This window comes from Polynucleobacter sp. AP-Melu-500A-A1 (genome assembly GCF_018882125.1).
Lineage (GTDB): Bacteria > Pseudomonadota > Gammaproteobacteria > Burkholderiales > Burkholderiaceae > Polynucleobacter.
Genome location: NZ_JACVOZ010000001.1, coordinates 564,843 through 622,513, shown reverse-complemented (window position 1 = coordinate 622,513; position 57,671 = coordinate 564,843). Strand labels below are relative to the sequence as shown.

53 protein-coding genes (2 of these 53 cut by a window edge) are annotated in these 57,671 nt (G+C 38.0%); 18 read left to right on the top strand and 35 right to left on the bottom strand.

Annotated features, from left to right (window positions below; genetic code table 11):
- The 6 genes from ICN38_RS03280 to ICN38_RS03255 form a co-directional block, all read left to right on the top strand.
- On the top strand, window positions 1–320 hold the final stretch of the coding sequence (locus tag ICN38_RS03280) for an FAD-dependent oxidoreductase (RefSeq protein WP_216255053.1). The gene continues 1,270 nt to the left of window position 1, outside the view; only the last 320 of its 1,590 coding nucleotides appear in the window; its start codon lies beyond the left edge, outside the window; it ends in the stop codon at window positions 318–320.
- A 119-nt stretch (window positions 321–439) separates the two neighbouring features.
- A complete protein-coding gene (locus ICN38_RS03275) occupies window positions 440–1,411 on the top strand; it encodes an SDR family NAD(P)-dependent oxidoreductase (protein WP_216255050.1) in 972 nt (323 codons plus the stop codon).
- Window positions 1,404–2,360: an NAD(P)-dependent oxidoreductase gene (locus ICN38_RS03270; RefSeq protein ID WP_216255048.1), complete on the top strand. Its 957-nt coding sequence runs from the start codon at window positions 1,404–1,406 to the stop codon at window positions 2,358–2,360. Before ICN38_RS03275 ends, ICN38_RS03270 begins: the two co-directional genes overlap by 8 nt.
- The gene (locus ICN38_RS03265) at window positions 2,336–3,052 is read left to right on the top strand and encodes a sugar phosphate nucleotidyltransferase (RefSeq protein ID WP_216255046.1); all 717 of its coding nucleotides are present in this window, start codon (window positions 2,336–2,338) and stop codon (window positions 3,050–3,052) included. Before ICN38_RS03270 ends, ICN38_RS03265 begins: the two co-directional genes overlap by 25 nt.
- Window positions 3,045–3,770, top strand: coding sequence for a glycosyltransferase family 2 protein (locus ICN38_RS03260; RefSeq protein WP_216255043.1), 726 nt, complete (start codon window positions 3,045–3,047; stop codon window positions 3,768–3,770). The genes ICN38_RS03265 and ICN38_RS03260 overlap by 8 nt, the downstream gene beginning before the upstream one ends.
- On the top strand, window positions 3,767–4,102 hold the full coding sequence (locus ICN38_RS03255) for a DUF2304 domain-containing protein (protein WP_216255041.1): 336 nt from the start codon (window positions 3,767–3,769) through the stop codon (window positions 4,100–4,102). The genes ICN38_RS03260 and ICN38_RS03255 overlap by 4 nt, the downstream gene beginning before the upstream one ends.
- A gap of 26 nt (window positions 4,103–4,128) precedes the next feature.
- On the opposite strand, the gene ICN38_RS03250 is transcribed toward ICN38_RS03255, so the two are convergent.
- A complete protein-coding gene (locus ICN38_RS03250; RefSeq protein WP_216255037.1) occupies window positions 4,129–6,027 on the bottom strand; it encodes an acyltransferase family protein in 1,899 nt (632 codons plus the stop codon).
- 333 nt (window positions 6,028–6,360) lie between these two features.
- Between ICN38_RS03250 and ICN38_RS11575 the strand changes: the two genes are divergently transcribed.
- The 3 genes from ICN38_RS11575 to ICN38_RS03235 all read left to right on the top strand — a co-directional run bounded on the left by ICN38_RS11575 (window position 6,361) and on the right by ICN38_RS03235 (window position 8,891).
- On the top strand, window positions 6,361–6,921 hold the full coding sequence (locus tag ICN38_RS11575) for a DapH/DapD/GlmU-related protein (RefSeq protein ID WP_304609479.1): 561 nt from the start codon (window positions 6,361–6,363) through the stop codon (window positions 6,919–6,921).
- Between the two features lie 88 nt (window positions 6,922–7,009).
- Window positions 7,010–7,309, top strand: coding sequence for a hypothetical protein (locus tag ICN38_RS03240; protein ID WP_216255034.1), 300 nt, complete (start codon window positions 7,010–7,012; stop codon window positions 7,307–7,309).
- A 16-nt stretch (window positions 7,310–7,325) separates the two neighbouring features.
- The gene (locus tag ICN38_RS03235) at window positions 7,326–8,891 is read left to right on the top strand and encodes a hypothetical protein (protein WP_216255031.1); all 1,566 of its coding nucleotides are present in this window, start codon (window positions 7,326–7,328) and stop codon (window positions 8,889–8,891) included.
- A gap of 2 nt (window positions 8,892–8,893) precedes the next feature.
- Here ICN38_RS03235 and ICN38_RS03230 read toward each other — a convergent pair whose 3' ends face one another.
- From ICN38_RS03230 to rfbF, 7 genes are read right to left on the bottom strand one after another with little or no spacing between them, the layout of a single operon-like run.
- Window positions 8,894–9,832, bottom strand: coding sequence for a glycosyltransferase (locus tag ICN38_RS03230; protein ID WP_216255028.1), 939 nt, complete (start codon window positions 9,830–9,832; stop codon window positions 8,894–8,896).
- Between the two features lie 34 nt (window positions 9,833–9,866).
- Window positions 9,867–11,234 (bottom strand): NAD(P)/FAD-dependent oxidoreductase, encoded by a 1,368-nt coding sequence (locus ICN38_RS03225; RefSeq protein WP_216255021.1) that lies wholly within the window; start codon window positions 11,232–11,234, stop codon window positions 9,867–9,869.
- Entirely contained in the window at window positions 11,224–12,141 is a 918-nt protein-coding gene (locus tag ICN38_RS03220) for an NAD(P)-dependent oxidoreductase (RefSeq protein WP_216255018.1), read from the bottom strand. Before ICN38_RS03220 ends, ICN38_RS03225 begins: the two co-directional genes overlap by 11 nt.
- Window positions 12,142–12,145: 4 nt before the next feature.
- Complete coding sequence (locus tag ICN38_RS03215; RefSeq protein WP_216255015.1) at window positions 12,146–12,691, bottom strand: dTDP-4-dehydrorhamnose 3,5-epimerase family protein; 546 nt, start codon at window positions 12,689–12,691, stop codon at window positions 12,146–12,148.
- Window positions 12,692–14,026 (bottom strand): lipopolysaccharide biosynthesis protein RfbH, encoded by a 1,335-nt coding sequence (gene rfbH, locus ICN38_RS03210; RefSeq protein WP_216255012.1) that lies wholly within the window; start codon window positions 14,024–14,026, stop codon window positions 12,692–12,694.
- Window positions 14,023–15,096 carry a CDP-glucose 4,6-dehydratase gene (gene rfbG / locus ICN38_RS03205; protein WP_216255008.1) on the bottom strand — a complete coding sequence of 358 codons (1,074 nt, stop codon included), beginning with the start codon at window positions 15,094–15,096 and terminating at the stop codon, window positions 14,023–14,025. The genes rfbH and rfbG overlap by 4 nt, the downstream gene beginning before the upstream one ends.
- 3 nt (window positions 15,097–15,099) lie before the next feature.
- Window positions 15,100–15,873: a glucose-1-phosphate cytidylyltransferase gene (gene rfbF / locus ICN38_RS03200; protein ID WP_216255005.1), complete on the bottom strand. Its 774-nt coding sequence runs from the start codon at window positions 15,871–15,873 to the stop codon at window positions 15,100–15,102.
- Window positions 15,874–16,014: 141 nt separating this feature from the next.
- On the opposite strand from rfbF, the gene ICN38_RS03195 reads away from it, so the two are divergent.
- Entirely contained in the window at window positions 16,015–17,970 is a 1,956-nt protein-coding gene (locus ICN38_RS03195) for a hypothetical protein (protein WP_216255002.1), read from the top strand.
- Between the two features lie 5 nt (window positions 17,971–17,975).
- Here ICN38_RS03195 and ICN38_RS03190 read toward each other — a convergent pair whose 3' ends face one another.
- The 4 genes from ICN38_RS03190 to ICN38_RS03175 all read right to left on the bottom strand — a co-directional run bounded on the left by ICN38_RS03190 (window position 17,976) and on the right by ICN38_RS03175 (window position 22,551).
- Window positions 17,976–19,079 carry a hypothetical protein gene (locus ICN38_RS03190; RefSeq protein WP_216254999.1) on the bottom strand — a complete coding sequence of 368 codons (1,104 nt, stop codon included), beginning with the start codon at window positions 19,077–19,079 and terminating at the stop codon, window positions 17,976–17,978.
- Window positions 19,066–20,277: an MBOAT family O-acyltransferase gene (locus ICN38_RS03185; protein ID WP_216254997.1), complete on the bottom strand. Its 1,212-nt coding sequence runs from the start codon at window positions 20,275–20,277 to the stop codon at window positions 19,066–19,068. The genes ICN38_RS03190 and ICN38_RS03185 overlap by 14 nt, the downstream gene beginning before the upstream one ends.
- Before the next feature lie 239 nt (window positions 20,278–20,516).
- The gene (locus ICN38_RS03180) at window positions 20,517–20,759 is read right to left on the bottom strand and encodes an acyl carrier protein (protein ID WP_216254994.1); all 243 of its coding nucleotides are present in this window, start codon (window positions 20,757–20,759) and stop codon (window positions 20,517–20,519) included.
- Between the two features lie 7 nt (window positions 20,760–20,766).
- Entirely contained in the window at window positions 20,767–22,551 is a 1,785-nt protein-coding gene (locus tag ICN38_RS03175; protein ID WP_216254992.1) for an HAD family hydrolase, read from the bottom strand.
- A 255-nt stretch (window positions 22,552–22,806) separates the two neighbouring features.
- On the opposite strand from ICN38_RS03175, the gene ICN38_RS03170 reads away from it, so the two are divergent.
- Window positions 22,807–24,237, top strand: a complete 1,431-nt coding sequence (locus tag ICN38_RS03170; protein WP_216254989.1) for a MaoC/PaaZ C-terminal domain-containing protein — start codon at window positions 22,807–22,809, stop codon at window positions 24,235–24,237.
- 11 nt (window positions 24,238–24,248) lie between these two features.
- Here the strand turns inward: ICN38_RS03170 and ICN38_RS03165 are convergent, their stop codons facing one another.
- From ICN38_RS03165 to ICN38_RS03085, 17 genes are all read right to left on the bottom strand, one after another.
- Entirely contained in the window at window positions 24,249–27,446 is a 3,198-nt protein-coding gene (locus tag ICN38_RS03165; RefSeq protein WP_216254984.1) for a class I SAM-dependent methyltransferase, read from the bottom strand.
- A gap of 14 nt (window positions 27,447–27,460) precedes the next feature.
- Window positions 27,461–28,390, bottom strand: coding sequence for a class I SAM-dependent methyltransferase (locus ICN38_RS03160; RefSeq protein WP_216254982.1), 930 nt, complete (start codon window positions 28,388–28,390; stop codon window positions 27,461–27,463).
- A gap of 32 nt (window positions 28,391–28,422) precedes the next feature.
- The gene (locus ICN38_RS03155) at window positions 28,423–29,562 is read right to left on the bottom strand and encodes a radical SAM protein (protein ID WP_216254980.1); all 1,140 of its coding nucleotides are present in this window, start codon (window positions 29,560–29,562) and stop codon (window positions 28,423–28,425) included.
- Window positions 29,559–29,897 carry a hypothetical protein gene (locus tag ICN38_RS03150; RefSeq protein ID WP_216254978.1) on the bottom strand — a complete coding sequence of 113 codons (339 nt, stop codon included), beginning with the start codon at window positions 29,895–29,897 and terminating at the stop codon, window positions 29,559–29,561. Before ICN38_RS03150 ends, ICN38_RS03155 begins: the two co-directional genes overlap by 4 nt.
- Before the next feature lie 19 nt (window positions 29,898–29,916).
- Window positions 29,917–30,987: an alpha-ketoacid dehydrogenase subunit beta gene (locus ICN38_RS03145; RefSeq protein ID WP_216254976.1), complete on the bottom strand. Its 1,071-nt coding sequence runs from the start codon at window positions 30,985–30,987 to the stop codon at window positions 29,917–29,919.
- On the bottom strand, window positions 30,980–31,906 hold the full coding sequence (locus tag ICN38_RS03140) for a thiamine pyrophosphate-dependent dehydrogenase E1 component subunit alpha (RefSeq protein ID WP_216255235.1): 927 nt from the start codon (window positions 31,904–31,906) through the stop codon (window positions 30,980–30,982). The genes ICN38_RS03145 and ICN38_RS03140 overlap by 8 nt, the downstream gene beginning before the upstream one ends.
- Window positions 31,907–32,066: 160 nt before the next feature.
- Window positions 32,067–33,929 (bottom strand): glycosyltransferase family 39 protein, encoded by a 1,863-nt coding sequence (locus ICN38_RS03135; RefSeq protein WP_216254974.1) that lies wholly within the window; start codon window positions 33,927–33,929, stop codon window positions 32,067–32,069.
- A gap of 18 nt (window positions 33,930–33,947) precedes the next feature.
- The gene (locus tag ICN38_RS03130) at window positions 33,948–34,682 is read right to left on the bottom strand and encodes a glycosyltransferase family 2 protein (protein ID WP_216254973.1); all 735 of its coding nucleotides are present in this window, start codon (window positions 34,680–34,682) and stop codon (window positions 33,948–33,950) included.
- Between the two features lie 71 nt (window positions 34,683–34,753).
- Window positions 34,754–36,277: a PfkB family carbohydrate kinase gene (locus ICN38_RS03125; protein WP_216254971.1), complete on the bottom strand. Its 1,524-nt coding sequence runs from the start codon at window positions 36,275–36,277 to the stop codon at window positions 34,754–34,756.
- Window positions 36,274–36,867 carry an SIS domain-containing protein gene (locus tag ICN38_RS03120; RefSeq protein ID WP_216254968.1) on the bottom strand — a complete coding sequence of 198 codons (594 nt, stop codon included), beginning with the start codon at window positions 36,865–36,867 and terminating at the stop codon, window positions 36,274–36,276. The genes ICN38_RS03125 and ICN38_RS03120 overlap by 4 nt, the downstream gene beginning before the upstream one ends.
- Complete coding sequence (locus ICN38_RS03115; RefSeq protein WP_216254964.1) at window positions 36,857–37,858, bottom strand: SDR family oxidoreductase; 1,002 nt, start codon at window positions 37,856–37,858, stop codon at window positions 36,857–36,859. Before ICN38_RS03115 ends, ICN38_RS03120 begins: the two co-directional genes overlap by 11 nt.
- 2 nt (window positions 37,859–37,860) lie before the next feature.
- Window positions 37,861–38,967, bottom strand: coding sequence for a radical SAM protein (locus ICN38_RS03110; protein ID WP_216254962.1), 1,107 nt, complete (start codon window positions 38,965–38,967; stop codon window positions 37,861–37,863).
- Window positions 38,968–39,044: 77 nt separating this feature from the next.
- A complete protein-coding gene (locus ICN38_RS03105; RefSeq protein ID WP_216254960.1) occupies window positions 39,045–40,244 on the bottom strand; it encodes a glycosyltransferase family 4 protein in 1,200 nt (399 codons plus the stop codon).
- A 61-nt stretch (window positions 40,245–40,305) separates the two neighbouring features.
- Entirely contained in the window at window positions 40,306–41,463 is a 1,158-nt protein-coding gene (gene wecB / locus ICN38_RS03100; protein WP_255562681.1) for a non-hydrolyzing UDP-N-acetylglucosamine 2-epimerase, read from the bottom strand.
- The gene (locus ICN38_RS03095) at window positions 41,456–42,466 is read right to left on the bottom strand and encodes a polysaccharide biosynthesis protein (protein ID WP_216254957.1); all 1,011 of its coding nucleotides are present in this window, start codon (window positions 42,464–42,466) and stop codon (window positions 41,456–41,458) included. Before ICN38_RS03095 ends, wecB begins: the two co-directional genes overlap by 8 nt.
- Complete coding sequence (locus ICN38_RS03090) at window positions 42,453–43,325, bottom strand: dTDP-4-dehydrorhamnose reductase family protein (protein ID WP_370624355.1); 873 nt, start codon at window positions 43,323–43,325, stop codon at window positions 42,453–42,455. Before ICN38_RS03090 ends, ICN38_RS03095 begins: the two co-directional genes overlap by 14 nt.
- On the bottom strand, window positions 43,322–44,569 hold the full coding sequence (locus ICN38_RS03085; RefSeq protein WP_216254954.1) for a glycosyltransferase family 1 protein: 1,248 nt from the start codon (window positions 44,567–44,569) through the stop codon (window positions 43,322–43,324). The genes ICN38_RS03090 and ICN38_RS03085 overlap by 4 nt, the downstream gene beginning before the upstream one ends.
- 104 nt (window positions 44,570–44,673) lie before the next feature.
- Between ICN38_RS03085 and ICN38_RS03080 the strand changes: the two genes are divergently transcribed.
- From ICN38_RS03080 to ICN38_RS03065, 4 genes are read left to right on the top strand one after another with little or no spacing between them, the layout of a single operon-like run.
- Entirely contained in the window at window positions 44,674–45,486 is an 813-nt protein-coding gene (locus ICN38_RS03080; RefSeq protein WP_216254951.1) for an ABC transporter permease, read from the top strand.
- 3 nt (window positions 45,487–45,489) lie between these two features.
- Entirely contained in the window at window positions 45,490–46,278 is a 789-nt protein-coding gene (locus ICN38_RS03075) for an ABC transporter ATP-binding protein (RefSeq protein ID WP_216254948.1), read from the top strand.
- A gap of 36 nt (window positions 46,279–46,314) precedes the next feature.
- Window positions 46,315–47,187, top strand: a complete 873-nt coding sequence (locus tag ICN38_RS03070) for an alpha-1,2-fucosyltransferase (RefSeq protein WP_216254944.1) — start codon at window positions 46,315–46,317, stop codon at window positions 47,185–47,187.
- Window positions 47,188–47,247: 60 nt separating this feature from the next.
- A complete protein-coding gene (locus ICN38_RS03065; protein ID WP_216254939.1) occupies window positions 47,248–48,036 on the top strand; it encodes a glycosyltransferase in 789 nt (262 codons plus the stop codon).
- Here the strand turns inward: ICN38_RS03065 and ICN38_RS03060 are convergent.
- The 3 genes from ICN38_RS03060 to ICN38_RS03050 form a co-directional block, all read right to left on the bottom strand.
- Window positions 48,029–48,766 carry an FkbM family methyltransferase gene (locus ICN38_RS03060; RefSeq protein WP_216254936.1) on the bottom strand — a complete coding sequence of 246 codons (738 nt, stop codon included), beginning with the start codon at window positions 48,764–48,766 and terminating at the stop codon, window positions 48,029–48,031. The two genes, ICN38_RS03065 and ICN38_RS03060, sit on opposite strands and share 8 nt — an antisense overlap.
- A 103-nt stretch (window positions 48,767–48,869) precedes the next feature.
- The gene (locus tag ICN38_RS03055; protein ID WP_216254933.1) at window positions 48,870–49,778 is read right to left on the bottom strand and encodes a glycosyltransferase; all 909 of its coding nucleotides are present in this window, start codon (window positions 49,776–49,778) and stop codon (window positions 48,870–48,872) included.
- A gap of 59 nt (window positions 49,779–49,837) precedes the next feature.
- A complete protein-coding gene (locus ICN38_RS03050; protein ID WP_216254931.1) occupies window positions 49,838–50,896 on the bottom strand; it encodes a glycosyltransferase family A protein in 1,059 nt (352 codons plus the stop codon).
- A 247-nt stretch (window positions 50,897–51,143) separates the two neighbouring features.
- Between ICN38_RS03050 and ICN38_RS03045 the strand changes: the two genes are divergently transcribed.
- Window positions 51,144–52,073, top strand: a complete 930-nt coding sequence (locus ICN38_RS03045) for a beta-1,6-N-acetylglucosaminyltransferase (protein WP_216254929.1) — start codon at window positions 51,144–51,146, stop codon at window positions 52,071–52,073.
- Window positions 52,074–52,087: 14 nt separating this feature from the next.
- Here the strand turns inward: ICN38_RS03045 and ICN38_RS03040 are convergent, their stop codons facing one another.
- Window positions 52,088–52,978, bottom strand: coding sequence for a hypothetical protein (locus tag ICN38_RS03040; protein WP_216254926.1), 891 nt, complete (start codon window positions 52,976–52,978; stop codon window positions 52,088–52,090).
- A 125-nt stretch (window positions 52,979–53,103) separates the two neighbouring features.
- Between ICN38_RS03040 and ICN38_RS03035 the strand changes: the two genes are divergently transcribed.
- Window positions 53,104–54,669, top strand: coding sequence for a hypothetical protein (locus ICN38_RS03035; protein ID WP_216254923.1), 1,566 nt, complete (start codon window positions 53,104–53,106; stop codon window positions 54,667–54,669).
- 23 nt (window positions 54,670–54,692) lie between these two features.
- Here ICN38_RS03035 and ICN38_RS03030 read toward each other — a convergent pair whose 3' ends face one another.
- The gene (locus ICN38_RS03030) at window positions 54,693–56,126 is read right to left on the bottom strand and encodes a glycosyltransferase family 39 protein (RefSeq protein WP_216254921.1); all 1,434 of its coding nucleotides are present in this window, start codon (window positions 56,124–56,126) and stop codon (window positions 54,693–54,695) included.
- Window positions 56,127–56,328: 202 nt separating this feature from the next.
- Here ICN38_RS03030 and ICN38_RS03025 point away from each other — a divergent pair, with 202 nt between their 5' ends.
- A complete protein-coding gene (locus tag ICN38_RS03025) occupies window positions 56,329–57,246 on the top strand; it encodes a glycosyltransferase family A protein (protein WP_216254919.1) in 918 nt (305 codons plus the stop codon).
- A gap of 58 nt (window positions 57,247–57,304) precedes the next feature.
- Here the strand turns inward: ICN38_RS03025 and ICN38_RS03020 are convergent, their stop codons facing one another.
- On the bottom strand, window positions 57,305–57,671 hold the final stretch of the coding sequence (locus ICN38_RS03020) for a glycosyltransferase family 2 protein (RefSeq protein WP_216254915.1). It continues 395 nt past the right edge of the window; 367 of the gene's 762 nt are visible here — the last part of the coding sequence; its start codon lies off the right edge, out of view — the gene reads right to left on this strand; it ends in the stop codon at window positions 57,305–57,307.

Here is a 57,671-nt window from a genome sequence, read left to right as displayed (position 1 = left end):
ACGACCTAACACCGAGCTTAATGTCACAGGCTCAAAAAATACTCGGTACCAATTTTAGAAAAATGGGCGCCTTCATATTGCCCGGAAGCTTTTCGATGGGGTCGCCCGGATCTGATATTCATTATTCTGGGTCTTTACCCATGAAACTAAACCCCAGGAATGGAGAATGTCACGCAAATGGCGAGCTGGCATCTCTTAAAGGCGTATATGCCATAGATGCAAGCTGCCTGCCGTATTTATCAGAAAAACCCCATACGCTAACAGTCATGGCAAATGCCGATCGTATTGCCCGAATCATAGTCAAAATGCATGCCAGTTAATCCCTCTGGGGCCCAATATTCGTGACTTAGGAGGTGCATAAGTTAAAATTCAAGCGTTAAAGCTCGTGTATTAACCCATGCAAAAAGCGAGCTATTCTCTTGGATCGGGAAGATTATTCATGAAAATTTTAGTTACCGGGGCAGCAGGTTTTGTTGGCTCTCACATGGTTGAAAAATTGGTTGAGGATGGGCATGAGGTTCGAGCTATGATCCACTATAACTCTGCCAATAATTGGGGCTGGCTCGAAGAATCCAAGGTCAAAAACTCAGTCCAAGTGATTGCGGGCGACATCAGAGATTACGACTCTGTTTTTTCAGCAGTAAATGGCGTTGACACTATATTTCATCTTGCAGCTTTAATTGGGATTCCATACTCTTATGTATCTCCCATGGCATATATCAAAACAAATATTGAGGGCACCTACAATATTCTTCAATCTGCCCGCACTCTTGAGACGCCCAATATTCTAATCACTTCAACAAGTGAAACCTACGGTAGTGCGCAATACATACCCATGGATGAGCTCCATCCGATGGTAGGCCAATCGCCATATTCTGCCTCTAAAATTGGTGCAGATAACTTGGCTGTAAGTTACTTTCGCTCATTTGCAACACCAGTCAAAATTGTTCGGCCATTTAATATTTATGGCCCAAGACAATCGGCTCGCGCAATTATTCCAAGTATCATCACCCAAATATTGGATGGCAAAAGAGAAATTAAATTGGGGAATACCTCTCCTACTCGTGACTTCACGTTTGTAAAAGACACGGTTGCCGGATTTTTAGCAATCTCTCAAAATGAAAAATTTAATGGGGAGTATGTCAATATCGGCATGGGAGAGGAAATCTCTGTTTTAGATTTAGTCAACCTAATCTCAGAGCTAATTGGTGAAGAGATAAAAATTACCTCAGATGAGCAAAGAGTTCGACCTAAAGATAGCGAAGTCGATCGACTATTTGCCGCCAATAAGAAATTAACGCAATGCACTTCCTGGCAACCGCAATTTACTCTTAAACAAGGTTTGTCTGAAACGATTAATTGGCTAAAACTTAACCACTCTAAGTATAAATCTGATCTCTACAATGTCTGATACGCGATCCACTGGATTACTAAAGAGCAAAAATATCATTCTTACCGGGGGAAGAGGATTTATAGGTGCCCGTCTTGAACAGCATCTCAAGCAATTAGGTGCCAATGTTATAAAGCTTGATCGAGAGACTTGCGCAGACTCAATCGCCGTAGACTTTAACAATCCCGAACTGATGAAGTCTGTAGTCCAGCAGATTAATAGTACATCACCAATTCATCATATATTTCACCTAGCTGGGCAAAAAAGCAGCTCCGCATGCAAAAAAGATTCATTAAATAGCCTTTCCAATACTACAAATAGCACCTTAAATTTACTCGAGGCTTGCAAGGATTTAAATCAGCTTAATAGAATCATTTTAATTTCCTCGATTGGTGTTTATGGATCTGAAGAAGATGGCCATAAAGACCTCTATACAGAAGCAAATCCCCCAAAAACAGAATCCATCTATTCCTCAACAAAAGTAATAACAGAATCCCTAGGACTTGCCTTTGCAAAGGAATTTAAAGTCCCCACTCTTATTGTTCGCCTTTCTAATGTTTACGGCCCCAACCAGCCAATGGGGGCACTTATTCCAGATCTGATATCCCAAATGCGCGACCCCAATGCTGTCATAGCCATGGGAAGCGATGTTCCCATTAAAGATTTTATTCACATAGATGATATTCTGAGCGGTCTAACCTCACTTATTACCACTAAAAATATAGGTATTGGAGAGATATTTAATCTCTGCTCTGGGGAAAAGTCTTCCGTTAAGCAAATCCTGGATCGGCTTGTAAAATATACTAAATTTTGCGGAACTATCGTAGTTGACCCGAATAAAATAAGACCTAATGAAAAGCTATGTTTAGTAGGAAGTAATGCAAAACTACGATCTGCAACTTACTGGCGCCCCAGTAGATCACTTGAAGAAGGTTTGAGAGAGTTATGCCAAATAATGAAACAAAAGTAGTTATTCTTGCAGGCGGTAAAGGGACGCGGTTTCACCCATTCTCCTTTGTGATCCCTAAGCCGCTAATGCCGATTGGGCAAGATCCAATACTTTTACACCTTATCAATCAGTTCAAACGAGATCAGTTTAAAAATTTTATTGTCTCCACCGGCTACCAAGCTGAACTTGTCATGGCCTACTTTGGGAACGGCCAAAAGTTTGATGCCAATATTGAATATTTTCACGAGGATCATCCACTTGGTACTGCGGGCCCACTTTCGCTAATTGCATCTCAATTTGAAGATGATGAATACTTTTTCCTTGTAAATGGTGACGTCTATACCGAGCTTTCATTTAAGAAAATGAAGGATTTTGCAATTGATAATAGTTTAGATATTGTGGTTGGTTGCGTAGAAAAAATAGAAAAAAGTAGTTTTGGAGTGCTTGAAATTGACTCATCAAAAATCAAAGGGATTATTGAAAAACCAGAATCAAAATTTTCTATTAGCTCAGGAATCTATGTACTAAATGGCAGGGCTGCCTCACAAATTCCATTTAATGAATTCTTTACTATGCCTGACTTGATTAATGCTTACTTAAAAAAAGGCTTATCAGTAGGCGCCTATATGATTTCTGACTTTTGGATGGGAATTGAAAATGTGGAAAACCTGGATGAGGTATTAAAGAGAACTGAAAGAATTAAAAATGGGTAATAAATATCTAGTAGTATTGGCAAGCTTAAATGAAGAATTGGCAATCGGAAATGTACTTGCTGATATTAAAAAATTTATCCCTGATGCAGATGTGTTAGTTGTAGATGGTTATTCAAGAGATAAAACCGCTGAAGTTTCGCTGAATCATGGTGCAAAGGTCATTCAAGTAGACAAGGCTTACGGAATTGCTGGAGCAGTTGAGGCGGGAATACTTTACGCATCACAAAACAATTACTCTTATTTAATTCGTCTAGATGCTGATGGGCAGCATCCCCCAGAAGAAATTGCGAAGATTTTAAGTTCAAATTTGGAAAGTAATGTAGATTTTATCATTGGCTCTCGTTACTTAGGCGAAGCTGACTATACCGAATCCCTTTTGCGCAAAGTCAGCATTTCATCCATCTGCTTTTTGCTAAAGGCTTTGCATAAAGTAAAGGTGACTGATTGCACCTCTGGATGCCATATTTACTCTAAAAACTTAATTGATTACTTTGCCACAGATTCTGCTTTTGAATATTCGGAAGTTAGAATTATATGGATGGCGCATGAAGCAGGATTCAAAATTCAGGAGACATTTATTAATATGGCACCTAGATTGACGGGGGAATCCTCTTTTTCTCCCCTCAATGCAGCAAACTACATGTTCAAAAATTTACTAGACTTAGTTCTTTCTATGCCAATTTTCTTTAAAATCAATCGAGGCAAAAATTCAAAATGAGCTTAAGAGCAAGAATAATTTGCATTATTTTGGGACTTTTGATTGTTATGGTGATTTCCTTCTTTATTCGCAGAAGAAGAATTTATACCGTTCATGCAATTACCTGGCTGAGCTTGGGCATGCTATTTTTAATCATGGGCGTATTCCCAGTCCTAATTGAATACCTAGCTCGTCTTTTAGGTATTTACTTTGTTCCCACGGCAATTATTGCCGTAACCCTTGGTAGCCTATTAGGCACCGTTCTACATTTGACAATCATCGCATCAGAACAACATAAGAAAATTCGATCCTTTGAAAAAGAAATTTCTATTCTTAAAATTAAAAATAAATAGTCAATTTTAAGTCTGCACAAAAAAAATTAAGGAGAGACTCTAGCTATATAGTCACTAACAATAGATTTTTTTCCCGCAAGCAATTCTTTTGCAAATTCAAATGATAGATGATTAGTATCGTAGGTAAAAGGAATTTTATTTTTACTCAAGATAATGCAATTACTTCCCTCGCAAAAAATAGATTTTTTGCTTAAGTAAAGATAGTTAAATTCTTCACATACTCTCTTTAATTCACTTTCATTAAAGTCCTCATTTTGTATTGACTTTTTTATTTTTGCCTCATCTAACCCATATTTATTTATCAGTATAGGCATTTCTTGGTCTAAGGAAAGATAGTTCCCAAATACTATTACCCTATCTATGCCATTTATATGCAGGTATTGTAAATATGATATCAGATGATCAGGTCTATACCATTTCATGTAATTATTTATTACGATTAAGTTAAACTTTTTCAAATATCCTACATCGACCCTAGTTTTATTTAGGGCTTTACATTTCTCCAAATCAAAATGATCCTTGGGCGCAATAAGTTCTATATTCCCATATGGTGGACATCCAGGTAATGTAGATAGCGAATAGTTTAAGTCACTAAACTCACTCACAAATGCATTAAGTGCATCGATTGAATGACTGTCGCCAATGATTAAAACGTTCTTTTTATTAGGATCAATATCATCACACTTGTCCCAGCCTTTTTCAATGCAAATTTTTTGTCGGACTGAGAAACGTAACTCTTTTTCTTTTTTTACTTGATCAGAACTTAAGATTTCATAGGGCCTCCATGGCCGCCAATCCCATCCATTGTTGAAGGACTGTGATAAACCAATCATAATTAAAATTGAAAATAAAATGAAGCATTTAATTATGAAACTTGAATTTTTACTTCTAATTCTTCTAAATGGCGATTCTACAAAATAATAACTTATAGAAGAAATGACTATTGAAGCTGTCAATATTAATAACGAATCAAGCAATGTATATTTGCTAACATTAAACCCAATACCCCAAAAAACAACTATTGGCCAATGCACCAAATACAGAGAGTAGCTTATTTTTCCAAGAAATGAGAAGCCTAGATATTTATATAAAGAAACCAAATTCTTCTGCTTATTGGCTGAGATGAATAAGGCAGCGCCCATACAAGGTACCAACGCATTAAAGCCGGGGAAAAGCATTTTTTCATTAAAGAAAAAGATGCTATAGATTAGCAGGGCTAATGCAAAGATAAATAATAAATTAGAAAGTTTTTTAAATTTATCTAAGTTAACCCAATATAATAGCCCTCCTAAGGCAAATTCAAATACCCTAAATGGCATTATGAAAAAAGAGGCAGCCTGACTCTTAGAAATCATATATTGAGCGCCTAAAAGACTAAGCAATCCAATAGCCAGAATTAAAAAGGGAAGCAGATCTTTCAATTTACTTCTAAACGATAAAACCATTCCCATAAATATCGGCCAGAGTAAGTAGAATTGCTCCTCCACTCCTAGTGACCACGTATGTAATAGAGGTTTAACGTATGAACTAGCATCGAAATAACCACTTTGGGTATAAAAATATATATTTGAAGCGGAAAGTGAAGCAAAAATTAGTGAATTTCCATACTGGCTCAATAAGCTTGTTGAGAAAAAAATTATTGCTAGTAAAGTACTTAAAAATAATGTAAATATTAAGGCTGGAAAAATTCTTCTAGCTCTTCTTATAAAAAAAGATATGTAGTTAATATTATTATTTTTTAATTGCTCATCAATTAAAGTTTTAGTGATTAGATAACCACTAATTACAAAGAATATATCTACACCTAGAAACCCGCCTTGAAAAAGATCAAAGCCCGCATGAAAGAGCAGTACCGATAGAACAGCAAATCCTCTGAGGGCCTCAATATCTTGACGATAGTTAATTTTTTCAAAGGTAAAATGCATAATTATGATTAAATTTATACGCTACGAGATAAGATTGTCCGCTTAACCGATACTATAATAATGCAACAAATTAATTAAATACATGAATATGCACATCCAATGATCCACGATTAAATTACCTATATCATTTAACTATAGATTCAATAAAAGCAATAAATTTATTTTGAAGTATTTAAAACTTAGAACTTTAACCCTTTAAATTAGCAAAACTTATAACTAAATTTGAATTTTTTGTAAGACTCCTAACTAAACAAAAATTATATCCACCTTGACGACTTTTACTACAAATGAAATATATTATTAATCTAAATATCTTCCTGTTTAATCCTTTATATGGCTAATATTCATTTGTTTCTAAGAAATAAGTTGAGGGGCATTTCAGTCGTTACCTTAATCAGACATGAAATTGAGGGATGGCTTTTTATGCTTACATCCCCATTCCCCGGCTTGATTGGATTTTTATTAAGATACATTACTGGCAAACTCCTTTTTAAGTCAGCGCATGGAATGCAATGGATTCAACCAAAGGTTATTTTTGTGGACGCCTACAAGATCCATATAGGATCTAATGTTGCCATCAACTCAAATACATATATAAATGGCGTTGGTGGCGTAGAAATACAAGACTATGTTTTAATCGGCTCTAACGTCACCATCTCATCTGGTAAGCATCCTATTGACGGGAGGCACCCAGAAGTAATTGAAAGACAGGTAATACCTTTAAAAATCACTCTTTGTAAAGGTGTTTGGATTGGTTCAGGTGCAGTTATTATGCCGGGCATTACCTTGGGGGCGGGTTCAATCATTGGTGCAAATGCGATAGTTACTAAAGATACCTTACCCAATTCGATTAATGTGGGAATTCCGGCTCGATGTATAGGTTTTAGAGAATAATTCCAGATTACCATTTATGAAACTCTCCCTCCTACAATTTATTTGCCTCGTGAGCTATGCAATCATTATGGGGGGTAGCCAAATCCTAATGGCAAATGCATCTTCTCAACTTGGAAATAATTATTTTTCTAAGGGGATATTTTTTGCTATCACCAATAGTTGGTGGCTCTATATTGCACTCATTTTCTATGTATTTGCTACTGCGGTTTGGCTTTTCTTGCTCTATAAGATTGATATACGAATTGCATATCCCATCGCCTCAACAGCAGTGATTTTTGCAGCGTTAATTCAATGCTATAGAGATGGTAAATCTTTGGATACAAGCTATTGGTTGGGTCTAATTTTTATAGTCATTGGCATTGGTCTAATAAACCTTAAGCAAAACTAAGACGGATATTCGCCATATGAAGATTAGTAAATCTAAATTATTCAATATTTATATGCCGATAATTTTAATTGTCTCAGTATCTATAATACTTGCCATTATTAAGGTGAGAAGTGGATCTTACTTTCAAGGAGATACAGGAAATTATTATATTTTGCTTGAGAATATTCATAGAGGATTAGGGGCATACAACCAGTTCATGGCAACCCTGATCGACTATTCATATATAGAAAAATTACACTCTATTGATGTGTTAGAGTTCTGTAAAAAATCTTTTGATAGTGTTGCTCATGGCGCCGAAGATTTTAACCACTTCAGGTTCCATTACTATCCAATACTTTATCCACTATCCATTCTGCTATATGCATTCAGTGCTCCTTATGTAACTCATTTTATTGATATCTTTTCATTTATAGCATTCCTATATTTATCTTATTACATCTTAGTCAAAAATAACTGTGGATCAATAACAAGCCTCTTAATAGTTATCGTGATTAGTTTTCATCCGGCATGGTCATGGTCAATTCAGGGTGCGCCATTTCCCGATAGGATATATCTTCCATTTGGTCTCTTGGCTTTCTACTTAATAGACTTCAAAAATAGTACCAAATATGGCATTTTGGCACTAACAATTTGTGGAATGATAGTTGAAAAGGTAATTCTATATTCTGGAATATTTTTAATTCTTCACACCATACTTTTTTATAAAAAGAATAAGAATATTGCTGCGCGATTAGCCTTTGGTCTTTTTATGATTCTAGTATTTGAATTACTAAAACGCTATCAGCTGACCGCCAACCCCTATTACGAGTCGTTCATTAATCTGTCGCCGAGTGCGCTACTTAATCTTTTTAAAGAGTCGTATTTTTTTAATGGCACTTTATCGTTTTTACTAGTTAACTTACCATTCATGCTAGTAATCCTAATAAAATCACCCAGATTATTCATCATAACTTTTGCCATGATGGTTCCAAATATCATCGGCAATATTGGGGGGGCTGAAAAAACTGGGTATTTTACTCACTACCATACACTTTATTTCCCATTTCTTATTTACTCATTCTGTATAAGCATGGCTGAAATCCACAAAGACCTATTAAAGAAAAATCCAGCACTAAGATCTCTTCAGTACTTCTTATTACTCTTAGTCCTTGCGTACTTCTATGGAATCAGTTTTTCACAATCCCAAAAATTAGTTCTTAACTATAAAAACGATATCTCTTATTTGAGTTACTTTTCCAGGATATATAAAGATAAAAACAACTATGAATTTATTACGCAACAAGTTGATAAATATATCCCGCGAGATTCTAGAATAAGCTCTGTGGAAGCTGGCTGGCCTTATCTATACCAACACCTTAATTCCTCATTTTTTCCCTACAATATTAATACTGCCGAATTTTTAATTGTGAATTATTCAGAAGTAGAAGGTAAATATATTTACAGTGGAGTCACCTCATTTAAAGGCGTGGAAGCAACAAATGCGATGAATTCATGTCTTAATGACAAAATTGAGCAGGCTAAATTTAATACTAAGAATCCAATTAAGTTAAGTGGCTCCCTAGCGATTCTTAAAAAAGAATAGGCTTATTCTTGAATAGTTGAAGCGCAAGTTTCTTCAATAATGGCTGCGTGCCTAGATTCTCTTTCTATATAGATCCGACCTATGTACTCACCAAGCACCCCTAGGAAAACGAAGTTAATTCCAAATCCAAATAAGGTAATTATTGAAAGGGCTGCAACACCGCTGGCAAATGGCGCCCCTAAAAATAACTTAGCAAATAGAAAATAAAACATTAGTACGAAAGAAATTAAAGAAACAAGGGCACCAAAAACAGCCATTAGTCTTAATGGCGTTATAGTTCCACTTACTAATCCATCCCTTGCATAAGCCAAATATAGCGGTATATTTCCCTTGGCAGTGCCTTTCTCTCTAGCTAGTCTTTGATAGTCGATACCTATAGTACTAAATCCAAGTCTAGAAATTAATCCGGGTAGGTAAGGATCAAACTGGATTTTTTTTAATTCATCGATAACCTGCTTATCTAAAAACCAAGTACCACTTTCTATTTCAACCTTATATCCCTTAACAAAATTTTCGAACTTTCTATATGCTGCCCTTAAAAATCCAAGTGATTGTGATTCAACCCTGATAGATCGCTTTCCATAGATGACCTTGTAGCCAGATTCCCAGGACTTAATAAAATTACTTATAAGAAATGGTGGGTCCTGTAAATCGCAATCAAAAATAACACAAGCGTCATCCCCTGAATTAATAAATCCAGTATAGATTGATTTCATATACCCAAAGTTCTTAGAAAATCGATAACCGCGTACGTTTGGGTGCATACCAGACAACTTCTTGATTACATCAAAACTTCCGTCAGTACTATGATTATCGGTAAATACGAAGTTAAATTTGTAATTCACAATATCTTTAGTATAGTTATTGAACGTAGTGTAGAAGTTATCGATATTCTCTACTTCGTTATAAACAGGACATAAAATTGTAATAGTTTTCTTCATGTATTCATTAGTAATTTCAATTTAGTGTTTAGTACTATTTGCCAACAATACCAATTTCAAGACCTCTTAAAATGCAATCATCTGACCAAAAATATTTCCACTGACCAAATCTTCCTGCCAATATAAGATTTCCCATTTTTTTGTTTAATGAAGGCTGGTTGAGATGATCCCATTTTGACATAGGCTCTAGATCATCAGCTTCCCTATCTAGTCCATAGCCGGCTAACCAACCTAGAACAATATCCTGATTCTCTCTTCGCCTATGATTAAATATTATGTTTGCATTCTTTATATAATTAGTGTGGACAGATAAACAAGAATCAATTATGTTCATTTTTTGAAGCTCAACTTTCACATAATTTGCAATTTCTGAATGGCTTTTTTTGAATGGCTTAAAGTTCGATTCGTATATCTCAACTTGAATGCCCTCGGGTGTTGCAGACAATGTATCGTCAGTCAATGAATTCATTGATGTAATTCTTGTTGCATACATAGCATCATCATATACATACATCCAATGGAAATCTTTCTTAAGCCTATTACTAGCCACAATATTAACTAACAGCAAAGAGGTGCAATCTAGGTTACTCGCTGCCTCCAAAACATTAAAAGGTGCACCTGACATTTTAATAAATTGCGGTAACGGCAATGTATTGATCAGTTTATTAAAAGATACGACCCTATTATCTGAAAAAAGGATCTGTTTTTTTTCGAGATTAATGGACTTAACAGTGCTTGAGTACTCAATGTTTGCATTTATCTTTATTTTATTCAAAAACGATATAAATCCCCCTGCCTTTGGGTACCTTACCTTATTTATATAGTGTGTTTTTTCTGGCTGAATGCCTCTGTAGCCATTCTCAACAACTTCTAAATCAGGGCGATATACTCTCTCCCCTAACCAATCAACAGCCAATTCAGCAGACCCTACAGTCCAATATTTTTTTGTGTATCTCTCAGGAAGATTTTGTGTAAATACTTCACCAAAAGAACTTTTTAGCCAATCCAAATAGGATGAAGATATATTGTCTTGCTGATTTAAAGTTCCACTTGCCAACATCTGTTCATAGCATTGTGTGCGAAGAGGCTCTTTCAAAAAACTCAAATTAGATTGTGCTGGATGAGGAATATAGTCTCCAAAATAGTAATTGCTAACATTCACCGGAAACTCTGAATACTGGCCCCCCACAGACTCCTCAAATAATTTCTTTACATATTCATTTTTTGTAAATGAAATATGAGGGCCCTCGTCCCAACAAACTGAGTCAACTTTATGCGTATAAGCATGGCCGCCAGCATAGCTATTGGCTTCATATATTTTGCATTTATCATGCCCCAAGTGATATGAAGCACTTAGGCCCGATATTCCAGCGCCAAGAATTGTGTATTGTTCAGTCGGCATTTTGTATTCTTTTCAATTCAATTAATTCTAGAAGCCCTACCTCCAAAGGCACTGTCGACTCCCAGCCATCCAATTTCTTAAACCCAGTCCAGGGCTTCATCACTTCACGCGCTCGATAGTCTCGTTCGCCCCACCCAATAGTTGAAGTATCAGACATTAATTTTTGGATTAATTCCACCATCTCTTTTAAGGAGACTAATTTTTGGGAAGATATTCCGAACTGTCTATGGGTTGAAGGAGTTTCATTTGTCAGCAATAAAGCTGCTCGTTCATAAGCCCTTACAACATCTTTTACGTGAACAAAGTCTAGCATCTGATCACCAGGAGAAAATATTAAAGGCTTATGATTTTGAATGCTTGAAATTACATAATCAACTAATTTACCTCTACGATCTCCGTATCCATAGGTATCGAATAATTTTAACGTGTATACCTTAAAACCTTTTACTTGGACATAGTAATCAATGATTTTTTCAAATGCTTGCTTTGTAGCAGCATATAAATTTACAGGGTTATAGTCACTATCTTTATAGTGCTCCCAACTTGTTCCGGTATTGACTAGACTTTTAATGTTTGAATTTGACATAGCCTCAAGAAGCTGCGAGCCAAATAGTAAGTTACCTGAATATAAATTGTCTAAATCTTCAGGTTGATGTTCTGCAGAAAAATATGCTGCAAGATGAAAAACAATTGTTGGCTTTATATCAACAAGTGCTTTAGTTATTGAATCATATGAACCATCATATTTGTGAATTTTTTTTACACCAATTAACCCTGAAAGCTCAGCAATCTTTTGCAAATCCCTGCAGAGCAAATTAACTTCCCAGCCATTATTGCTTAGATATTTAGCTAAGTTCTCCCCGATAAATCCAGTGCCACCAGTTATCAGAGTAGTCTTATTCTTCATCGGCTTAGCTCGAGAAAGGGCTGTGAAATTCATTCATTCCAATAAAAGAGCTGTCTCTAGCTGAAATAATTGGGTTAATATCACCCCAATTGATTCCGGCAGAATCCCACCTTATTCCCGCATCAAAATTAGGTTCATACTCGGTTGAAACGTTATATAACAACATCGCTGATTCGCTAATAGTATAAAAGCCATGCGCAAGACCAACATCTATAAAAACTCCGTTGCGCTTTTCTGTGCTAAGTTGTACGATCGCATGCTGGCCATAAGTGGGTGAATTTATTCTTAAATCTACTACCACATCTACAACCTCACCGCTGAGACAACAAACAAGTTTCTGGTGCGCATGCGGCGGAAGCTGAAAATGAAGCCCGCGCAATACCCCTTTTTTTGAGATTGAGTAGTACTGCTCCTTCCAATTAGCATCGATACCCATGCTCAGGAAATTACTCTTTTGATAAGTTTTTACGAAAATACCTCTTGTATCTTCATTTACCTCAGGAAGAATCTCATAAAACCCATCAATTTTGGTTGCGATTTTAGAAAACACTTAATCAAACCCCAACCCCAACCCCAACCCCAAAAATTCTTCAATTTTAGCGGCAGAGAAATCTAGCATTTCTTCAGTTAAAGCCGGCTGAACCCCAATCCAAAAAGTATTTCTCATAATATGATCCGTATTGGTTAGCTCACCGCTGATACGAAAATTCCTGCCAAGCATATATGGTTGTCTAACTAGATTTCCAGCAAAAAGAAGGCGTGTACCAATTTTATTTTGATCTAAATATGCTAAAAGATCGACTCTAGAAACCGGTGCGTCATCCTTCAAAGTTATAGGAAACCCAAACCATGACGGATTCGAATGCTCCGTTGGAGTTGGTAAAACCAAGAATTCCTCGCAACTTTTTAAGCGTTCATGAAGATAACTATAGTTTTCTCTTCTTCGCGCTATAAAATTCTCTAATTTTGCAAGCTGCGCTAAACCACACGCTGCCTGCATATCAGTTATCTTTAAGTTATAACCTAAGTGACTATAGGTATATTTGTGATCATATCCTTCCGGCAACGATCCCAGCTTCCAACAAAAGCGCTTTCCACAAGTATTATCTTTCCCTGGGGGGCAATAACAATCCCTACCCCAATCTCTGAAACTTTCAGCAATATCTTTTAGCAATCGATTGTTGGTAAAAACAGCTCCGCCCTCACCCATTGTAATGTGATGAGCTGGATAAAAACTTAAGGTGCCAATATCACCAAATGTTCCAACAAATTGACCCTTATATGTAGATCCTAAGGCATCGCAAGTATCTTCGACCAGCCATAGATTATATTTTTTACATAGCGCAGTTACAACCTCGAGATTAAACGGATTCCCAAGAGTGTGTGCAAGCATGATAGCTTTAGTTTTAGGAGAAATTGCAGCCTCAATTTTTTGAGCGTCAATGTTATAGGTTCCCATTTCTACATCAACAAAAACTGGTATTGCACCAAATTGCAAAATGGGATTAACTGTTGTTGGAAAGCCTGCTGCCACTCCAATAACTTCATCACCTGGTTTAATTGCGCGATCTCCTAATTTTGGTGATGTTAACGTATTGAATGCTACTAAATTAGCCGAGGAGCCTGAATTTACTGTAATCAAATACTCCACGCCCAGAAACTTTGCTAACTTCCGCTCAAAATCCTCATTAAATCTTCCGGCTGTTAACCACCCATCAAGAGATGCAGAAACCATATTGCGAATTTCTGCATGATCTATTAATTTACCTGATGGAGGAATGATAGTTACTCCAGGCTCAAACTTTCCTAATGGGTGGGCAATCTTTGCATATTCATCTACCAGTTGAAGAATTTGACTCTCAATTTGCTCCAAGGATTTACTCATAATTTATTTATCTTTAATTTTTCAAAGTTAGTAATTTGCTCTAATGAAATTGCCCTCATATCATTACCAGCATTATGCAATTCTGACCAGTCAAGAGTTAGTCTCAGAGCGCTTAATATATCAAGGGTTGGGCTCCAATTTAATTTATCACGCGCCTTAGAAATATCGAGCTTTAAGTAATTTGCCTCATGCGGCTGAATATCGCTGTCATGCTTCCAAATTATTTTTTTATCGGTCATCATTTCGTTAATAGCTTCAATTACCCATGATACGGACTTGGCACCTTCATAGCTTGGTCCGAAATTCCACCCCTCGGAATATTCCTCTTTTTTAGCATACTGAGCTTCCGCCAGTTGTAGATAGCCACTTAGAGGGTCAAGAACATGTTGCCATGGACGGATAGCACTAGGATTACGAATATTTACTTCAGACTGAGAGTGGGACGCTCTTAATAAATCGGGCAACAAACGATCGCTTGACCAATCACCCCCGCCAATTACATTGCCCGCTCTTGCAGTAGCAATACCAACCCCTTCCCCTGATGAAAAAAAGGAGTTTCGATATGCAGCGACAGCTAGCTCAGCACAACCTTTGCTGTTGCTGTATGGATCAAATCCACCCATAGGATCAGATTCCCTGTATCCCCAAACCCATTCATTATTTTCATAACACTTATCAGAAGTTACACACACCACAGACTTTACGGAAGAGATATACCTCACCGCTTCCAGAATGTTAACTGTACCCATAACATTAGTAGAGTAAGTATCTAAAGGTGCGCGATAGGACTCTCGCACAAGGGATTGGGCGGCTAAATGAAAAACAAATTCAGGTTCGGAATTCTCGAGGGCTTCTTTTAATTGATCAAAATGCCTAATATCGCCAATAATAGACTGCATACCTTGCGACACATTTGCAACCTCAAAGAAGCTCGGGTTTGTAGGTGGATTGAGCGCAAATCCCGTAACATTTGCACCTAAATTTTGAAGCCAAAGAGACAGCCAGCCACCCTTAAATCCTGTGTGCCCAGTAATAAATACTTTCTTATTATTCCAAAAGTTGGTATTCAATTTTCACTTCCAGATTTTCCAGGGGGCAACATCCCTTTGCCACAAAGATTCAAGAATCTCTTTATCGCGAATAGTATCCATGGGCTGCCAGAACCCGTGGTGGAAAAAGGCTGAGAATTGCTTTTCTTTTGCCAAGCTTTCCATTGGCTCGCGCTCCCATAGTGTCTCATCATCTTTAATACGATCAATAACCTGAGGAGACAGGACAAAAAAACCACCGCTAATCCAACTACCATCTCCGTGAGGTTTTTCTTCAAAATTAACAATGTCGGAACCATTTAAGGTGATAGCTCCAAAGCGGCCAGGAAGTTGAGTGGCTGTGACTGTGGCAAGCTTGCCCTGAGCCTCATGGAACTTAACCAATGCCGAAATATCAATATTCCCAACACCATCGCCATAAGTAAAACAAAATGCCTTCTCATCCCTCAAATAGGGCGCAACTCTCTTGAGTCGACCTCCGGTCATAGTAGCTTCACCAGTATCGACCAAAGTTACCTTCCATGGTTCAGCATTTTTGTGATGAACTTTCATAGAATTGTTACTCATATCGAATGTAATATCCGACATATGTAAAAAGTAATTATTAAAATACTCTTTAATTAAATAACCCTTATATCCACAGCAAATAATAAAATCATTAATCCCGTGTGCAGAATATATTTTCATGATATGCCAAAGGATTGGTTTACCACCAATTTCTATCATCGGCTTTGGCTTTAGATGCGTTTCTTCGGAGATCCGAGTTCCTAAGCCGCCCGCAAGAATTACAGCCTTCATTTGCCAGTCCATTTAAATGATTTTCTACACAGTATTATAATGCCCTAAAACATAAAAATGATCTCTTTCAATAAAACTCTAAGTATTCCCATCGCCGGCCTATTTACTGGCATTGGACTTCTTATCTATGGCTTATTGAATATGAAGTACGAGATTGATCTGGGGCCCATTGAGCTATTTGTATTTATCTTTCCGCTAATTTTTTTACCAGCATTTTTTCTATCATTTCCACCATTTCTTTTGCTGGGATGGCTGCTGATGGCGATAGTAATTTTAAGTGGGAATTTTCCCGGACTAATCATCATCTTACTTATTTCATATTCATCTTATATCCTCGGAAAAGCATGCATATGTAAATTAAAACTCCAGGCAATTGATCCTTGCATTACTTTTTTAATTGGTATTGGTCTTTTTGGAACTGCAATTGGCCTAGGGGCGCATCGTGCAATTGCTTATCCAGGAATATATGGCGTATTAATCTTATTACCCCTTCTACTATTTCCATGGCACGTACATGCATTAAACTTTAAAAAATTATTAGGATTTTATAAAGAGTATAGAAATTCTGAAAATGAAAAATTAATCTTAACAATTAACTCTTTATCCGCTGCTATCGGCGTTATATATTTTTTATATTGCCTCTTACCAGAACTTGGATACGATGCATTGGTGTATCACCTATTTATACCGGCCCAAATGGCGCACAAGCATTTTTGGGGATTTGATGTTGAAAAATATATCTGGGCAGTTTTTCCTCTCCTGGGAGACTGGATTTACTCTCTCTCATTTGTTCTTTCTGGAGAGAGCGCCACGAGAATTTTCAATTATTTTTTTATGTTAATCGGCGCACGAATAGTATTTTTAATATCCAAGGAATTAGGGCTTAGTTCAACAGGAAAATTTCTCAATGTATTGATTTATTTTTCATGCCCACTAACTTTTGCAGTGACTAGCACCCTTTATGTGGAGACTATTTGGGGAGCATATTTCATGGCTGCATGCTATTTTATTATTAAACTTACGAAACCAAGTGGGGTAAATCCCAAAATTATTCTAATAGTTTCTATGTTGCTAGCACTTTCAGCGGCAACTAAGATGTCAACTATAGTATTGCTACCCACGGTTTTTATGGCTCTACTGATATTTACATCGATTTTTTATAAATCAAACTCAAGGGTAGTTATATATAGTGTATTTATTTTTCTACCGATTGGACTAGTACCCAATATTACCGCCTTTATTAAAACTGGAAACCCCTTCTTTCCAATTTTAAACAATATATTCAAGTCGCCGTATTTTTTTCCGGAAAATTTCACGCCCCCTCACAATCAAGGAATTGGTTTTGACACTCTTTATAAAATAACTTTCAATACAGGTCTTTATTTAGAATCTTATGTTGGCGGTATAGGTTTTCATCTTATCTTGCTAACACCACTATTGATAGTTTGCATAGTTTTTGGCATCCTCAAAAATAGAAAACTACAATCTCTTTTATTCATTTGCATTGTTGGGATTATTAGCATTTTCATCACTACCTCATATGTGAGATATGCATACCCCCTCTTCACGATGCTTGGAATTTGCTGTGTAGCTGCGATTGAGCTATTGGACTGTAAGCCTGCTACAAGAACTCCAATGAGAATTTTAGTAGTTTGCATTGGACTTATGAATGTCATCTTCTTAACAAACAGTTCGGCTGGTTATAGAATTTTTAATCTACCAGCCATAATTTCTAATACTAAAAAGCATAGCTACTTAATGCGTATGAATTCGCTACGAGTAGCTATTGACATAGTTAATGGTCTTAATGAAAAAAATATGCCCGTGGCATGCTTCTCACAGCCATTGGTTGCAGGTCTCAAGGCAGATGCATTGCACCCAAACTGGTATAACGCTAAATTTCAGAATAAGGCTATAGAGGCAAACACAACAGAAAAAATGAGAGAGCTCCTAAAAGAATACCGCGTTAATTATGTGATTATTCAGGATGGTGCTCCAATCTTAACGCAGAACCCAGGGATCAAAAAAATCCTAGAGGAAGCAACTAAACTGACAGTAGAAATTGATCCCTACTTACAAATTCGTAGCGTCAATTGATAAGGTTACTTAGAAATATATTCAACCAATGTATTTGAAATCTGGTTGCTTAATGCGGCCCTTCCATCAGCATTGAGATGATTTGGATCCCAGAAATATTTAGGATCTTCTAGGCTTAAAAATGCATTTTCAGGAATTATGTATAAATTTTCGTTTTTGAAATGTTTATCATCTACGAGCATATCAAAATTTGCATCTTGATTAATTGCTGGCACAGGTGTTGAAGGCATTCTAAGTAAGATTATTTTTGTTTTGCTATGACTATATCGATTAATTATCCGACTTAGCCAATACTGAGAATATTCTTTGCTACTACTTAATAATTCATCAGAAGTTGTGCTCGATTTAATAACTAAATTTTGTATTGCCTTTTTCTGATCAGCATTGAACCTCTCGGGATACTTCATAATATTGGCTCGACGATCGTATGATAAGCCGACCATATTATCTGGATTACCTTTATATGCATCACTAAAATTTAACCCCGTAGCCTTTTTCCACTTATAGGTCTCAATCCTATTTCTTGGGTGCAAAATCAGATCCATAAAATCTTTACTATATTGCGAGGCAGAAACAAAAATGGGTGATGTAATCATTATTTTATTTTTGACCCCTTCCTGATGAAATATAAAATCTAAATAAGCCTTAGTAGATATATTGGGTGCAAGAAAATCAGCATCTAGCACTCTAGAATTTAATCCTGCATCTGCAGGAGGTGCATTTCGATAGCTGGGCAAGGTAATAACAATAGCTTTAAAGCGATCTTGATTTGGATCCCACTGCTCAAGAAGGTAACACCAAGTCCTAAGAGTCGAGCCTCCAATTCCAGCATTAAAAAACTCAATTCCCAATTTCTTTGACGTCAAATTTGCTTGTTGATGACTGAAACCCTCGTTAATTCTGGAATCCCCCATAATCAAGATTGAATTTTCTGGGTTAAATTTTCCTGCGATTACGCTATTAGAAATATGTTGAGCAAATCCCTGCATAGAGGACATTGTCAAAAACTTTGCATATAGTCCAGATCTGAAAACTATTAAATCTATTAGTAAAAATAATAGAACACTTAATAATAAGGACTGTTTTATGCTTAACCTAGAAGCGGGCATATATAAATTGATTTGAATTATTTGATGCCAACAAAATTAATAAAATTGCACTAATCGAGTATATAAAAATACCAGCAATTGGCACTTTAGAATTAATAGAATCCCTCTTATTCATATCACTATTCTTGAATCCGGAAAAACTAAAGCCTAAAATAAAACCCATGATGGAGGCTACTGATGCAGGTAAATAGAGATCGTAGGGAATAACCTTCCAAAATTCACCATCAACAATCTTAAACTCCATTAATACAGCAATAAATTGGGTTGCAACTTCGATACTTTGGGACCTAAATATAATAAGTGCGAGAACGACAAGGTGAAAAGTTAAGAGGATGCCAATGATATTACCGATGGGAATAGCGCGAGGATACTTTTTAAAAAAATAATCCCTTTTTCTTGCCGAAAGTAGGGTCAGAATCAATAGAGTTCCGTGAAAAATACCAAAAAGAAGAAAAGTTAAATTTGAGCCATGCCAGATACCGATAATAATCATATTGATCATTAGCGCTATAGACACCCCTAAAATCCCAAGATTTCTAAGACTCATTTGGAGGGGCTCAAAAATATAATCCCTCAACCAATTAGTCAAACTCATATTCCATCTCTGCCAAAATATTTGCATATTAGTTGCAGAGAATGGCCTATTAAAATTCTGCGGCCCCAAAATTCCAAATATCAAACCCACTCCTATTGAGATGTGTGTTAGGCCTGAAAAATCTGCAAAAAGTTGTATGGTGTACGCATAACTTGACAATAAAACCACTAGAGAACCATCTCTAAAATGCTGGTCCAAATACTCCACCATGGGCCCTATATGGTCGGCCAACACTACCTTTTCAAAAAATCCTAATAAAATCCACTTTGTGGCTATATCAAAACGATTCCAATTGATTCTACAAAAATCTGCACTATCCACTTGCTCAAAAAACTCGGGAGCCCTTTGAATGGGTCCGCTTAGTATTTGCGGAAAAAACCCCAAGAATAAAGCAACTTTTATAAAACTTTTCTCAACAGGGATACTCTCCCAATAGACGTCAAGAAGATAACTTAAAGCCTTAAATATGTAATATGAAATTCCAATTGGAATTAAGATCTCGCTAAAGTTAATTCTTATGAGATTTAATTCGGGTAATTGGTCAAATAAACTAGAAAATTTATAAACAACAAGAATGGCTGTAATTAGAACTATTGATGCCACTAAAGCGATACACTTTTTTCTATCATTTTTGATATGACATACTACAATCGCAGCATAATAAGTAAAAATGCTAATCGAAATTAAAAGTACCAGGTGCTGGACATTCCAGGAGGCATAAAAAACATATGATGCTAATAATAGAAATATTGCCTTATACCTTATGGGCAATATAAAAATTAATGTCGAACTCAATAATAAAAATATTGCAAAAAGACCACTTGTGTAAGACATGTTTTTATTTAATTGATTTTGGAAATAACTAAATCTACTATCTCACCCACATTTTTTAATTTTTTTACTTCTCTTGTTGTAAAACTTACTTTAAATTTTTGCTCAATAGCTACTATTAAGTTGATGTGGTTTAGGGAGTCCCAATTCTCAACATCAGATGCAACAGTAGCATCATTTAGACTTAAGGCATCTAGACTCAACACATCTAAAAACAAAGTTGTAAGCTCTTCATATACTTGATCGCGATTCATCATGCTCCTACGTATTTTCAGTTTTTATCGTTGCTTTCATAAGGCATTTTCTTTTTGAGTATACGTCAACAGCTAAAGCCCACTTGGAAAATCCATCAGCCCGCTCTTCAATGCATTCAAAACCAAATTTTTCATAGAAGCCCTTCACCATAGCATTTTTGCTGGTTGGGAGATACTCACCAACCACACGTGATGCGCCCTTATCATGAGCAATCTCAAATATTCGGTTCATTGCATAGTGCTCAACACCCCGCTGAAGGACTCTGCAGCTCATTAGATACTCATCAATATAGATTTCAGAGCTCTCAAACTTTAATATGGAGACGCAAATTAATCCATAACCACCAAATTTATCTGACAGACTTAGAGTAAAAGGATAGTAGTGCAAATCATTAGTAGATAGTTCAAGACATTCTGACTCTGAATATCTCCGGGTTGTTAAATTAAATTGATTACTCCTTTGGATCAACTGAGCAATTCTCGGTAGATTAAATGAATTAAACCTTTCTTCGATAATTTCCATATCAAGAGAGATCAAATATTCGTCTACGCTATCAAAATTTGCTTTCAATTGTGTTCGTTGTGCCTCAACCTTATACATTTCAGCACGATCAATATCTAATGCGGAAAAGGTAGTTGACTCGAATAGATTTAAGGAGCTCAAATAACGAACATATGATTCTGGATCTTCCGGTAACTCAGGAACAATAACATCGGGCAATATTCCCCGCACCAAGTTTCTTTCGAATGGGTTGTCATCTAAAAAAACCATTGAGTCAAAGCCAATGTTTAGGATCTCTTGAATTGCCTTAATATTGGAAGCTTTATCTTGCCAGTTCGCTATAAAAACCGATATGTCAGACTCTTTAAGAACCATATCAGGATGCTCATTAAATGGTTTTAAAGCATTATTCACATCATTTTTACTGCAAACCGCTAAAATAATTCCTCGGTTTTTAAGCGTTAAAGCAAATAATTGCAACTGAGAAAATGCGTAACCATCTTCATAATCCCCAAGACGTATACCTTCTAGCCCATCATCCCCAATAATCCCACCCCACAAGGTATTATCTAGATCAAGTATTACGCATTTAACAATCTTCCCAGTACTAGCTAAAATAATATCTAATATATTTTTAGCCAAAATTGGCATTGCCTCTAGCGCACATGGCGCCTTTGCCATCAGCCATAATTTCTCATCAAACCAATTTTTTCTGCCAACTTCTGATGATAAGTAATCAATATCATTAATTAATATATCCTTGCGCAACCTAGCTTCTTCAACAATTCTATCGTTAACCTCGCGTATTCTAGAGCTTAATGAATTAGGCACCATAAGCTCATAATTACCAAATGCTCTCTCAGCAGGCATAACAAAAGTTGATTGAATAATCGGAATATTCAATTTTTTTCTAATTGCGTCCCAAATAACAGTTATATTTTCAACGGACTGATTTACAACCTCAGGATTATTAATATCGTAAAGTCGATTCTTTAGTTTTTGAGTTTGTTGAATTATGAAGACGAATTCTGGGTTAAATGTGTATAAATTAGAATTTTCATCTATTGCTTCCATTTCAATATTGTCAAAATCGCCTTCGTATATCTCAATATTAAAACCACGCTCACGTCCAAGGATACTTAGTATTCTTGATAAATGCTGCAATGAACAGTCCGCCAAAAAAGCTACTCGAATTATTCTTAATCCCTCGTAGCTTAGGCTTTTTCCAGTCTTGATAATTTCAAAATAACTTTGTTTTTCCAACATAGAATTAGCGATCATAGTTTTCATGTTAATTAAGCTTATTTTGGACAATCATAACAAAATATCATATAGCTGCAGTCGAAAATATGCGCTTTAGACCTTGATTTCTATAACTTTAATCTTTTATCCATACCCTTAATTTAAGCTTACTCTAGAGTTTTCACATCACTTGCTACTTTTAAAACTATTAACAACCTTTACTGATTGATATAGTAAAATAATTATCTCGATTTTTAAGATAAACATAGATAATTCATAGTATGTAAAGTAAAATTAAAAAAAATGAGCCATTCTAAATTTGGTCTTTTTCTAAGCGCTAAAAAATTTACTTTAGATGATCAATTTTTATTTGCGCGTCTATCAGGTGACTTTAACCCCATTCATGTTGATATAATCTATTCTAGAAGAACACTCTATGGTCATTGCATTGTTCACGGAGTTAATGCCTCAATGTGGGCAATTGATGCACTGATAAAAAAAATAGGTATCTATCCATCTTCGTATAAATGTAAATTTAAAAAACCTATTTTTCTGGATGAAAGTGTATCTTGTTATTGGAATGATACTAACAAGATACTAACTATCGCAACTGGCGATATAGAAGTCACTACGATCAGCATTGTTTCTTCGTTAATTACAGTTGATAATATTAATTATGATGACTTAAAATTTCAACATCGATTTGACAAGTCAACCGAACCCATAAATCTATCTCCCTCTGATTATCTGAGTGTTGAAAAGATTCAAAATTGGATTCCATCTGGTGAGATAGAACTAGCAAAATCTTTATTTCCATTTTTTTGTAAATATCTAGGGCTATACACTGTCTTAGAAATTTCAACTCTCTCTAAAATTGTAGGCATGCAATACCCGGGCTTACATTCACTTTTTGCGTCATTAAATATTCAATTATTTATGCCTAGTGATGTACGCTCTTTCATGATTACCAATTTTGATGCACGGTTCAACAAGGTTGATCTTCATGCTAAAGGGAAATTAATCTCAGCATCAATTGAAGCTTTTTTCCGCCCTCAACCCACAAAAAGTGAATCATTATTTAATTTATCTAAACTAGTCCATAAAAATGAATTTCATAAAGTAAGGGCCTTAATTATTGGTGGCTCAAGAGGCATAGGAGAGGTAGTTGCGAAACTGATTTGCGCTGGAGGGGGAAGTGTTACCTTAACTTACCATGTTGGACTAAGTGATGCTAAGAATCTTTCTTCAGAAATTCAAGCTGCTGGAGGAAACTGTAACTATATCCAATATTCAATTCAGACACATCCAGAGGATATAAATCTCCCAACTTCATTTAATCAAATCTATTATTTTGCATCGCCAAAAATATTGGCCGAATCTTCGAAAATAAATAATGAAGGTTTGGTTTCTAATTATATTAATTATTATGTTGAAGGTTTTGACAAGATATGTAATTATTTCTCGAAACATAGTCCTAGCATTTCTATATATTATCCATCTACGGTATATATTGACGAGCCTACTAATGAATTTACAGCTTACATAAATGCAAAATTACTGGGTGAGGGGATTTGTAAAGAATATAATTTTAAAAAAATCATTCACGTTATATCGAATCGACTACCCAGACTTCCATCAGACCAAAATCAAGGCATCATTCCAGAAGATCTTGCTGACATTCCAGTTACTATAATACCTATAATAAGAAGTATGACCCTGAAAAAGTCGAAATGACATGAAAGATATTAAGCTAAAGTATCATCATATAACTTTAAATCATGGGGACTTACCTTAACAGGAATTCCAATCGAGGAAAATAACTCAACTAATCTACTTGATGCATATTTACTACCCCAAAGAGCTTGGGCATGCACTATAGAATTACTGGATAGCTTACTCCAAAGTTTGGGATCCCTGATAAGCTTATCAATTGCCTGTGCAATCTCATGAGGCTGATCAGCTATCATTGCATTTTCCATATCAATAAGATCCATTCCTTCGGATGCTAGTTTTGTTACCACGCTGGGCAGGCCAATGGTCATGGCATTTGCTATTTTGCCTTTGATTCCAGCACCAAATCTTAATGGGGCAATGTTTACCAATTTATTAGATAAAATTTCATTCAGATTTGCTACATATCCAAGTATATTAATATTTTTAGATTCTAATTTAGTAATTTCAACTGGTATATTTGAGCCAATAATTGTTAATATTAAATCAGGGTGATACTTTAAAAGCATTGGCATCACCTCATTAACAAAGTAAAGTACAGCGTCTTGATTTGGTGCATGAGAAAATCCTCCAACAAATACTAAACCCTCACGGAGGGAATATGGTTTTATATTTTTATATGTCTCTAAAATAAGTCCTAAGGTAAAAATATTTTTATCAGGCATTTCTTTTTGCAATGCCTTTGCGTCATCGTTTGTTACTGCAATTGTGACATCAACCTCATTAACGGCCTTAAATTCTAACGCCTTCATTTTAAGAGCATCACTCATAATTGAGTCACTTGACTTTGTAAGTGACTCTCGCATCATCCTAATGAAATGAAGATCAATTGTGTGAAAAATTAATTTTGCCTCAGGGCAATATTGCTTAATTAGTTCTACGACATTAATTAAGCAATCAGGACGCACCATCATTACTACCTGATATCTTAATCCTAAAATTTTTAAATGCTCCTCTACATTTTTTACATATGGAGCATATACAACCTCGATACCAACTTTTTGCAGTCTTTGCGTATGTTTCTCTACATTGATCATGGCTGCTGAGGCTATGAATGTAACTTGAAAGCCTAAATCTCTCAACAGCACACATAAGTTAAAGATTAGCAAAGAGCCAGCATCTTGGTCAGGAGTTAGAGTATTATTGTCAACTACTAATATACGTTTTTTATGCATTCTATCTTTTGCATCATCTAGACCCTCTCCGGGCAGCTGATGATTCTCTAATTTTTTTTCCCATCGTTGATAAAATTTATTTTTATTAATTTCTTGATATGCTTTAACACCAGATTTAATATCAGTACCTGAGCTTACACCTTCATAATGAATAACAACTGACTGTGGCTGGTAGATAACTCGATACCCTCTTTCCCGTAATTTAAATGCTATATCAACATCTTCATAATAAGCAGGCACATAGCGCTCATCAAAACCACCTAGAGAATCAAATATATTCTTAGGAATCATGATTGATGCGCCAGAACAATAATCAACCTCACGTGCATAATTAAATACAGGATCGAGCGAATTTGCATTTCGCCCGAAATTCCATGCACTACCATCCCGCCAAATAATTCCTCCAGCCTCTTGCAATCTTCCATCAGGATAAATTAATTTGGACCCAACCAAACCGGTCCCAGGGAAATATTTAAAAGTTTCAACTAATACATCCAGCCATTCAGGGAAAACTTCAACGTCATTATTCAAGAAATATAAATATTTTCCTTTGGCAACGCTAGCTCCAATATTACATGATGAAATAAAGCCTTTATTTTCAAAGCTGTTTACCAAATTAATCCCTTGAATATTTTCCAGAATATCCTTAGTGGCATCCAAGGAGCAATCATTTATAACGATGATCTCAAAGCTATTCTTTGGTGTGTTGTGAAATATCGATAACAGGGCGCACAGGGTATAGTCAATTTTCCCATAGACTGGAATAATAATTGACACTATTGGAGATGACGACACATATTGTCTACAGTTTAGATCTTTAAGGATTTTAGAGAGAATATCTACTCTTTGATCCAAGGTCAAATGCTCTACCTTTTTAAATTCACTGGATCCACCTATCTTAGCAATTAATCTTAGTCCATCAGATTTAATCAGCTTCTCGTATTGACCCGATTCACTGCCATTTATATATTTCCAAATCTTATTTTTATTTTTTTCTGAAAGGAAAACTTTTGGGTTATTTATAAAAAGCTCTAAATAACGATTTAGTTGTTGTTTGGGAGACTTGAGCCACCTGTTTAACTCTCTAACTGGTAAAGTAATTTTCCATGATCTTGAATTTATAACATTGAGGAGGTCAATTTGAAGTTTATTTTTTGTATTTTCTGCTTCATACATTAATGCAGACTTTGTTCGCAATTCTCTTTGTAAATTTTGTATAGTTATCTTGAGCTTATTAAATTTAGTAACTTCATTTTGCTCATCTTTTAAAGTCAATTCTATATTTAATAATTCAAGTAGTTTTTGTATAACAAATTTATCTTTTTCGTAATTACTTAAGTTATTTCCCACTTCAGTAAAATACTTGAACACAGTGTTTTCTTTTTCAGGTGATTGAAACAACCACTCAAACCTTTTTTCATCTAGGTTTTTGTTGATACATAAAATTCCCAATCCATTTGAGTGAGTAAATTCAAGATTGTGCTTGTAACTATTTTTTAATTCTTGCCATAGCCTCCAAACACCAAAGTCAGCAGAGTGAACTTGAGTATCATGAAAAAGCACAATTGCATTTTCAGTTAATTTTGGCAGCCAACTTTCGAAATCATGCTTGACTGCATCATAGGTATGTAACCCATCGATATGTAATAGATCAATTGACTTATCTTCAAATTCAGCTATAGCTGAGTCAAAAGTCATTCTCAAAAGAGTGGAGAAATTTGAGTACTGCTTATTATTTACCAAAACCTCCTCATACACATCATTACCATATTCACCAGCATGAGGATCGCCAATCCAAGTATCGATCGCATAACACTTTGTAGGAATACCTTGTTCTTTTACGGACTGGCAAAACGAAAAATATGAGTTTCCAGAATGCGTACCAAGTTCAACAAAAATATTAGGGCGACATTCTTTGATCAAAAAATTTGCAAAATGCAAATGTCCTACCCAAGAAAGCGGTTGACCTATCCATTCAGGAGTAAACCCTATAGCATCTACAATTCTTGAGTCAAGCGTATCTGAAATATCACCCATACTATTCCTCATCATTAGTTTACTAGTTTAAAAATTAACTGCATCTGCCCTATATGGCCATACTTCTCAGATAAGTAAAGCTCAATATTTGCTTCGTTAAATCCATTTAACTTCATGTTTGATAATAAATCCCAGCCAAAATCATTAAAAACTAAAGCCCCTTTTTCGGATAGAGGGTTGCCGTGAAATTCGGGTTGCAATAAGTTTACGATTTGGTTATTTTCAATTATCGCTCTCTTAATTGAATAGTCATGATGATCATAAAAAGGAATAGTAGCCAGCATCTCACCTCCGGGTTTCAAAACTCTGCTGCACTCTTTAAAAGCAATATCTGGATTTGGCACATGCTCAAATACATCATTGCTAATAATCAGATCAAATTCATTATCTTTAAAACTTAGCATTTCTACATTCTCATGCTGAATTCCATTAATAATTTCTCCGCCCTTGTACTCATATCCAAGGTATTCACTTCCAGTTATTCGATGTCTGCTTCCTAAGTATTTTTTAGCCCACAGATATATTGGGGTCACTTGCTCCATAAAATAGATGGAAAGTCTTTTATTTTTAGCTTTTTGCATTATTAATCCAGCAATCAATCTTTGCCGATTATTCATTCTGCAATACTTACACTCCATGCGTTCACGCCAATTAGGTCTCAAAATGCCATTTTTTACTTCTCCACCAAATTGACCATCAACAATAAATTCAGTTTTTTTCTTGCAAGGAATGCAATACCCATGAACAGTAAATATATTTAGATTTGATTTTTGAATTAGATATTTGCATAACAATATATCTTTTTGTACATTCTCCCCGCTTTTTACCTTCTCAAACAATACACGTGAGGCTATTGAGGTAATTGGCACTAAAGATAAACTACTTCCCCTATTACTTTCAATTAAAGTTTGTATTTTTTCTTGTAACCTAGAAAATATATTCATGTGATGTAACGCTAAATAATTTTTTAGGGATTTTATAAAAAATTATAATGAAGGGGCTTTACTCCCCCCCCCGGTTGAATCAATTGAATTTTTTTAGCGTGATTATCGAGTGCGACACTCACATAGTGTTGAATTGGAAGCGTACCCATCATTGTGCGAGCATCAAATGCTGGGGATGCTAAATAATTCATTGCTCTCCAATAACGTTCTGAATTCCAGATATCCTTGAAGCGTTCTTCTGTGAAATTACCAATATGCAACTTAGAGTAGCGCGCATTAAAGAACATACCAGATGGGGCTACCAAACCACTGCCACTAATCTGCAGCAAAAATTGTGGGCCATAAAAGCGACTATAGGAGGGTTTATCGCCATCTTTGATTTTATCCCACTTCACAATTACTTTAGTTTTATCGTTACTCATTGATTCGGCTTGTTCAAGCAGTCCATGCAACGATTCATATTCTTGATAATTAATTCCTAGAGTATGGGATTCATCGTCTGAACAATGTTTTATTACTGCATAATCCACTCCTAAGTCTAGGCCCAATTGAGCGAATGGGATAATTTCATCTTTCAAATGAGGCATTAAAACCATTTGAATACCAAGCGTTACTGATAGGTTATTTCTTCTCTTTAAATCAACAGCATATTTAATATTTTGGATTGCACGATCAAAGACTTCAGTATGTTCAGGACCCTTGTACATTACTGTAGCGTAACCTTCGGGTGTTCCTGCTGCAACAGTGAAACGTACCCATGTTAAATATGGCAATACTGCTTCAATTTTTTCTGGGCCCCATTCCCATCCATTGGTTGCATTGCCAACATCAATTCCCAGCTTCGATGCATGTTGAATAAAGGGGACATATGCTTTGGCTAGCGTACTTTCGCCATCAGAAACTAAAGATACACTTTTAATTCCAATCTCCGCAAAATCATCTAGTAAATTTAAAGCGTGATTTACTTTGATGCTACTTCTAGCCTGTGATTCCTGCATCATCGCATAGCAAAATGAGCACATTGCTCCACATGCTCTTGTTAATGACATATCAACACTTACAGGAGCAATTCTTTCTCCTGCTGACCAGGCATTAACTCGGTCCATGTGATAGGACAATTTATGAGAATCAAGGATTAATTCACCTTCTTGGGTTTGAACTGATGCACTCATTCTTTTACCTGAATCCCTCTTAAATTACGTAATGAATTTTTATCTCCCAAGGGTTCTAGCCATACCGTAAGAGAATGATCTATATCTGTCTTTAATACTTCCTCAAAATCTAATAATATAGTTCCCCTTTCACTTGCGGAAACTGGCTCAGCAAACCGGATGATAATTTGACCATCTTTATTTGCGGCAATTGGGATAATTAACAGCTTGCCTTCGAAATCATGCTTTCTTAGGGTTTCTTTAATTTTTGCCAGTCTATTCGCCCCAGACATTTCATGCCATTCAACCGAGGGCTTTGGAGTTTCTATAAATGCGTATTGCAACTTATTTTCCATTCTTAGCTATGTCATATTTCTAAAAGGGGCCTTTAAACCAATTTCCGGGCGTATCATGCGGCTCAGGCTCGGCGGGAGATTCTTCTAAAATTTTTACATTATTTAGTGTCAATATCTTATATATTGCACCAATAATATCTTGTGCACCTATAAAAAATCGCTTTGTTAATCCAAAGCTAGCTGGTTCTGGTACATCCGGCATAGCCAGCCTAACTGGTGCTGCTTTCAATTGATCAAAACATTCCATTGAAATCTTCGCAATAATTTCACCTGCAATCGAACCAGTTGTATAGCCAGTATCTAAAACTAATAGGTGCCCAGTTTTATTGACCGACTTCTTTATAACACTCCAGTCGATTGGGCTTAGAGAACGTAAGTCAATTAACTCACACGATATATCAAATTTCCTAAGAAATTCGATAGCTATTCGAGCCTCTGCCATTAAATAAGACATTCCTACAATAGTAATGTGCTCACCCTCATTATCGACATTAGCGCTTCCTAACGAAACTCGGTAGTCACCAGTAGGAACATGTCCTTTTATATTATGTAGCCATCTATGTTCAATGAAGATAACTGGATTAGGATCAAATATCGATTCAAGTAATAAACCCTTTGCATCACGTGGGGTTGTTGGCATTACCACCCTTAAGCCAGGTATATGAGCAAATATCGCTTGTAAATTCTGGGAATGCGTTGGACCTTGTCCCCATCCTCTCCCAACTATGAGTCTAATGGTGATGGGTACACTCATACCATAGGTATAGTGCCATTTCGCAGCAGAATTGATCAATTGATCCATTGCCAAAAGAAAAAAGTCGAGCCGTTGATGAGTGCCTACTGAACGTATTCCGCCAATAGCTGCTCCTATAGCCACCCCAGTCATTGCATTTTCAGAAGTTGGCGTATCAAATACCCTGCTATCTCCATATTCTTTGGCTAAATTTTTAGTGGTTCCAAAAATGGTCTTAGGATCAGATATTCCCAGGCCATAGCAAAACATGGTCGGATCAATTTTCATTGCAATCAATAATGCATCATTAATCGCCTGTGCAAATGTTAATTCTTGGGTTGCATTAATATTATGCATATACACCCTTGGTAGCAATTTCAGAATTTCCAAAGGGGGCTAGTTCTGCAGCGCTAAAGGCGATATCAATCTCATTGGCGATCAAAATTTCATAGGCAGCTTTAGTTTCTTGGAATTGTGGATTCAAAAACAGCGAACTTTCAATTAATTTAATAGGGTCGCGAGATTGCCAAAAATCAAACTCTTCTTTACTTCTGTAATCCAAATCATTATCAAAATCTGGTCCACAATGCTCACGCCATCTATAAGTAGAAAACTCTAAAAAAAAGGGTTGTCCAGTAGCTCGAATATGTTCAACTGCATTTTTTACTAACTTGTTGCAAGCCAGTACATCATTTCCATCGCAATTAGCAGTCTTCATTCCCATGGCTGCAACCATTTCAAAAATTTGACGTCCAGATGGCTGCCGAATAGCTAGGGGGCTATAAACAGAATACAAGTTATTCTCACAAATAAAAAGTGAGGGTAACTTTCGAACTATGGAAAAATTAATTGATTCATAAAAAACACCTTCTTCTACCGCGCCATCGCCCAAATAAATGCAACTGATTTGCCCCGAATTCTTCAATTGAGATGCTAATGCAAGCCCCACACCAATTGGAATACTATTACCTACAATCGCAGTTGTACCCATGAATCCTACAGAAGCATCAATCAAATGCATTGAGCCACCCTTCCCAAGACAACAACCATTTAACTTACCATATAGCTCACCAATAAATGAATGTAGATTGCCTCCCTTAGCTAAATAATGAGCATGGCCACGATGGGTACTAACCGCAAAATCCTCAATGCTTAAATTAGCAGCTATAGCACTAGGAACGGCTTCTTGACCAATAGACAGATGAATTGGACAGCGCATCTTATTTTCAGGGTATCGCAGCGCAATTCGCTCCTCAATTCTTCTAATTCGAAACATTGTTTTCCACAACTCTAAAGAAAGCTCATAGTTCAAATTAGTTTGCTCCTTGCCCATATAACCTTATAAATTAGCTTATAATATAAATTGCTATTTAACAGATAGTCTCAATAACATCATAATTATAGATTTTAATACCTGCTAAATATATCTTAGTAACCTATTTAATCAATTCACAGCTAACTAAAGTCCTTTGCAATTCTCCATTCAATGAAATAGAATTTGATTCGTTCCTTATTGCATCATTATTCTCTGTAAAATTAACAGCAATCATTCTTCCAGTCCAATAACTTAACCAATATGAAATTAATATTTCTGTTGGCTCAATTTTGATTTTATTAAGTATTTCATTTTTAACTTCATTTGAGATATTGATTGTAATGATACCTTGATTATTTATCGGTAAATTACTGATTTTATGCTTTAATTCAGCCCCAATATTAAGCCCAGCACACCCAATAGAACCTAATGCATTATTGCTCCAGATTACTCTCGTAGATTCCATTCCTTGATATAAACATGCTATCGCAAAGCAAGTCCCTAGGAATATGATCTTAAATTTTGAACTAATATAGAACCATCCTTTTTTAAATCCTTCTGATGGAATAGCTAATAGTATAAAAAAAATTAATCCTAAAAATAAATATATTAATAACGTTTTCTCATCTATAGCTGCAAAGTGTATGCTGGGAGACATTGCCCAACTATTTGTAATCGTTATTGGGATAGCCCATATTGCATTTGAAAATAAAACCTTAAGGGCTAATTGACCAAGGCAAAGGCCAAATATAAAAATAATGAAGTATTTAAATATACATTTTTTACTTTTTACTTGTCCATATATAGACTCCAACGTGACCCCTACAATTGGCAACAAAGCAACCAAATTAAATACAAAGTATCTCTCACTGATTGGATGTAGAAGATGCTGTACGTCCATAACATTTACTTTTAATGCCAGTTGAAGTAAATAAGCGGCAACCCAAATATAGTGAGATGTGAATAACCATAAAAAAATTAAATTTCCTAAAACAAAATAGGCATAGATCTTAAATTCTCTACTTTTAGAAATGCTCTTATCAAAGATAAAAATTAGTATTGGAAAAAGAATGGGTAAAATTGCAACTATTAGTGCGCCAAAATGTAAAACCGTATAAAGCAAGAGCAAATGTATGGAACGCTCACCCACTAAAGCCGAACCACTTAAGCCTGGCTGAAAACCAAAAGCATACTGCAAATTTATGTTTGAATTTAATGCGTAGATTAACCATATGCTCTCAATAATCGCAATGCCAAAGGAAAAATAGAAAACAATTTTTATTAAGGGCCTTAGGGCCTGCCACGAACTTATCTTAAGATTATTTCGACTACACCAGCTAAAAATATAAATCCCAAATATAAATGGGGCTGAGATTAGAAAAATATATTTAGTCAGAAAATTAAATGCAATCATCATACCAAACATAAATGCATTTAAACTTTCATATTTTGGACTTATGACTGCTAAATATATCAGGGTAAAGTACAAAAAAATAAATAAATTTTCGCTCATCAATGATGCGGAAAAAAAGAATGAAAAGGGAGCTACTCCCGAAACTATTGCCGCTATAAGAGCTGTAGAGCATTTACAAAATCGTCTAGTAATCCCATAAATTGGAAACATAACAAGTGTTGATACCAACACATTTGCAATTTTTACTGTTGAAATCAAATCACTCGAGGTAAAAAACCGAACAATTGCTAAAAAAACTGGATAACCTGGAGGATAAAGCGGATCTACTGCAAGTTGTCCACAGAAATTTGTTAATTTATTACATATTTGATAGGGAAATAAATTAAATATTGCATTGGCATACATGCGATAAATGACTTCATCCCCTAAAATTCTAGGGCCAAATGATTCGTGAATTAAATAAGATTTAAAGAATGATATGAGGACCCATAAAAGGAATAAAAAATATGCTGGATGAATTCTCGAAAAAAAAATTATGCTATCAAAATATTTTTTGTGTGCTGAGTGCATGCTATCTAATTGATAACTTTAATTAAGGTTATGGTTTTTCACCGTTAACCTGATTTTAAATATTTTTAATAAAGATACGCCTACATTCAAAATATTTTTTACTTTAAATGCATTAGTCTTATGTTGGTTATTTCTTCTGATATTTAAGACTATAGGTATCTCCTTATAAGAAGCGCCCAATCTAATTAGATTTACTAATATTTCAGCCTGATAACCAAATCCAGAGGTTTTTAAAGGGCAAGTTAGTAGTAAGTTGCGCGTGTGAATTACTGAACCATTGTAATATTTCAAATTTAATCCAGCCAATAGATTAACTAACCTTGTAAAGATTTTAGAAATTGAGCTTCTGACAAAACCTCTTTCCTCATTGTTCGCGGGGAAGGGCACAATGATATCGACCTCGCCTAAAGATCCAAGGAGAGGGCGAATCGCATTTTCTCCATTTTCGTTATCCCCTGGAACTAATAAAATATACGGGAACTTAGCTTTAAACGCACCCGTAAAATATGCCTTGCCTAAACCCAAGTTTGATGAGTGATGAATAACACTCACCCTTGGGTTTACCTCTTGAATTGAATCGGCTATCCTTGCCGTGTTATCTTGGCTACCGTCGTTGATAATGATTATTTCATAATCATTAATAATTCCATTAATAGAATTCTCTATAGACTCCACGCTCAAAGCTAAGTTTTTTTCTTCATTTAGCGCTGGAACTATAAAGCTAATACCTTTTTTAGAAGCAGATTGGCTCATTGGCTTATCTCTAATATGTGATAATTTTTGAAAAACCTAAAGCGGTTTATTTGTATGATTTCTGAAAGCAATCACTTCATTAGTGTTGTTAGATATTTTTGAAAGTCTATAGAGTTAACAGATTCTCTATTGCAGATTATCTGTACATCAAGAGCAGCGCTGATACTGCCCATAAAACCAACTATATCTCCCTCTAATTTTTTAGCCAAAAACATACTTGCAACTGCTAAAAATGCATCTCCAGCTCCTACACGATCAATTACCTTGGTAGCAAGAGCGGGAATATTATGATATTTGTTTTGCTTTTTATCATAAATCATCACTCCTTTTTTCCCACGGGTTACTGCCAACATTTGTGCCCCTAGCTTTTCACAAACCTCCAAAGCTAAGGATTCGATCGAATCTGTTTTATTATGCGTAGCTAAGCGTAATTCTGGCTCATTCAATGAAATGAAATCAGCATGAAGATACTTATTAATTACGTGAAATCCTCTGTTGCCGCTATTAATTTGAGTATTGACTGCAAGAAATTTTGATTCTTTTTCTAGCGCTCTAGCCATTTCAGGAGTAATTAAGCCATTACCAAAATCCGGAATAATTACGAGATCAAATTCCCTTGTATTTTTTTTGATCCAAGAACAAATTTCCCTCTCAAATTCTGGTGTTACAGCATTCTCATTTATGAAATACACTTCAAATAATTTTTCCAAATCAGCACCGACAAATCTAGTCTTTTTTACTGTAGGTGCATCATTAAATTTAAATAATTTCGGATTTATATTTGTTGATAACTTCTTTAAGATAAAAGCTTCATCCCCCTCAGAATTTCCAATTCCACTTAATAAAGTAACGGATTTTGCAAAGTTAGCCACATGGTTAGCAACGGCGACTGATCCACCTGCAAATTTCTCCTTAGATTCATATCGAACTGAATGAAAATTTCCCTTACCTGTTTGACCTAGAGGTGAACAGTATTGGTACTCATCTATTATTGAATCACCTACAACCAAAACATTTAAATCAGATAAGGATGAAACCAAGTCTTTAAGTAAATTTTCTGAATGATTTACTTTAAATGTTAATAAAAATTCTTTAATTTCTGGAGTAAATACATCAAAATGAGCATTCAGTAAATTGCTTGAGCTAAATGTAATTTCATCAGTAAAGAGAATTTTTCCCCCATATTTCTCTACTGCTGTTTGTTCCAATACTATATTCCCCGTAATATCTTGCGTGTGTGATTTATAGTCGCTACCTTTAGCATAAACCGCTGGCTTAATTATTTTTAGCGCTTCTTCTGCAGTTGGCCCATGAATGATAGCTACATAATCAACGCACTCTAGTGCTGCTAAGTTTTCCGCACGCAAATGCTCGTTAAATACTGGCCTTCCGGGCCCTTTTTTAATATATTGATCAGCTGTAGTTGTGACTATCAATACATCACCACTTTGGCGTGCACTTTGAAGATGACGAATATGGCCTGTATGTAGTAAATCAAAAGCTCCATGACATAGAACAATACGCTTGCCGCCCGCCTTAAATTTGCTTGCAATATCGCCTAACATCTCTATATCGACAATTTTATTATTGTTCATATATGCGCGTTCATTTGCAATCGGATCCGATCAGCCAAATTATGCAAAATAAACTGATGCCCAATTTCTACCATGCCGTATTCAGAGGAATTTAGATAAAAATTTAGCGTTCCCATTGACCGTAAAGTATTTTTTTCAGAAAAACCCGAAAGGGTAATTATGGTTGAGCCTACATTTTTTGCTGCCTGAACAGCATTACATATATTTCTTGAGTTACCACTACTACTAATAGCGATTAATATGCTTTTGGAATCCAAAAACACCGGAATTTGTTGGGAATAGCAATTTTCAAACCCATAATCATTAGCCATGCAAGTTATTACTGGAGACTCATGCATCACATGGGCTTTGATCTTGCCAACATTTAAAAAGTCGATTACCGCATGACTTGCAACAGATGCACTCCCTCCATTACCGATTATATAAAGGTCACTTTTATTAGTTCTTAATGAATTTAGCATGTCAACAACAGCTGTTAAGGACTTTTCTAAAACCTCAACTTTCCCTTCTGCATTGGTTACTAGGCAGTTTTTTAAAACTTCTGTAAATAAATTTACTTGGTTAAGGTAAAAATTTTGATTAGCTTGCATTACTCTTATCGCCAAGAAATTGAAACCAAGTTTTAGTTGCTTCGTTAATGGTATCTTTATCCCATATAGGAGCATCTTTCCAGCTTTCTATGTTTTCAATCATAGTATTCACACCTAGTTCAAACGAAACTTCTGGTTTCCATTTTAACTTTGAAGTAATTTTATCAATATCTGCAAACGTACAATCCGGCTCCCCCGGTCTTTTTGGCAGGTAAGTTACCTTACCACCAAGTAAATTGACTAAATAATTAACGCTGTAATGTTGACCACTACCTACATTAAACACCTCCAAATTTAGCTCACTTTCAGCGGCCCTCAAAAAGGCATTTGCTACATCGGTTACAAATGTAAAGTCCCTAGTTTGCGAACCGTCTCCGACAACCGTAAAAGGCCTATTTTTCAACTTTTGAGCCATAAACACACCAAAGACAGCGCCATAAGTCCCTGTTGTACGTGATCGAGGGCCGTACACGTTAAATAATCTCAAAGAAATTACTGGCACCCCATAAACCTTTCCCCAATGCAATACTATTTCTTCGCCAAGATATTTGGTTAATGCATAGGGATACAAAGGTTGAATCGCTGATGATTCTGGAGTTGGATACTCTACCGGTATTCCATAGCATGAAGAAGAAGCTGCATATACTAAACGCTTAATATCATGCTCTTTTGCTGCCTGAAGAACATTTAAAGTTCCTGTAGCGTTTACTGCATAGTACAAATCAGGGTTCTCTATCGATGGCACTATATCGGCTAAACCAGCTAAGTGAAATACCCAATCTGTGTCGTTGAATAAATATTCAATTTCTGCGTAATTTCGAATATCAGCATTAACAAATTTAACATCAGGGTTGTCTTTTAAAGATGAGAGATTCTCTAGTTTTCCTGAATTTAAATTATCAATCACAAGAACTGAATGCCCCCTTTCAACCAATAGCTCGGCCAAGTGACTTCCTATAAAACCGGCACCCCCCGTTATGATCGTTCTCATTTTTAGATAAAGTTCAAATGTTCTATGCGACTTTCGGTTAAATCAAACAGATACCTATTTACCTCATCCATTCTGCAATTCTTTCTGCACTCCTTGATGTCTAGCTCATGCTTTACGTAATGAAAATTTTCCTTTCTTTTTTCTCCTTGCCATATTTCTTGAAATGACAACTGATTAATATTGCCGTAGTCGAATTTTTGATCCAGTAAATATGCGCTACATCCATACAAAGATCCATCAGCCATAATATAGGCCCAAAAGAATGGAGTTGCATTGCAACTTTTGTATCTAGTTGACTCATTCTCTATATGTTTCTTCATTGTATTGGCTCTAAAAATTACCTTAAAAGAAGAATTACTTAGGCTCTCTAAGGATTGGGCCATATTCAAATAGTTGGTGTAATTAATATCTTGATAAATCTTGGTATTGCTAAATAAATGTTGGGAATATGGCTTGATAACCAAGTAATCCAAGCCAATTTCATCTCGACATAGTAGAGCTAGCGTTTCCATCTCACTAGCATTCTCTGGCAAAAGAAGAGATTGAACTCCTATCACGCAATTTAAATCATGCTCTCTTTTGTATTCAACTGCTTTTTTTAGATTATCGACTACACGATCAAAATCTTTTTCTTTGGTTTGATGAACTTTTGCATATGTCTGCGCTGTTCCAGCATTCATTGAAACCTTAATCCAAGAAGTTAAGGCTAAGGATTCTTCCAAAAAACGTTGGTTTAGTACCGTTGCATTCGTAGTAAATGAAACATCAATTCCACCCTCTTTGGTGGCTCGAACCATTTCGTTGATTTTTTTATGCAAAAGTGGTTCACCTTCACCAGCAAACATAATACTTTTTACGCCGAGTCTACCCATTTCTCTAACGCGCTCAGAAAAAATATTGGGGTCAAGCATTTGGCTCTTATATCCAATATAGTCTACGGCACAAAATGTACAACGATGGTTGCATGCTCCAACGGGGGAAACTTCTACATAAATAGGATAAAAATTTTTAGCCCTATCCCACTCATCCCCAACCTCTAAAAATTGAGCAACCCTTTTTGGGTGATACATTAATTTGTGGCTATCTATGCGGTATGGATCAGTTTTCATGATTATTAATAATTTCCTTTTTTGGAAGAATAAACGATTTTACTGAATTAATCTTCTCAGATAATGCCTAGAGCTTGCTATGTATGCTTACCAAAATACTTAATTATCTGCTGACAAGCATTAATTGGATTAAATAACTCAGTCATAATAGTTTCAAAAGAGTTATTAGAAAATTCTTGCTTGTTTTTCATTAGTACAAGATCCAGCACCTGAGTTTTCAAATTTACCCTACTGGGTTTGGCAAGGGAAACACCTAATTGCCTCTCCTTAATAATGTTCTCCAAGTCATTTCCTGGGTTAATAATTGAAAAAACTGGTAATTTTGCCTGCATATATGACAAAAACTTTCCAGGAATATTATGTGTTTGATGACGACTATCTAGAGTCAGCAAACCAAAATCACACTGCTCATACAGGCTTAAAATCTCCTCTAGAGGGATTTCATCATAAATAAGAACATTTTGTATATCGAATTTCTTGACGGCTTCCTGTAAACGAGGTTTTTCACTTCCCCGCCCAACGAAAATAAAACCTATGTCTTTATTGTCCTTTAACTGTATTACTAGATCTATCAAGCAATCTATTCCTTGTGCAATCCCCAGATTACCTGCATATATAAAAATATTTCTACCTTTTAAAGGGCCATCACAAATTACGATTGAGGATTTTTTAGAGTTTGTTATTCCCATCCAATTCCAAAGTACTTCGATTGGCACTGCGAGTTCTTTATTATTTTTTTGCAAGTAACTAATATTGTTTGGTGATTGAACGCCAATACAATCAGCTTGACTATACTGATAGCGCTCTACCTTTTTAAAAAAGGCATAAATTAAATTTTTCTTTAATATCCCAAGATCAAGAGCCCAGTCTGGAAAAATATCTCTCAATATTAAGTAGGCCTTACAATTAAATATTGCCTTTAACTGTCTTACCAATGGACCCCAAAAAACTGTAGGCGAATACCACGCAATGCCATCTATTTTTTGACCTATAAAGTTTGAATTTCTTTTGAGGTGAAATCCAATGACAAAAGGATTAATGAACTCAGCTATGGTGCGACGAGCATAACCAACATCTTTAGTTTTAAAACACCGAACCGAATAGACTGTCGGCCCGTCTGCATTAGAAATTTCTACTACATTCTTTTGGGAGTGCGCGGGGATAATGATAGAAACCTTATGGTCTTGCCCTATAAATGCTTGAGCTAAATCATAAATTTGTGTTGCGCAAGAAGTGCGCATGGGAGGATATGCATCACTAATAATCAGAATATGCATAACTTGATTATCTATCTACTTATTTCGCGGATGAGTTTGGGATTGCAGCTGGAATTTCAAACTACTTTTTCCAAACTTTGGTATTAATGAATCCCGTATAGCTCTGGATAATGCGAAGTACCTTATCTGATACATTGGCAACTTGATAATCCTCAGGGATTTGCAACATTCTTTCCCGACCTCTTGGCTGGTCTTTTAATACGTCAAGAGCTTGCAATACTCTATCCACACCAAGATCAACCAGCATGACTGAGGCCTCTTCAAAGCCTTCTGGGCGTTCATGGGCGGAGCGCAAATTGAGTGCAGGAAAATTGAGAATCGCAGATTCTTCTGTGATGGTTCCGCTATCAGATAGCACACACTTTGAATGGACCTGAAGATGAACGTAATCAAAAAAACCAAAGGGCTTTAAATACTGAATCTTTGCGTGCGTTTTGCTATTGAGCTTTTCCAGTCGCGCTATAGTACGCGGGTGGGTGGAAACAATTATCGGCAAATCATATCGATCAGCAACTGCATTTAATACATCTAATAGTTTTTGTAGGCGCTCAGGTGAGTCTACATTCTCCTCGCGGTGCGCACTCACCACAAAATACTCACCCTCTTTCAAGCCTAAGCTGCTTAACACTTTAGATTGGCTAATGGGCTTGGCATAGAAATCAAGCACCTCACGCATCGGACTGCCAGTTTTAATGATTTGATCTGGCGGTAAACCCTCGCGCAATAAATACTCGCGCGCAATCTGGCTATAAGGTAAATGAATATCTGCAGTGTGATCGACAATACGGCGATTAATCTCTTCTGGAACCCGATCATCAAAGCAACGATTACCAGCCTCCATATGAAATATCGGAATATGCCGACGCTTTGCTGGAATAATAGATAAGGCACTATTGGTATCACCTAAAATTAGGAGCGCCTGGGGTTGATACTGCTCGAACGCCGCATCAGCAGCCATAATGACCTTGCCAATGGTCTGAGCAGCAGTTTCGCCAGCCGCTTCTAAAAATACATCAGGCTTTCGAATACCTAATTCTTTAAAGAAGATTTCATTGAGTTCATAGTCATAGTTCTGCCCCGTATGAACTAGGATGTGATCACAATACTGATCTAACTTGGCAATGACTCTAGATAAACGAATAATCTCAGGACGCGTACCCACAATCGTCATGACTTTTAACTTAGCTGTCACATTGTTAGCAACTTTGGTATTAAGCATGCATCGCCTTCTGAATGATATCTAATGGCAAGAGCGTCTTTTTGATGCCTTCTACATCTAAGCGCTGGGTATTGTGTGAGGTGTAATCTTCATTTTCTGAAACAGCAACCTCACCTTGGGTGAAGTATTTGTCGTAATTGAGATCACGAGTATCCGCAGCGATTCGATAATATCCTTCGCGGTCTTCAGATCTTGCCATCTCCTCACGAGAGACTAAGCTCTCATAAAGCTTTTCGCCGTGACGAGTACCAATAATATTAACGGGTACATTGGTTTTCAATAACTGCTGAAGCGCAGTCGCCAAATCAGCAATCGTAGCAGCTGGCGCCTTTTGTACAAAAATGTCGCCAGGCTGAGCATGGGTAAAGGCGTACATGACTAAGTCGACCGAATCTTTGAGGGACATCAAAAAACGAGTCATGGTGGGATCGGTGATTGTTAAGGGCTCTTTAGCCAATAGCTGTTTTACAAACAATGGGATGACTGAACCACGGGATCCCATCACATTGCCATAGCGGGTTGCACACAAAACAGTTTTTTTCGGATCACAAAGACGTGATTGAGCAACCATAATTTTTTCCATCATGGCTTTAGAGATGCCCATTGCATTAATTGGATACACCGCTTTATCTGTACTAAGCACTACGCAACGACTCACTTCATTGGCAATGGCAGAGCGCATGACATTTTCTGCGCCCAAAATATTGGTTTGCACTGCCTCCATGGGATAAAACTCGCATGAAGGCACTTGCTTTAAAGCAGCCGCATGAAATACATAATCTACGCCACGCATAGCATCATTAATGCTGTTGTAATTTCGAACATCACCTATATAAAATTTGACCCTAGGATTTTTTAAAGCCAAACGCATATCCTCTTGCTTTTTCTCATCCCGACTAAAAATACGAATTTCTGCAAAATCGGAATTTAAAAAGTGCTCTAAAACAGCATTACCAAAAGAGCCAGTGCCACCAGTAATGAGGAGTGTTTTATTTTTGAACATGTTGCGCTCTATCGGTATACATTGTTTTAATCATAGCGTCCCAGCTTGGCGCTACCCATCCCGTTTGTTTAGAAAAACGCTCTGAATCGAGCGAGCGATTAATTACTAGTTCATCACTTGGCACAATATCGATTTTCTTGCCATATTGAGCAGCAATTGCTTTAAGGAGATTATATTTTGAAATAGGCTCTGAAGAAACATGATAAATCCCCGTTAAATCGGGTTTAACGAGCAATTCATGCACTAGGCTTGCCAAAACGGGGGTTGGCAAACCTGAAAAAATGGCCTTGGAAAACCCCTTACAGGTGGATTCTTGAGACAAAAACCACTCTAATAGACCCTGAGAGCCATGAAGCTCGTGTCCAATAATGGAAGTACGTAGGGTAAGTGTATTTGGTTCATCCAGCTCTCCCAGCAATTTGCTGCGCCCATATAAATCCTGGGCATCTGGAATATCAGTTTCACGATAATTGCCTCGGGTTCCTGAAAATACACAATCCGTACTAAAGTGAATGAAGCGCGCTCCATATTGCTCACAAAGCTTTGCAAGCTGGTGTGGCAATAAGGCATTAATTGCCATCGCCTTTTGTTCATCCTCTGACTCTTTGACCTGCTTTACCAAACCGATGCAATTAATCGCCACTTGTGGAGCCACTCTTTTAAAAAGCTCAGTAAGCTGATCTTCGTTTAATACGTCTACACCAGAGATCAGATGCTCTGCAATCTGAGATGAAAATGCAGCCTTATCAGCATCGCTGCGCAATGAGCCCCATACTTGCAATTGAGAATCACGGGAAAGCTCACGAATCATCGCGCTTCCTAGCATGCCGCTTGCACCGAGAATCAAGACCCTCATCATTGCGATACTCTTTGTAAATTGTTATCGCCAGAGTTAACTTGATAACTCAATGCAATATCTCGCAAAAAGCCAAAGGTTTGCTGGGCACATTTTTCCCAAGAATATGCTTGTGCTAATTGATGGCTAATGGTTCGTTTATTTAACTGCAATGATGTTGAGAGTAAATACTGTTCAATCGCATTTACTATCTCATCTTCTTTTTCCGGATGAAAGTACACGCCTCCATCTCGTAAAATTTCTGACATGGAACTTAAGTTAGAGCAAGCAATTGGCATTCCGGTAGCCATTTTTTCTAACAAGATAATGCCAAAAGTCTCACAACTAGAGGCAAATATCCCCAGATCAGCCTTGGCATAATGTGCTTGTAATTGCTCGTAGAGTAGTCGTCCTAAATACCTCGCCCATTGATTACGAGGATCTAGTTGAGTAATTTTCTGATTGAGCTTGTCAATCGAATCACTTACTCCTGGGCCAATAAATGAAATGTCAAGTGAATATCCTTTTTGGCGCAGCTGCTGCACTGCTCTTAACACTGGGATCTGATGTTTGTAAGCATCTACATTCGACACATATATCAATTTAAAAGGCTCCTCTGGAGAGCACTCAGAAATTCCGCGAGGAACTTTATTAACAAACTCAAAACGCTTACTTAAACCATGGGCAATCACGGCAGTCTTTGCACGCAAACTTCCCGTCACTTTAAGTACTGCATGCTTAGCATAGTCGGTCAAAAATATGACGCCTTCTGAGCGGTGAAAGCTCCATGATTGCACCATGCGTAATAGCGCCATTTTGAAAGTAGTCATGGAAAATCCAGAACGTCTTAATTCATTCCACTCAAATGGTAATAAATTTTGACTCATGGTGACTACCGGATGAAAGGAGCCCGTATAACTGCCCCCAGGAACAAATAGAATGCTGCATCCGGCATTGCGTACCTCGCGTGACAGGCAAAAAACTTGCCACCATACTCTGGACCAGAGCGGGCCATTTAATGACTTAGGGGAGTATTTAGTGAGCCATGGTTTGTGCGGTAATCGATCTAAAGTTTTGTCACCACCCCAAACAAATACCTCTACAATCCCTTGATCAAATGGATTGGCAACTGCAAGTAACTCCATAAGATGAGTCACTCCTCCGCCTTGCCGCAAATTACTAGCATCGATACCGACTTTTAGGGCGACAGGCCTACCTGCCTGTTGGCTTGTCAAAGTATTTAAAACGGGACTTGTTTGCTGGACCATATTTAGTGGCAATTATATCGACTTGACCCTGATTTTTAAGGCTTGTATCGATATAATTACCTATTACCTTGTTTTACCATCAGAAATAGAGCGGATTACCATACATGCAAATTATTCAAGCTGGCAAAACCAGTAAAGATTATTGGAAAAATCTTTGGCTGCGTAGAGAGCTCCTGTTTTTTTTGGCTCGCCGTGATTTGATCGTTCGCTATAAGCAAACTTTTGTTGGTGTTGCCTGGGTCGTGATTCGTCCCTTTTTGACCATGGTGGTCTTTACTGTCATTTTTGGCTCTATCGCAAACCTTGACTCCAATGGCTTGCCCTATGGCTTTGTCGTATTTGCTGGTGTGCTTCCGTGGTTTTTATTTTCAAACATGCTAGCTGATACTAGTAACTGCTTGATTACCAACACTGGAATGCTGACTAAGGTTTATTTTCCGCGCCTGATTTTTCCGGCTGCTATTTTTATCGTTGCTATTGTCGACTTTTTAGTCTCGTTTTTAATTTTGGCTGGCATGATGATTTGGTATCAAATCATTCCAAGCTGGCAAATTATCTTTTTTCCTTTTTTTATTTTCTTGGCAGCCATTTTTGGTATTGGCTTGGGACTCATCGCAGCGACCTTAAACGTAAAATATCGTGACTTTCAACAGCTGATTCCTTTTGCCTTGCAATTAGGAATTTACCTATCTCCCGTGGGTTACCTCAACACTCTGGTTCCCAGGAAATGGGAAATAGTCTATGCACTTAATCCCATGGCAGGAATCATTAATGGTTTTCGCTGGAGTCTTGTCCCTGACTCGATCACTCCTTACTGGCCTGGAGTTGCTTTTTCTACGGTGATTTGTTTTAGTTTGTTATTTATTGGCATCAAGGTGTTTCGCGCTGCCGAAGATGGCTTCGCTGATACAATTTAATCCATGAGCTATGCCATTAAGGTTGAACACCTCTCTAAGCGTTACACCCTTTATCATGGTGCCTCAGCAGGCTCCTTAAAAGAATTAGCTGAATACGCCCGTCGTAAAATTCTCAATAAATTACGCCCCAATCGAGATGTTTCAACCGACCCCTATCAAATCACCTCAGAGGATTTTTGGGCCCTAAAAGATGTTTCCTTTGAAGTAAAAAAGGGAGCAAAACTAGGGGTAATGGGTCGCAACGGTGCTGGCAAATCTACCTTACTGAAGATACTCAGTCATATTACAGAGCCTACAGAAGGCAAAATTTCTATAGACGGGCAAATATCGAGCTTACTTGAAGTAGGCACTGGCTTTCACCCTGAATTATCGGGTCGTGAAAATGTCTTTCTCAACGGCGCCATCTTAGGTATGCCCAGGGCAGAGATACTACGTAAGTTTGATGAGATTGTGGCCTTTTCTGAGATTGAGCAGTTTATTGATACCCCATTTAAACGTTACTCCTCTGGTATGCAAGTGCGCTTAGCGTTCTCTGTAGCCGCTCATTTAGAGTCGGATATTTTGATCCTAGATGAAGTGCTTGCAGTAGGTGACGTCGCCTTTCAGAAAAAGTGTTTAAAAAAGATGGATGAAATTAGTAATAGAGGCACAACAGTCGTATTTGTCAACCACGGTGTTGATTCGATTAAACAGTATTGCAATCAAGCTATTGTTTTGGAAAAAGGTAAATTGATCTTAGATACCACCGATATTGACCAAGCTATTGCGCTATACCTGGGCGATGCTGCTTAAGCAAGCTGCTAGCCATCTTAATATCTTTAAAAGCAAATGATCATTGCGCGATTAAAAGGTGGTCTTGGTAATCAGCTATTTCAGTACGCCATGGGCAGAGTCTTAGCACTCAAACATTGCACTGATTTAATTCTAGATACTCGCGGCTTTTCACAAGATCCGCTCCGCAACTATCGCTTAGATTCTTTTCAAATCCAAGCTCGACCTTCTACCCATTTCTGGCTCTTTCCCGAAAATCGTATTGGGCGACGCCTTAACATCCTCCTGCAATGGTTCAGAAAGCTGACATCCCAACCTCTCACATTGATTCGTGAAGCGCAGTTTTCTTTCAATCCCACAGCTTTACTTGCGCCAGATCATTCTTATGTAGATGGTTACTGGCAAAGTGAAAAGTACTTCGCCTCAATTCGCACTCAATTACTGCAAGACCTTTGTCTGGCGATTCCATTAAGCTCATTTCAAACAGATTTAGCTCAGGCTATCCAAAATGACGAACATGCTGTGGCACTCCATGTGCGCCGCGGGGACTATGTAGCCGATCCAGCAACTACCGCTTTTCATGGTCTTTGTTCTTTAAATTGGTATCAGCAAGCTGCTGGACTAGTTTGTGAGCAAGTGCCCAACGCAAATTTCTATGTTTTTAGTGATGATTACGAGTGGGTCAAAAATAATCTCAAACTAGCAGCGCCAATACGTTTTATTGAGCCCAGCCCTGATGGTCAAGAAGCTATTGACCTTCATCTGATGTCTTTGTGTCGGCACAATATTATTGCCAATAGCTCTTTTAGCTGGTGGGGAGCTTGGCTCAATAACAATCCCAATAAAATCGTCATTGCGCCCCAGCGCTGGTTTGCTGCGGGTCATCAGGATACTAGCGATCTCATTCCTGAAAAGTGGATTAGACTCTAGTCATAAGTCCTAGCTTTTTACGAATCACTTTAACCCCCCCGAAGATCTATTTCCCAGCCTATGATTTCTATCGTGATTCCTGTCTATGAAATGAAGGGTTTAGGCGTATCCTTTTTGCGCCGCGGCTTAGACTCAATCAATAAGCAGGTTCTTGACTCCCAATATCCTGTTGAAATCATTGTGAGTGATCACAGCAAAGACACCCAGATTGCCGATTTCATTCAAACGTATTTGTCACGCTTTCCGATTCGCCACTGCTTGAACTCTGCTGGCCATGGCAATATCTCTCAAAACGTAAACTTTGGGATTACACAAGCCCAATATCCTTACATCAAAATTCTGTTCCAAGATGATTTACTAGTTGAGACATGCTACCTACAAACCATTGCTGATATTATCCGCGAGCAAGCCCCTGACTGTATCTTTACAAGCGCTACGCATACCACCAACACCGTTGAATTTACCGGTGATATGGTGCCGCGCAATAACGAATTTTTATTGTTTGGCCAAAATACCGTCAGCGATCCCTCTGTTCTTACGATTCGTAAATCTATTTTGGAAGAAATCCCATTTGATGAGAACGTCAAGCTATTGATGGATTGCGAGTTTTATTACCATCTCTTTAAGTATTACCCAAGCTTTTACTTAGCCAAGGATATTCGAATCGCTATTGGGGTTTGGTCAGGCCAAACCCAAGGGGATTTGACCACCAGTCACACTGTTGCCGAAATTGCGTATTTGCTGACTAAATATCCCAATGATGGCCTGCGAGAAAAGGTAGTAAGTTATTGCGCCTTTTTAGCCGATAAAGATACAGCCCTTGCAAAGGCCTTACGTAAAATTATCTAACGGGCGACTCTTTGCGAAGAAATATGGCGTCAAACTGCAAAGACTGCCCAGATTCATTATCAATAAACCCGGGGATAATCTGCCAAAGATAAAAACCATGGTCCTCAAAAAATTTGAGGAAGTACGGATAAAGCTCCTGATTGGCATAAAGCGGCACTAAAGAGAGCTCTAGCTGAACAGCAAATATCGACCGTAAACTTTGCAGCGCTCCAGACAATACATGCGCCTCAAATCCTTGTGTATCAATCTTCAAAAAGACTTTTTTCTTATCCTTGGCGTAGCGCTTATAAATCGAGTCCAAGGTAATCACGGGCGTACTTGCCGTACCAATGTAAACCGATTCTGGAGCTGAGTCTGAATGGGTATTGAGCATTGGTAATAATGAAGAGCTAAATGAATTTTTTGAAATATTGATCTGCGTTTGACCATTTTCTGAGCCCACGGCGCAGCGCGCATGAATGATCCATTGCGAATCTCCATCAGCATTCTCTAGCAATGTTTCATAGGCGTCCGGCAAGGGCTCAAATGACACCACCTGACCCAAGTAGCCCTGCTGCCGATTTTCGATCACGTATTGACCAATATTGGCTCCCACATCAAGCAATAAATCTACCTGGTGATACACAAGGGGGTTAGGCGGCTGAAGGCGAGCAAACTCTTTACGCACTTTATAGATTTTGAATCCGCAAGCGCTTAGCACTTGTTTGATCAGTTTTTTTAATGGGTTCATGAAGATGGTCGATTCGGCTTTATGTATTCAATCAATATATTAATAAATGGATCTGTATTTACTGTGCATCATTGGACTTATTACTTGCTCATAGCAACCCATCTCAAGCACGCCAAATTCGATAAGTACTGTGGGCCATTGCTTTTGGGGATGCTTGCAGCAAGGATTTACAGTATGGTCCCCACTTGCCCGATTGAGAACCTACCCGAAATGCCAAGCAGATGAGATTTAACTGATCACGATATTCCAGGCTAGATTGCCTCTGCAATAAAAACTCTAAAGCATCCTGACAGCGATTTAGATTGCGAGCGACAAATTGACGGCGGAGCCCCTTGGCCGATAACTCCATTTCGCCACCCTTGATTTTAGAGAGCGAACTGCCGTAATCGCGGTATTGATATAGCACTTGGTCTGAATTAACAAATTTGCCACCTGCCTCAAAGATTCTGACCCATAAATCAAAATCTTCCGCATCCGCGTCTTGGCGGTAACGCAGCTGATGCTTTTGCAAAAAGGCAGTGCGCATCATCACTGAGCCATGTGCAAAAGGTACTGTATTGGCCAGGCAAGCTACCACTCCTTCCATTGTCAGAGGCGCACTTAAGGTGCGCACGTAATTTCCTTCTTTAGAAATCACCTCAAAAAAAGACCCGCCGATATCGCCCGCATTGGACTCTAAAAGCGCTACCTGGGTTGCTAATCGAGCAGGCAGACTCACATCATCCGCATCCATCCGGGCAATGTATTTACCTCTAGCCTCATCAATCCCACGATTTAAAGTAGCCACCAAACCCATATTCTGAGGATTTTGTAAGAATCGAATACGCGCATCTTGATACGAAACAATCAATTGAGCGGATTGATCGGTCGAGCCATCATCAATCATCAGAAACTCAAAATGAGTATAGGTTTGATTGAGAATGCTGTCGATTGCAAGAGATAAATCAGCGCCGCCATTAAAGACAGGCATGAGTACCGTAACCAAAGGAGAGGTGCTGAGATTTTGCTCCATTAGAGTAGGCCTGCAAAATTTGGTATGACTATATTCAGAATCGCTTGATTAGACATTGCTTATCCAAAAACTTTTTTGAGTTTGTGCACGCGAACAGCTAGCCCTACTTTAATGCGATAGATCCAGTATTGGCTCCACTGAAACCAGCGCGCACCACCCTCAGATTGTAAGTAGGCTTGGTGGGCATACTGATAGTACAAATGATTTAGGTGATGGGATAGCAGCGGTCCAATTGGGGATTTGGGGTAGCGCTGGACAATCGACAGGGTTGCCTTCTTCAAAAGCTCCTTTACTGCAAAGCAGCTACCCTGTAATGAAAATCCCTTTGGATAACCGTGTGTGAGCGCGCCAAAGTTTTGCGCATCCACATTCATCGTCTTTAAGTTGGCGGCGTAGGCAATATTTTCACTGGAGATCAGCGCCAAGCGCTCAGAAAATGGATTGTTAAGTACTAAATTTTTTGGTCGAATTAAGCTAGACATACTATTTTGCATTTCTCGGTAGACCACTAAACGCTCAGGTAAATTGGCAACATCAAAATGGCGCACGATACGTGAGACATATTCATAGTCTTCTGGAGGTTGGCGAGCCAAGTCCGTCGTATACACCCCAACCCTATCCACTACTTCTTTGCGAAACATCCATGAGGTATGAACAAAAGGGTTGTTAAATAAGAGTTCGAAAGCCAGTACCCCAGAGTCACACGGATGATCGTGAGAGCGCCCAGTAGGCCCATGCTCAGACCAAATTTCAGATGCTGTACCAAGTAATCCACAATCAGGATGTGCATCAAAATAATGTATTTGCTTTTCAAGGCGGGTGGGCATTGATAAATCGTCGTGATCTTGTCGGGCAATAAAGTGCCCCCTCGATAAAGCTATGCCACGATTAAGCGACTTAGCTAATCCCTGATTTTCTTGGGTAACTACTTGAATTCGCGGATCATTAAATTGAGCAAGGGTCTCTAACGTATCATCCGTAGAGCCATCATTAATGATGATGAGTTCAAAATCCGCAAAGGTTTGATTCAAAATAGACTCAACTGAACCTGCCAGTAGATGACCGCCATTTTTTACGGCCATCACTACTGAGATTGCTGGAGAGGAAGTAGCGCTCATGAGATCTTGCAAACGGATTCGAGATTAGAATTGAATTTAATATGAAGCATCTTTAAGACTAGGCATCTTTCATGTCAGGACAAGCCAAGCTAGCATGGAGATATTTTAATTCATCACCCCTAGCTCAGCTCAGAATATACTCAGATCTGCATTTAGGGTAATAGAGGGCATAAGCAGCTTTCACCCCAGTATTTAACCAATCTATCTGACAAAAAATAGTCCTGCACACAAATCCTCGCCAAAGCCCATGAAACACGCCTTCATCATTACCGCTTATCGAGATCCAGAGTCACTCAAAAGCCTATTTAGTCAGCTTTTGGAACTCCCAGAGGCAAGTGTGTGTTGCCATATTGATGCTCGTAGTAAAGCGATGGCCACATCTACGCAGCGCTATTTAGAGCACAAACGATTAAGTGATTCGCGCTATGAGCGCATTTATTTGCAAGCTGACCAAACCATCCGCTGGGCCAGTTCTGATCATTTTCAGATACAAATGCAATTGTGCGCAAAAGCTGCTCAAGATGGTGCCCACTACTTTCATACGATCACAGGGCAATGTCGCATCATTGTTACCGTCGAGTGCTTTATCCAATTTTTTGATAAATATGTAGGCCAAAGCTTTATGGAGCTGGCAAAAATGCCAGCAGCTCACTGGTCTGGTAATGGTGGACTCGATCGGGTGGCGTACTACCAACTCTTTGATCTACTAGATGCAAGACGTTATGGCCGCGTGTTTGATATTCTCAATCGCACCCTCTTGAAATTACAGCGCACTTTAGGATTGTCACGCTTAAATGGCTACCCCAGTATTGGTAAGACCTTTTGGGGCGGCTTAGGATATTGGTCCTTGCATCATAGCGCTATGGAGCGCTTGTTGGCGCACCCTGCATTAAAGGAGCGGAGCTATCGCCATAGTCTATGCGCCGAAGAGTTTGTGCCGCATTCCATTCTCATGAACGATGCGCACATTCAACAGAACCCTGAGCAAATGATCAATCACACCCTACGATATGTTCATTGGGAATCTTCGCATGGAGAGGTGCCAGGAATTTTAGATGCCACCCATTTACCTGTCCTGATAGCAGCGCAAAATCAAAACTACCCCGTTTTATTTGCGAGAAAGTTTGATTCTGTGATCTCTCAAGATTTGATCACCCAGCTACCGATATCTTCCTAGGCTCTATTTAGATACTATTTTTTATTAGTTTGGCGGTAATGTGATAACCACTCGCGCGCCCGAGTAAGCCAGATATGGCGGCCAGCCAAACGCTCTTCAAGGCGCTGGCATTTCTCATGGGCATTCAAATACAACTTTTTGTAGATTTCTAATTCAGCTTTGCTATCGCCCCTCAAGATAAGGGCATCTATATCAAGCTTTTGCTCTGAGGCTTGGCGAATGACCTGATGCTTTTTTTCTAAATGCAGCACATAAGGCGGCTCAACTGGAGTTTGCCCTTCTGGCCAAGCAAAGGTCGGTGGCAGAGCCTCGCAAACTTGCGTTGATAAATATTTATTGAGATACGACTCATCATGCCAAATCGGAATATTGCCTAGACTTAAATCTTCATCTACCTTCTGGGCTAAAGAGCGAATCATCTGGCTAAACGCGAAAGATTGTCCTCCCCAAAAACATCCTTGGTAGTAATGCTTACGCAATGGCGGTGGCACATAGCAAGAATCTGCACGGTCAATTTCAAAAGCGCCTGGCCCTTGCACATAACCAGGGTGACGCACAGCAATGAGTGCATGATCAAAAATAGCGGTGGGTGGAGTAGCCACAACTCGCATATCCGCATCCATGTAGAGAATAAAATCATGCTGCTCTAACTGGGCTAAGTTTTGTGCAATCCAGCGATAACGCAATAAGGTACTAAATGGCCAAGCAAAATGTTGAATAGGGATATTTTTTACCCCTGCAATTTGGGCGCTGGTATCGGTAAAGCAATACAACTGAACTTGATAATCGGAGAAGTTGAAATACTGATCTAGAGATGCCTTCAGATTGGGAATAAATTCCTCAAAATACTTACCTGTGGCAATCACAATAATGCCAAGGGTTTTAGAAGGTCGAGCGCTATTCATATTGGGTCACTAGGTATGGGACTATTGTATCTTTTATAGGTCATTAGGCCGATTTACTTCATTCATTTCGATCACCAGCGCCAAGCCTATAATTTCAGCTATTCATTTCGCTAAGGGTTTATCGAATGCAGCCCCAACGTTGGTCATTTTCAGGGCATCTTATTTTGGCGGTCAGTTTGGCGCTCTTATGGCTATTTCTGGCCTCCCTATGGGTGCCCATTTCGATGGAACCCGTGGGCTACTATCGCGACGTTAATCTCTTACAAGAGCTAAAACCCAGAGCTTTAGTCAATACTGTGGCAACCCTTTTAGGCTTATCAAATTGGGGCTTTAATGCCCTCAAAGTCTTTAGTCTGTTTATTTGGCTTACCCTGATTTTGCTCAGTCTTTCACAAAAAATTCTCGCTCCAGCAGAGCACAATCCTAGATGGGTCTTTATACGATACCTAGCGCTCAGCTTTATATTTGCATGGAGTACGGTCACCTTTATGACCTATGGCGGGGTGGCTATCTTAGATGCCATTCCGTATTGTCTGGTACTCATTGCTACGTTGATATGCCTAAATATCGGACCGCAATCTTGGCTTGCATGCCTCTTGGTAACGATCTTGCTCTTGTCTGCAGCACTAGCTCATGAAAAATCACTTTTTGATATTGCCATACTGGGCATTTGGTTTTCATGGCGCTGGGGCATTTTTAAAGCCTTTCGTTTTTTTCTGCCCACAGCAGTGAGCTGTTTATTGTTCTTATGGCTCGTTCAAAATGAGGGTACTTCTGGCTTAAGTGCCTTGAACTATTTGGCCATTTTGCACTCAGGCATTGAGTTTATGAAGGTGCACTCTTTTAGTTTGCTAGCCGTTATATTTGGCGGGGGCGCCCTTTGGGGAGTCTATGCTATTGCGTCCTATTACTTTATTGCAGGCTCGCACTCTGGATTGGAGATCCTAAAACGCATTTTCTTATCAGTCGTACTGCTGTTAATCTGCTTTACCCCCCTACTCATTTCCTGGGATACCAATCGTTTGGTAGACCTCATTTGGCTACCCACCTTCTTAATGCTGATGGAATTACCAGAAAAAAATTGGGCTGGGAAAAATCTTTTTGTTTCCTGTGCGCTAGCAATGCTTTGTCTTGCTCAGTTGTTTGTCCCGCCACTACTCAGAACGAACGACTTAGTATTTGCATTTAACTCTTATGCCACTCCCTTTGCCCAAAAATTTAAACGGGATAACTTTAATAGAGAATCTTTAATTCAGGCTGGAGAATCTCTTTCATTTACCAAAGATGGATTAGGTAGCCGCTGCTTAGTATTAGATGGATGGAATGATCAAGAGCCATGGGGCTTGTGGAGTAAAAACCTTGGGAAGGTATCTTTTGGCAATCTGGGCGCAGGTATTCAATCAATTGAAGTGACTGCAAAAGCACTGGTTGGACCTAAACAACCCACTCAAAGTATTACGGTATTCATCAATCAAGTACCTAGTCAAACTATCACTCTTAACAGTCTTGAATCAAACACCTTTACGATTACCTTACCCAAACCAACTAAACCTGGCGAACCCTTAGATCTTTGGTTTCAGATTAATCAGCCAAGCACCCCAATTCAGGCAGGGATCTCTTCAAATGATGATCGCACTTTAGGATTAGGACTCATCAAAATCGATTTTATCGGCGCTGAGAAAAAGAACTAGTCTAAATATATACAGCGGGTCTGCTATGGGCACTGAGCTCTAATGATTTTTGTTTCATCAATCGATTGATTGCCTTGCATCCGGATAAATATCTTAGGAGCACTTGCCTTACAAAATAGCGCAATCATCTCCCGGTCTTGCAAATGCGCGTGCAGTTGTAAAGATCTATCTTGTTTCATCACCTTTAGCGGTTTACCGCCTTGGTAATCAAATGAATTCCACTGCGCAAGGTTGGCGATAAATACTTGTGAGCCTAGAGTGATCTGAGGTAAGTGTTTTTGAAATAGTTCAAATTGCTCTCGAGTCTGCAAGGTATTCGAAACGTAATAATCCCGTTTGTCATGAAACCATTGACTGCCAAGTGGAAAAGCCACGAGCGCAATACTGAGGGCCGGAATCGCAATTCGATATATCAATCCAAGTGGAAATAAAGCGCCAATAGCCATTGCTAAGAAAAAATGGGGTGCATATAAATACAGCTGACCTAAATGATTTTTCAGTAGCAAGGTTGGGCCGAGTAAACCCAAAAATCCAATGGCACTCACTATCAATACTTTGCGATAGTGCGCAGATCTCACAATGGCCAATACCCAGAGAATAGCCGCCACCAAAATCATGAATCCATGGAGGGTATTCCATACTCGGCGCTGTGGATCCCAAAGGTTTTCATAAAACATGGTGCCCAGGTAGTAGTTCAAGTTTTCCAGGATTCCAGAAAAATGTAAGCCATACGCATCACTATTACCCACTATGGCTGACTTTTGCATGAGCACGCCATACCAAACCCCCATGACTCCCATCACTAGCCAATAAGGCCATAAGCGAGTGATAGATGCTCTTAAAGAGTGCTTTTCTAACAAGTAGGAGATGAACAAAATGATGATCGGCAAGGAAATGGCAAATTCCTTAGTACGAATCGATAGGAAGTACACCAAGGCGCCCAGCACAATCCAAACCCAGCGGTTTTGTTTCACTCCTAACTGCCATAAGAAGATCGATAGCAAGCAAGCCGTTGCACCCACCAAATCAAAAACAGCCGCAGTCCAAAACACGGCATCATTAGCCACCACCCAAGTGCCTGCCAATACCGCAGCGAGAGCAGCGCCGCTAGCACCAATGTATTTTTTAGCAATCCAAAACAGCATTAGGCAATTGACAATATGCACACCCAATTGGAAAAGATAAAAAGCATCGGAATCTAAACCAAAGAGGGTGTACATCAACTTAACAACCAAAGCGCCCACCGGACGATCGTTATACACGGCACCTGGCAATATAGTAAAGATTTGACTGACCGTTGAAAACTGAGCCGTATAGAGCCAGTCCCAATCGTCACCTACAAAAAATTGATAAGAGTAAGCAAATTTCAGATTAATGAATGCGACCAATCCCACGATGAGCAAAGGTAAGAACCATTGCTCCGCTTTTTGATGGGGATTAATCATGAGTGATGTCATTATTTATCTACAGTATTTACCTGGCGCTTTAGTATTACGCTTTAGTATTGCCCTTTAGTATTGCGCGTTATCAGTAGGCAAATTATCCCATTAAATATCGCGATCAATAACTCCTGCAGGTCAGCAAGAAGAAGGCATTCTCAAGGATTTTTACCCTCAGCCTAGCGCAAAAACAGCCCCTATTTGCTGATAAGATAGGTCCATGATTGATGTCATCATTCCAGCCTATAACGCAGCAGCCTATATCAGACCGACTCTAGCGTCATTGGTCTCTCAGGACTCCCTCATTAGCACTGTGATTGTGGTGAACGATGGCTCAACCGATCAAACTGCGCAAATTGTGCAAAGCTTTACTTTGGAACATCCTGAGCTCACCATCAAACTCATTAACCAAGTCAATGGCGGACTTTCAAATGCACGCAATACCGGAATTACCCATTCCCAAAGTCCCTATATTGCCCTTTTAGATGCCGATGATCTTTGGCTCGCTAATAAGCTCTCTTTGCAATATGCACTCTTTCAAAATTCTCGTGATCCCACTTTGGGATTGGTCTATTGCGGCTATCAACTGATTGATGAAACTGGAGAACTCCTGTCCGATAGCCAAGGCATTATTCCCCCACGTTTGCGAGGTAATGCACATCAAGCATTACTCAAGGGAAATTTTATTTCTGGTAGTGGCAGTAGCGTTCTGATTAAGCGCAGCGTATTTGATGCGGTGGGTCTGTTTAACGAACAACTACCTGCTTGTGAAGATTGGGAAATGTGGTTGCGTATTAGCAAGCAATTTACGGTGGACTATGTAGATCTAGCCTTAGTACACATTCGTCAACATCGCCAGAGCATGCAAAAAGATAGTATGCGCATGCTTAGCGCAGAGCTTCTAGTACTTAATCTCTTTTATCAAAATCAAGAGCGCAATCCTTTTTTACTATGGAAGATTCGCACGATCTTGCATAGCAAACACCTCACTGCCCAGCAAATTCCGAGCTTTAAGGATTGTGCACCCCAATTGCAGTCAGCACTTACCGGCTGGCAACAAACGCTCGCTAGTGTCGCCCTCACTCCCTTGGAGTGGGCTGCGCAGTGGTATTGGAAATATAAGAGTACTAAAGCCTAGGATAATCCTTGCCAGCAATAGAAAAGGTCTTAGAACTTCTAACCCTCTAGAGCACCCGCTAATGCTGTAAGCGACCTTTAATCGCACCCCAAAGCTTGAGTGGAATTTTAGGCAGCAACATCGCCATATTGGAATAGATACCATTGGCTTTGCAGGCGCGTACGATTTCTTGATTGAGCACCCAATTCCGCATCAAGCTAGCAGTGCTTGCACCGCCTGAGCGCATTTGTACTACTGCTTTGGGAACATACACATACGGCGTTTGCTCGACTGCCAAGATGCGAATGAGCATTTCGTAGTCTGCTGCAATTTGATAGTCAATCGCAAAAGGCCCCACCTTGTCATAGACTTTTTTCTTGACAAAGAAAGTTGGGTGCGCCGGCATCCAGCCATAACGAAATTTACGAGGGTGAAAGTGACTTGAA

What these genes read in the sequence shown, in the direction of transcription:
- ICN38_RS03275 (WP_216255050.1), top strand. Translation starts at nt 440, where the DNA reads ATGAAAATTTTAGTTACCGGGGCAGCAGGTTTTGTTGGCTCTCACATG.
- ICN38_RS03270 (WP_216255048.1), top strand. Translation starts at nt 1,404, where the DNA reads ATGTCTGATACGCGATCCACTGGATTACTAAAGAGCAAAAATATCATT.
- ICN38_RS03265 (WP_216255046.1), top strand. Translation starts at nt 2,336, where the DNA reads ATGCCAAATAATGAAACAAAAGTAGTTATTCTTGCAGGCGGTAAAGGG.
- ICN38_RS03260 (WP_216255043.1), top strand. Translation starts at nt 3,045, where the DNA reads ATGGGTAATAAATATCTAGTAGTATTGGCAAGCTTAAATGAAGAATTG.
- ICN38_RS03255 (WP_216255041.1), top strand. Translation starts at nt 3,767, where the DNA reads ATGAGCTTAAGAGCAAGAATAATTTGCATTATTTTGGGACTTTTGATT.
- ICN38_RS03250 (WP_216255037.1), bottom strand. Translation starts at nt 6,027, where the DNA reads ATGCATTTTACCTTTGAAAAAATTAACTATCGTCAAGATATTGAGGCC.
- ICN38_RS11575 (WP_304609479.1), top strand. Translation starts at nt 6,361, where the DNA reads ATGGCTAATATTCATTTGTTTCTAAGAAATAAGTTGAGGGGCATTTCA.
- ICN38_RS03240 (WP_216255034.1), top strand. Translation starts at nt 7,010, where the DNA reads ATGGCAAATGCATCTTCTCAACTTGGAAATAATTATTTTTCTAAGGGG.
- ICN38_RS03235 (WP_216255031.1), top strand. Translation starts at nt 7,326, where the DNA reads ATGAAGATTAGTAAATCTAAATTATTCAATATTTATATGCCGATAATT.
- ICN38_RS03230 (WP_216255028.1), bottom strand. Translation starts at nt 9,832, where the DNA reads ATGAAGAAAACTATTACAATTTTATGTCCTGTTTATAACGAAGTAGAG.
- ICN38_RS03225 (WP_216255021.1), bottom strand. Translation starts at nt 11,234, where the DNA reads ATGCCGACTGAACAATACACAATTCTTGGCGCTGGAATATCGGGCCTA.
- ICN38_RS03220 (WP_216255018.1), bottom strand. Translation starts at nt 12,141, where the DNA reads ATGAAGAATAAGACTACTCTGATAACTGGTGGCACTGGATTTATCGGG.
- rfbH (WP_216255012.1), bottom strand. Translation starts at nt 14,026, where the DNA reads ATGAGTAAATCCTTGGAGCAAATTGAGAGTCAAATTCTTCAACTGGTA.
- rfbF (WP_216255005.1), bottom strand. Translation starts at nt 15,873, where the DNA reads ATGAAGGCTGTAATTCTTGCGGGCGGCTTAGGAACTCGGATCTCCGAA.
- ICN38_RS03195 (WP_216255002.1), top strand. Translation starts at nt 16,015, where the DNA reads ATGAAGTACGAGATTGATCTGGGGCCCATTGAGCTATTTGTATTTATC.
- ICN38_RS03190 (WP_216254999.1), bottom strand. Translation starts at nt 19,079, where the DNA reads ATGCCCGCTTCTAGGTTAAGCATAAAACAGTCCTTATTATTAAGTGTT.
- ICN38_RS03180 (WP_216254994.1), bottom strand. Translation starts at nt 20,759, where the DNA reads ATGAATCGCGATCAAGTATATGAAGAGCTTACAACTTTGTTTTTAGAT.
- ICN38_RS03175 (WP_216254992.1), bottom strand. Translation starts at nt 22,551, where the DNA reads ATGAAAACTATGATCGCTAATTCTATGTTGGAAAAACAAAGTTATTTT.
- ICN38_RS03170 (WP_216254989.1), top strand. Translation starts at nt 22,807, where the DNA reads ATGAGCCATTCTAAATTTGGTCTTTTTCTAAGCGCTAAAAAATTTACT.
- ICN38_RS03165 (WP_216254984.1), bottom strand. Translation starts at nt 27,446, where the DNA reads ATGGGTGATATTTCAGATACGCTTGACTCAAGAATTGTAGATGCTATA.
- ICN38_RS03160 (WP_216254982.1), bottom strand. Translation starts at nt 28,390, where the DNA reads ATGAATATATTTTCTAGGTTACAAGAAAAAATACAAACTTTAATTGAA.
- ICN38_RS03155 (WP_216254980.1), bottom strand. Translation starts at nt 29,562, where the DNA reads ATGAGTGCATCAGTTCAAACCCAAGAAGGTGAATTAATCCTTGATTCT.
- ICN38_RS03150 (WP_216254978.1), bottom strand. Translation starts at nt 29,897, where the DNA reads ATGGAAAATAAGTTGCAATACGCATTTATAGAAACTCCAAAGCCCTCG.
- ICN38_RS03145 (WP_216254976.1), bottom strand. Translation starts at nt 30,987, where the DNA reads ATGCATAATATTAATGCAACCCAAGAATTAACATTTGCACAGGCGATT.
- ICN38_RS03140 (WP_216255235.1), bottom strand. Translation starts at nt 31,906, where the DNA reads ATGTTTCGAATTAGAAGAATTGAGGAGCGAATTGCGCTGCGATACCCT.
- ICN38_RS03135 (WP_216254974.1), bottom strand. Translation starts at nt 33,929, where the DNA reads ATGCACTCAGCACACAAAAAATATTTTGATAGCATAATTTTTTTTTCG.
- ICN38_RS03130 (WP_216254973.1), bottom strand. Translation starts at nt 34,682, where the DNA reads ATGAGCCAATCTGCTTCTAAAAAAGGTATTAGCTTTATAGTTCCAGCG.
- ICN38_RS03125 (WP_216254971.1), bottom strand. Translation starts at nt 36,277, where the DNA reads ATGAACAATAATAAAATTGTCGATATAGAGATGTTAGGCGATATTGCA.
- ICN38_RS03120 (WP_216254968.1), bottom strand. Translation starts at nt 36,867, where the DNA reads ATGCAAGCTAATCAAAATTTTTACCTTAACCAAGTAAATTTATTTACA.
- ICN38_RS03115 (WP_216254964.1), bottom strand. Translation starts at nt 37,858, where the DNA reads ATGAGAACGATCATAACGGGGGGTGCCGGTTTTATAGGAAGTCACTTG.
- ICN38_RS03110 (WP_216254962.1), bottom strand. Translation starts at nt 38,967, where the DNA reads ATGAAAACTGATCCATACCGCATAGATAGCCACAAATTAATGTATCAC.
- ICN38_RS03105 (WP_216254960.1), bottom strand. Translation starts at nt 40,244, where the DNA reads ATGCATATTCTGATTATTAGTGATGCATATCCTCCCATGCGCACTTCT.
- wecB (WP_255562681.1), bottom strand. Translation starts at nt 41,463, where the DNA reads ATGCTTAATACCAAAGTTGCTAACAATGTGACAGCTAAGTTAAAAGTC.
- ICN38_RS03095 (WP_216254957.1), bottom strand. Translation starts at nt 42,466, where the DNA reads ATGTTCAAAAATAAAACACTCCTCATTACTGGTGGCACTGGCTCTTTT.
- ICN38_RS03090 (WP_370624355.1), bottom strand. Translation starts at nt 43,325, where the DNA reads ATGATGAGGGTCTTGATTCTCGGTGCAAGCGGCATGCTAGGAAGCGCG.
- ICN38_RS03085 (WP_216254954.1), bottom strand. Translation starts at nt 44,569, where the DNA reads ATGGTCCAGCAAACAAGTCCCGTTTTAAATACTTTGACAAGCCAACAG.
- ICN38_RS03080 (WP_216254951.1), top strand. Translation starts at nt 44,674, where the DNA reads ATGCAAATTATTCAAGCTGGCAAAACCAGTAAAGATTATTGGAAAAAT.
- ICN38_RS03075 (WP_216254948.1), top strand. Translation starts at nt 45,490, where the DNA reads ATGAGCTATGCCATTAAGGTTGAACACCTCTCTAAGCGTTACACCCTT.
- ICN38_RS03070 (WP_216254944.1), top strand. Translation starts at nt 46,315, where the DNA reads ATGATCATTGCGCGATTAAAAGGTGGTCTTGGTAATCAGCTATTTCAG.
- ICN38_RS03065 (WP_216254939.1), top strand. Translation starts at nt 47,248, where the DNA reads ATGATTTCTATCGTGATTCCTGTCTATGAAATGAAGGGTTTAGGCGTA.
- ICN38_RS03060 (WP_216254936.1), bottom strand. Translation starts at nt 48,766, where the DNA reads ATGAACCCATTAAAAAAACTGATCAAACAAGTGCTAAGCGCTTGCGGA.
- ICN38_RS03055 (WP_216254933.1), bottom strand. Translation starts at nt 49,778, where the DNA reads ATGGAGCAAAATCTCAGCACCTCTCCTTTGGTTACGGTACTCATGCCT.
- ICN38_RS03050 (WP_216254931.1), bottom strand. Translation starts at nt 50,896, where the DNA reads ATGAGCGCTACTTCCTCTCCAGCAATCTCAGTAGTGATGGCCGTAAAA.
- ICN38_RS03045 (WP_216254929.1), top strand. Translation starts at nt 51,144, where the DNA reads ATGAAACACGCCTTCATCATTACCGCTTATCGAGATCCAGAGTCACTC.
- ICN38_RS03040 (WP_216254926.1), bottom strand. Translation starts at nt 52,978, where the DNA reads ATGAATAGCGCTCGACCTTCTAAAACCCTTGGCATTATTGTGATTGCC.
- ICN38_RS03035 (WP_216254923.1), top strand. Translation starts at nt 53,104, where the DNA reads ATGCAGCCCCAACGTTGGTCATTTTCAGGGCATCTTATTTTGGCGGTC.
- ICN38_RS03030 (WP_216254921.1), bottom strand. Translation starts at nt 56,126, where the DNA reads ATGACATCACTCATGATTAATCCCCATCAAAAAGCGGAGCAATGGTTC.
- ICN38_RS03025 (WP_216254919.1), top strand. Translation starts at nt 56,329, where the DNA reads ATGATTGATGTCATCATTCCAGCCTATAACGCAGCAGCCTATATCAGA.